The organism is Mesorhizobium sp. GbtcB19, assembly GCF_019091085.1.
Lineage (GTDB): Bacteria > Pseudomonadota > Alphaproteobacteria > Rhizobiales > Rhizobiaceae > Mesorhizobium.
In genome coordinates, this window is sequence record NZ_JAGXJY010000018.1 from 57,672 (window position 1) to 111,202 (window position 53,531).

At 65.0% G+C, this 53,531-nt stretch carries 56 protein-coding genes (1 of these 56 only partly in view); 24 read left to right on the top strand and 32 right to left on the bottom strand.

Annotation, left to right across the window (positions count from 1 at the left end):
• Positions 1-489, bottom strand: partial view of a hypothetical protein gene (locus KVT37_RS25180; RefSeq protein ID WP_217577716.1) — the 5' portion only. It extends 405 nt beyond the left edge of the window; the window shows 489 of its 894 coding nt (coding positions 1-489); its start codon is at positions 487-489; the stop codon falls past the left edge of the window.
• A 204-nt stretch (positions 490-693) separates the two neighbouring features.
• Between KVT37_RS25180 and KVT37_RS25185 the strand changes: the two genes are divergently transcribed.
• Entirely contained in the window at positions 694-2,196 is a 1,503-nt protein-coding gene (locus KVT37_RS25185; RefSeq protein ID WP_217577717.1) for an aldehyde dehydrogenase family protein, read from the top strand.
• A 4-nt stretch (positions 2,197-2,200) separates the two neighbouring features.
• A complete protein-coding gene (locus KVT37_RS25190) occupies positions 2,201-3,793 on the top strand; it encodes a GMC family oxidoreductase N-terminal domain-containing protein (RefSeq protein ID WP_217577718.1) in 1,593 nt (530 codons plus the stop codon).
• Positions 3,794-3,889: 96 nt separating this feature from the next.
• Here KVT37_RS25190 and KVT37_RS25195 read toward each other — a convergent pair whose 3' ends face one another.
• A complete protein-coding gene (locus tag KVT37_RS25195) occupies positions 3,890-4,636 on the bottom strand; it encodes an SDR family NAD(P)-dependent oxidoreductase (RefSeq protein ID WP_217577719.1) in 747 nt (248 codons plus the stop codon).
• Positions 4,637-4,753: 117 nt separating this feature from the next.
• Between KVT37_RS25195 and KVT37_RS25200 the strand changes: the two genes are divergently transcribed.
• Positions 4,754-5,644, top strand: a complete 891-nt coding sequence (locus KVT37_RS25200; RefSeq protein ID WP_217577720.1) for a LysR family transcriptional regulator — start codon at positions 4,754-4,756, stop codon at positions 5,642-5,644.
• Positions 5,645-5,665: 21 nt separating this feature from the next.
• Here KVT37_RS25200 and KVT37_RS25205 read toward each other — a convergent pair whose 3' ends face one another.
• Genes KVT37_RS25205 through KVT37_RS25215 form a run of 3 tightly spaced genes read right to left on the bottom strand, consistent with a single transcriptional unit; the run spans position 5,666 to position 9,848 of the window.
• Positions 5,666-7,156: an aldehyde dehydrogenase gene (locus KVT37_RS25205; protein WP_217577721.1), complete on the bottom strand. Its 1,491-nt coding sequence runs from the start codon at positions 7,154-7,156 to the stop codon at positions 5,666-5,668.
• A gap of 2 nt (positions 7,157-7,158) precedes the next feature.
• On the bottom strand, positions 7,159-8,346 hold the full coding sequence (locus tag KVT37_RS25210; protein ID WP_217577722.1) for a cytochrome P450: 1,188 nt from the start codon (positions 8,344-8,346) through the stop codon (positions 7,159-7,161).
• A gap of 56 nt (positions 8,347-8,402) precedes the next feature.
• Positions 8,403-9,848: an APC family permease gene (locus tag KVT37_RS25215; protein ID WP_217577723.1), complete on the bottom strand. Its 1,446-nt coding sequence runs from the start codon at positions 9,846-9,848 to the stop codon at positions 8,403-8,405.
• Between the two features lie 177 nt (positions 9,849-10,025).
• On the opposite strand from KVT37_RS25215, the gene KVT37_RS25220 reads away from it, so the two are divergent.
• The 4 genes from KVT37_RS25220 to KVT37_RS25235 are packed head-to-tail and all read left to right on the top strand — an operon-like array spanning position 10,026 to position 14,118.
• Positions 10,026-10,799 carry an IclR family transcriptional regulator gene (locus KVT37_RS25220; protein WP_217577724.1) on the top strand — a complete coding sequence of 258 codons (774 nt, stop codon included), beginning with the start codon at positions 10,026-10,028 and terminating at the stop codon, positions 10,797-10,799.
• Between the two features lie 27 nt (positions 10,800-10,826).
• A complete protein-coding gene (locus KVT37_RS25225; RefSeq protein ID WP_217577725.1) occupies positions 10,827-12,077 on the top strand; it encodes a Tm-1-like ATP-binding domain-containing protein in 1,251 nt (416 codons plus the stop codon).
• Positions 12,074-12,739 (top strand): HAD family hydrolase, encoded by a 666-nt coding sequence (locus KVT37_RS25230; protein WP_217577726.1) that lies wholly within the window; start codon positions 12,074-12,076, stop codon positions 12,737-12,739. The genes KVT37_RS25225 and KVT37_RS25230 overlap by 4 nt, the downstream gene beginning before the upstream one ends.
• Positions 12,740-12,762: 23 nt before the next feature.
• The gene (locus KVT37_RS25235) at positions 12,763-14,118 is read left to right on the top strand and encodes an aminotransferase class III-fold pyridoxal phosphate-dependent enzyme (RefSeq protein ID WP_217577727.1); all 1,356 of its coding nucleotides are present in this window, start codon (positions 12,763-12,765) and stop codon (positions 14,116-14,118) included.
• 70 nt (positions 14,119-14,188) lie between these two features.
• Here the strand turns inward: KVT37_RS25235 and KVT37_RS25240 are convergent, their stop codons facing one another.
• Positions 14,189-15,058: a helix-turn-helix domain-containing protein gene (locus KVT37_RS25240; RefSeq protein WP_217577728.1), complete on the bottom strand. Its 870-nt coding sequence runs from the start codon at positions 15,056-15,058 to the stop codon at positions 14,189-14,191.
• A 95-nt stretch (positions 15,059-15,153) separates the two neighbouring features.
• Between KVT37_RS25240 and KVT37_RS25245 the strand changes: the two genes are divergently transcribed.
• Together KVT37_RS25245 and KVT37_RS25250 are read left to right on the top strand one after the other, a co-directional pair.
• The gene (locus KVT37_RS25245) at positions 15,154-16,698 is read left to right on the top strand and encodes a 4-hydroxyphenylacetate 3-hydroxylase family protein (protein ID WP_217577773.1); all 1,545 of its coding nucleotides are present in this window, start codon (positions 15,154-15,156) and stop codon (positions 16,696-16,698) included.
• A gap of 24 nt (positions 16,699-16,722) precedes the next feature.
• Positions 16,723-17,232 (top strand): flavin reductase, encoded by a 510-nt coding sequence (locus KVT37_RS25250; RefSeq protein ID WP_217577729.1) that lies wholly within the window; start codon positions 16,723-16,725, stop codon positions 17,230-17,232.
• Positions 17,233-17,236: 4 nt separating this feature from the next.
• On the opposite strand, the gene hpaR is transcribed toward KVT37_RS25250, so the two are convergent.
• On the bottom strand, positions 17,237-17,641 hold the full coding sequence (gene hpaR / locus KVT37_RS25255; RefSeq protein WP_217577730.1) for a homoprotocatechuate degradation operon regulator HpaR: 405 nt from the start codon (positions 17,639-17,641) through the stop codon (positions 17,237-17,239).
• Positions 17,642-17,862: 221 nt separating this feature from the next.
• On the opposite strand from hpaR, the gene KVT37_RS25260 reads away from it, so the two are divergent.
• The 5 genes from KVT37_RS25260 to hpaH all read left to right on the top strand — a co-directional run bounded on the left by KVT37_RS25260 (position 17,863) and on the right by hpaH (position 22,695).
• Positions 17,863-18,249 (top strand): 5-carboxymethyl-2-hydroxymuconate Delta-isomerase, encoded by a 387-nt coding sequence (locus tag KVT37_RS25260; protein ID WP_217577731.1) that lies wholly within the window; start codon positions 17,863-17,865, stop codon positions 18,247-18,249.
• Between the two features lie 20 nt (positions 18,250-18,269).
• Positions 18,270-19,787: a 5-carboxymethyl-2-hydroxymuconate semialdehyde dehydrogenase gene (gene hpaE / locus KVT37_RS25265; RefSeq protein ID WP_217577732.1), complete on the top strand. Its 1,518-nt coding sequence runs from the start codon at positions 18,270-18,272 to the stop codon at positions 19,785-19,787.
• A gap of 14 nt (positions 19,788-19,801) precedes the next feature.
• Positions 19,802-20,782: a 3,4-dihydroxyphenylacetate 2,3-dioxygenase gene (gene hpaD, locus KVT37_RS25270; RefSeq protein WP_217577733.1), complete on the top strand. Its 981-nt coding sequence runs from the start codon at positions 19,802-19,804 to the stop codon at positions 20,780-20,782.
• A 237-nt stretch (positions 20,783-21,019) separates the two neighbouring features.
• Positions 21,020-21,895 (top strand): fumarylacetoacetate hydrolase family protein, encoded by an 876-nt coding sequence (locus KVT37_RS25275; protein ID WP_217577734.1) that lies wholly within the window; start codon positions 21,020-21,022, stop codon positions 21,893-21,895.
• Positions 21,892-22,695, top strand: coding sequence for a 2-oxo-hept-4-ene-1,7-dioate hydratase (gene hpaH / locus KVT37_RS25280; protein ID WP_217577735.1), 804 nt, complete (start codon positions 21,892-21,894; stop codon positions 22,693-22,695). The genes KVT37_RS25275 and hpaH overlap by 4 nt, the downstream gene beginning before the upstream one ends.
• Before the next feature lie 221 nt (positions 22,696-22,916).
• Here hpaH and KVT37_RS25285 read toward each other — a convergent pair whose 3' ends face one another.
• The 8 genes from KVT37_RS25285 to KVT37_RS25320 form a co-directional block, all read right to left on the bottom strand.
• Positions 22,917-23,936 carry an isopenicillin N synthase family oxygenase gene (locus KVT37_RS25285; protein WP_217577736.1) on the bottom strand — a complete coding sequence of 340 codons (1,020 nt, stop codon included), beginning with the start codon at positions 23,934-23,936 and terminating at the stop codon, positions 22,917-22,919.
• A gap of 225 nt (positions 23,937-24,161) precedes the next feature.
• Positions 24,162-24,818, bottom strand: coding sequence for a methionine ABC transporter permease (locus KVT37_RS25290; RefSeq protein WP_217577737.1), 657 nt, complete (start codon positions 24,816-24,818; stop codon positions 24,162-24,164).
• Positions 24,799-25,890, bottom strand: a complete 1,092-nt coding sequence (locus tag KVT37_RS25295) for a methionine ABC transporter ATP-binding protein (RefSeq protein ID WP_217577738.1) — start codon at positions 25,888-25,890, stop codon at positions 24,799-24,801. The genes KVT37_RS25290 and KVT37_RS25295 overlap by 20 nt, the downstream gene beginning before the upstream one ends.
• Positions 25,891-25,967: 77 nt before the next feature.
• Entirely contained in the window at positions 25,968-26,819 is an 852-nt protein-coding gene (locus tag KVT37_RS25300; RefSeq protein ID WP_217577739.1) for a MetQ/NlpA family ABC transporter substrate-binding protein, read from the bottom strand.
• 206 nt (positions 26,820-27,025) lie between these two features.
• Positions 27,026-27,823 (bottom strand): aspartate/glutamate racemase family protein, encoded by a 798-nt coding sequence (locus KVT37_RS25305; protein WP_217577740.1) that lies wholly within the window; start codon positions 27,821-27,823, stop codon positions 27,026-27,028.
• Complete coding sequence (locus tag KVT37_RS25310; RefSeq protein ID WP_217577741.1) at positions 27,820-29,184, bottom strand: dicarboxylate/amino acid:cation symporter; 1,365 nt, start codon at positions 29,182-29,184, stop codon at positions 27,820-27,822. The genes KVT37_RS25305 and KVT37_RS25310 overlap by 4 nt, the downstream gene beginning before the upstream one ends.
• Positions 29,185-29,186: 2 nt before the next feature.
• The gene (locus KVT37_RS25315) at positions 29,187-30,020 is read right to left on the bottom strand and encodes an ABC transporter substrate-binding protein (RefSeq protein WP_217577742.1); all 834 of its coding nucleotides are present in this window, start codon (positions 30,018-30,020) and stop codon (positions 29,187-29,189) included.
• Between the two features lie 203 nt (positions 30,021-30,223).
• A complete protein-coding gene (locus tag KVT37_RS25320; protein WP_217577743.1) occupies positions 30,224-30,913 on the bottom strand; it encodes an SDR family NAD(P)-dependent oxidoreductase in 690 nt (229 codons plus the stop codon).
• A gap of 187 nt (positions 30,914-31,100) precedes the next feature.
• Between KVT37_RS25320 and KVT37_RS25325 the strand changes: the two genes are divergently transcribed.
• Entirely contained in the window at positions 31,101-32,216 is a 1,116-nt protein-coding gene (locus KVT37_RS25325) for an anhydro-N-acetylmuramic acid kinase (protein WP_217577744.1), read from the top strand.
• 56 nt (positions 32,217-32,272) lie between these two features.
• Here KVT37_RS25325 and KVT37_RS25330 read toward each other — a convergent pair whose 3' ends face one another.
• Entirely contained in the window at positions 32,273-32,695 is a 423-nt protein-coding gene (locus KVT37_RS25330; protein WP_217577745.1) for an N-acetyltransferase, read from the bottom strand.
• Positions 32,696-32,853: 158 nt separating this feature from the next.
• On the opposite strand from KVT37_RS25330, the gene KVT37_RS25335 reads away from it, so the two are divergent.
• The 3 genes from KVT37_RS25335 (at position 32,854) to KVT37_RS25345 (ending at position 34,915) form a co-directional block, all read left to right on the top strand.
• Positions 32,854-33,393 carry a dihydrofolate reductase family protein gene (locus KVT37_RS25335; protein ID WP_217577746.1) on the top strand — a complete coding sequence of 180 codons (540 nt, stop codon included), beginning with the start codon at positions 32,854-32,856 and terminating at the stop codon, positions 33,391-33,393.
• A gap of 139 nt (positions 33,394-33,532) precedes the next feature.
• Complete coding sequence (locus tag KVT37_RS25340; RefSeq protein ID WP_217577747.1) at positions 33,533-33,952, top strand: GFA family protein; 420 nt, start codon at positions 33,533-33,535, stop codon at positions 33,950-33,952.
• A 21-nt stretch (positions 33,953-33,973) separates the two neighbouring features.
• Complete coding sequence (locus KVT37_RS25345; protein ID WP_254634244.1) at positions 33,974-34,915, top strand: RNA polymerase sigma factor; 942 nt, start codon at positions 33,974-33,976, stop codon at positions 34,913-34,915.
• Between the two features lie 13 nt (positions 34,916-34,928).
• Here KVT37_RS25345 and KVT37_RS25350 read toward each other — a convergent pair whose 3' ends face one another.
• The gene (locus KVT37_RS25350) at positions 34,929-36,107 is read right to left on the bottom strand and encodes an MFS transporter (protein ID WP_217577748.1); all 1,179 of its coding nucleotides are present in this window, start codon (positions 36,105-36,107) and stop codon (positions 34,929-34,931) included.
• Between the two features lie 48 nt (positions 36,108-36,155).
• Between KVT37_RS25350 and KVT37_RS25355 the strand changes: the two genes are divergently transcribed.
• Positions 36,156-36,695 carry an Lrp/AsnC family transcriptional regulator gene (locus tag KVT37_RS25355; RefSeq protein WP_217577749.1) on the top strand — a complete coding sequence of 180 codons (540 nt, stop codon included), beginning with the start codon at positions 36,156-36,158 and terminating at the stop codon, positions 36,693-36,695.
• Here KVT37_RS25355 and KVT37_RS25360 read toward each other — a convergent pair.
• Both KVT37_RS25360 and KVT37_RS25365 read right to left on the bottom strand, forming a co-directional pair.
• Entirely contained in the window at positions 36,692-37,195 is a 504-nt protein-coding gene (locus KVT37_RS25360) for a hypothetical protein (protein ID WP_217577750.1), read from the bottom strand. The genes KVT37_RS25355 and KVT37_RS25360 overlap by 4 nt on opposite strands.
• 9 nt (positions 37,196-37,204) lie before the next feature.
• Entirely contained in the window at positions 37,205-38,035 is an 831-nt protein-coding gene (locus KVT37_RS25365) for a class I SAM-dependent methyltransferase (RefSeq protein WP_217577751.1), read from the bottom strand.
• Between the two features lie 85 nt (positions 38,036-38,120).
• Between KVT37_RS25365 and KVT37_RS25370 the strand changes: the two genes are divergently transcribed.
• Positions 38,121-39,074, top strand: a complete 954-nt coding sequence (locus KVT37_RS25370; RefSeq protein ID WP_217577752.1) for a LysR family transcriptional regulator — start codon at positions 38,121-38,123, stop codon at positions 39,072-39,074.
• Between the two features lie 18 nt (positions 39,075-39,092).
• On the opposite strand, the gene KVT37_RS25375 is transcribed toward KVT37_RS25370, so the two are convergent.
• Entirely contained in the window at positions 39,093-40,241 is a 1,149-nt protein-coding gene (locus KVT37_RS25375) for a DJ-1/PfpI family protein (protein ID WP_217577753.1), read from the bottom strand.
• An 88-nt stretch (positions 40,242-40,329) separates the two neighbouring features.
• On the opposite strand from KVT37_RS25375, the gene KVT37_RS25380 reads away from it, so the two are divergent.
• Positions 40,330-41,268 carry a GlxA family transcriptional regulator gene (locus tag KVT37_RS25380; RefSeq protein WP_217577754.1) on the top strand — a complete coding sequence of 313 codons (939 nt, stop codon included), beginning with the start codon at positions 40,330-40,332 and terminating at the stop codon, positions 41,266-41,268.
• 10 nt (positions 41,269-41,278) lie between these two features.
• Here KVT37_RS25380 and KVT37_RS25385 read toward each other — a convergent pair whose 3' ends face one another.
• Both KVT37_RS25385 and KVT37_RS25390 read right to left on the bottom strand, forming a co-directional pair.
• Positions 41,279-41,617, bottom strand: coding sequence for a hypothetical protein (locus KVT37_RS25385; protein ID WP_217577755.1), 339 nt, complete (start codon positions 41,615-41,617; stop codon positions 41,279-41,281).
• Positions 41,618-41,665: 48 nt separating this feature from the next.
• Positions 41,666-42,583, bottom strand: coding sequence for a LysR family transcriptional regulator (locus KVT37_RS25390; RefSeq protein WP_217577756.1), 918 nt, complete (start codon positions 42,581-42,583; stop codon positions 41,666-41,668).
• A 108-nt stretch (positions 42,584-42,691) separates the two neighbouring features.
• Here KVT37_RS25390 and KVT37_RS25395 point away from each other — a divergent pair, with 108 nt between their 5' ends.
• Positions 42,692-43,330 (top strand): DsbA family protein, encoded by a 639-nt coding sequence (locus KVT37_RS25395; protein WP_217577757.1) that lies wholly within the window; start codon positions 42,692-42,694, stop codon positions 43,328-43,330.
• A 35-nt stretch (positions 43,331-43,365) separates the two neighbouring features.
• Positions 43,366-43,974 (top strand): NAD(P)-dependent oxidoreductase, encoded by a 609-nt coding sequence (locus tag KVT37_RS25400; protein WP_217577758.1) that lies wholly within the window; start codon positions 43,366-43,368, stop codon positions 43,972-43,974.
• 46 nt (positions 43,975-44,020) lie between these two features.
• On the opposite strand, the gene KVT37_RS25405 is transcribed toward KVT37_RS25400, so the two are convergent.
• Positions 44,021-44,872 (bottom strand): helix-turn-helix transcriptional regulator, encoded by an 852-nt coding sequence (locus KVT37_RS25405; protein WP_217577759.1) that lies wholly within the window; start codon positions 44,870-44,872, stop codon positions 44,021-44,023.
• A 98-nt stretch (positions 44,873-44,970) separates the two neighbouring features.
• Between KVT37_RS25405 and KVT37_RS25410 the strand changes: the two genes are divergently transcribed.
• Complete coding sequence (locus KVT37_RS25410; RefSeq protein WP_217577760.1) at positions 44,971-45,873, top strand: SDR family oxidoreductase; 903 nt, start codon at positions 44,971-44,973, stop codon at positions 45,871-45,873.
• Positions 45,874-45,890: 17 nt separating this feature from the next.
• On the opposite strand, the gene KVT37_RS25415 is transcribed toward KVT37_RS25410, so the two are convergent.
• From KVT37_RS25415 to KVT37_RS25455, 9 genes are all read right to left on the bottom strand, one after another.
• A complete protein-coding gene (locus KVT37_RS25415; RefSeq protein WP_217577761.1) occupies positions 45,891-46,616 on the bottom strand; it encodes a GntR family transcriptional regulator in 726 nt (241 codons plus the stop codon).
• 135 nt (positions 46,617-46,751) lie between these two features.
• Positions 46,752-47,495 (bottom strand): aspartate/glutamate racemase family protein, encoded by a 744-nt coding sequence (locus KVT37_RS25420; protein ID WP_217577762.1) that lies wholly within the window; start codon positions 47,493-47,495, stop codon positions 46,752-46,754.
• A gap of 11 nt (positions 47,496-47,506) precedes the next feature.
• Positions 47,507-48,229: an ABC transporter ATP-binding protein gene (locus KVT37_RS25425; RefSeq protein WP_217577763.1), complete on the bottom strand. Its 723-nt coding sequence runs from the start codon at positions 48,227-48,229 to the stop codon at positions 47,507-47,509.
• Positions 48,226-49,005 (bottom strand): ABC transporter ATP-binding protein, encoded by a 780-nt coding sequence (locus tag KVT37_RS25430; protein WP_217577764.1) that lies wholly within the window; start codon positions 49,003-49,005, stop codon positions 48,226-48,228. Before KVT37_RS25430 ends, KVT37_RS25425 begins: the two co-directional genes overlap by 4 nt.
• Positions 49,006-49,008: 3 nt before the next feature.
• Entirely contained in the window at positions 49,009-49,989 is a 981-nt protein-coding gene (locus KVT37_RS25435; protein ID WP_217577765.1) for a branched-chain amino acid ABC transporter permease, read from the bottom strand.
• A gap of 7 nt (positions 49,990-49,996) precedes the next feature.
• On the bottom strand, positions 49,997-50,863 hold the full coding sequence (locus KVT37_RS25440; protein ID WP_217577766.1) for a branched-chain amino acid ABC transporter permease: 867 nt from the start codon (positions 50,861-50,863) through the stop codon (positions 49,997-49,999).
• 81 nt (positions 50,864-50,944) lie between these two features.
• A complete protein-coding gene (locus tag KVT37_RS25445) occupies positions 50,945-52,147 on the bottom strand; it encodes an ABC transporter substrate-binding protein (RefSeq protein ID WP_217577767.1) in 1,203 nt (400 codons plus the stop codon).
• Between the two features lie 259 nt (positions 52,148-52,406).
• Positions 52,407-52,697 carry a hypothetical protein gene (locus KVT37_RS25450; RefSeq protein ID WP_217577768.1) on the bottom strand — a complete coding sequence of 97 codons (291 nt, stop codon included), beginning with the start codon at positions 52,695-52,697 and terminating at the stop codon, positions 52,407-52,409.
• 269 nt (positions 52,698-52,966) lie between these two features.
• Positions 52,967-53,531, bottom strand: a 565-nt coding sequence (locus tag KVT37_RS25455) for a sigma factor-like helix-turn-helix DNA-binding protein (protein ID WP_217577769.1), incomplete at its 5' end; no start/stop codon positions are given.

The window sequence follows — 53,531 nt, forward strand, 5'->3', positions numbered from 1 at the left end:
GGCAAGCGACAAAGCGAGCACCGCCGCCGGCGCGAGGAACGGCTCTTCCGCCGACGGTGATGCCGAGGCTTGCTGCGCGGTGAGCACTGTGCCACCGATCAGCGTCAGCAGCCCGACGGCAAGTGCCGCGATCATCTGCAGGTCGAGCGAGCCGCCGGCCAGCCGCCGCCAACCGAGCCATAGGAAGGCGGCCGCAAAGGCGACGACGGCAAGAGAACTCGCTCTGCTGCGCAACAGCCGCTCCGGCAGCAGGCCGATGACGATGCCGGCGAAGGCGAGATAGATCAGCTTCTGGCTGGCAGCGACCGGCGGCATGACCGGCGGACCAAGCGTATCCCAGTAGAAGAACAGGAGTAGGGCTGCCCAGAACAGCGTCAACACCGGCGAGGGCGCCGGCAGCGCAAAACGCGCAAGGAGAGCCACCGCGATGCCCAGCAGCAATGGAAGCGCGGCCGTGGTGACCATCGGATTGCCGAGAACCGCGCTCAAATCGCCACCATCCTACAAGACCCAAGAGACGTGCCGGCGTGGCCGATCTCATCCGCGATCTTGATTGGCCAGAGGCGAGCCGTCTTGTCCGAGCGGGAACTTTGTTTTGACTGAAAGCGCACTCGCGGCCGCGCCGGCTTGAAGGGCGTCGGCGCGCTCCATAACCCTGTCGAAAATATTCATCGCGTTTTCGAGGAGGATGGCGTGAACGAGAGAACCGTGCCGCCGATCAGCGCCGCCGCCGCCGCATTCCTGTCGCGCTCGCACCGGCCCTTCATCAACGGTCGCTTTGTCGACGGGCTTGCCGGCGACGGACTTGCGGTCGACGATTCCGCTTCCGGCGAGATCGTCGCCTATGTGCCGGAGAGCGGTCCCGAACTCGTCGACCAGGCGGTGCGCGCGGCACGCGCGGCGCTCGAAGGGCCATGGGCGACGATGCGGCCGGTCGACCGGCAGAACCTGATGCTTAAGCTGGCCGACGCGATCGAGGCCGACGCCGACCTTCTGGCCGAGATCGAAAGCATCGAGAACGGCAAGTCGCTCGGCGTCGCGCGGATGCTGAGCGCCGGCGGCACCGTCGACTGGCTGCGCTACTATGCCGGCTGGGCGACCAAGATCGAAGGCTCGACCTTCCAGGTTTCCATTCCGGTGCCGCCCGGCGCCAGGCACCACGCGATGACGGTGATGGAACCGGTCGGCGTCGTCGGGGCCATCGTGCCGTGGAATTTTCCGCTGCTGATCGGCATGTGGAAGATCGCGCCGGCGCTGGCCTGCGGCTGCACGGTGGTGCTCAAACCGCCGCAGGAAACGCCGCTTGCGCTGCTCAGGCTCGCCGAGTTGATCGAGGCTGTCGGCTTCCCGCCCGGCGTCGTCAACATCGTCACCGGCAGCGGGTCCGTCACCGGCGAGGCGCTGATCCGCCATCCCGGCGTCGACAAGCTGACCTTCACCGGCTCGACCGAAGTGGGGAAACGCGTCGGTCACGCCGCGGTCGATCGGGTGGCGCGCTTCACGCTGGAGCTCGGCTCCAAGTCGCCGATGATCCTGCTCGCCGACATGGAAGACGGCATCGAACCGCTGCTTGCGGGACTCGGCATGTTCTTCAACCAGGGCCAGGTCTGCACTTCGGCGGCGCGGCTTTTGATCGAGAAGTCGATCTACGACCGGACGCTGGCGCGTCTCGCCGAAATCGCCGACGGCATGACCATGGGCGCCGGCCGCGACGCTGAGGCCCAGATCAATCCGCTGGTCTCGGCCAAGCATCGCTTGAGCGTGCAGGGCTTTGTCGATCGCAGCCTGGCTGCCGGCGTCGAACGCGTCAGCGGCGCGCGGCCGGTGCCGACGAGAGGTCACTATGTGGCACCAACGATCCTGCATCATGTGAAACCGGAGATGGAGATCGTGCGCGAGGAGGTGTTCGGCCCGGTGGTGGCGGCGATGCCCGTCGCCGATCTCGACGAGGCGATCCGCATCGCCAACGACACGCGTTACGGCCTTTCGGCCTCGATCTGGACCCGCGACATGGGCAAGGCGATGACGGCGATCCACGGCCTCAAGGCCGGCACGGTGTGGGTCAACTCGCACAACACACTCGACCCGGCAGCACCCTTCGGCGGCTTCAAGCAGTCCGGCATCGGCCGCGAACACGGCCGCGCGGCGATCGAGGGCTACCTCGAAACCAAGACCGCCATCATGCGCTACGCCTGATCCGATGATGGAGGCCTACGATTACATCGTCGCCGGCGCCGGCTCGGCGGGCTGCACGGTGGCTAGCCGGCTGGTCGCGGCCGGCAAACGCGTGCTGGTCGTCGAGGCCGGCCCGGCCGACAACACGCGCTTCATCGACATGCCGGCCACCTTCGCCAAGGTGATCGGCACGGCGCGCAGTTGGATCTACCAGTCGGAGCCGGAGCCGAGCGTCGGCGGCCGCTCGCTGCCGATCCCGCAGGGCCGCACGCTCGGCGGCGGCTCTTCGATCAACGCCATGCTCTATATCCGCGGCCAACCGGAAGACTATGATGGCTGGCGCGATCTCGGCTGTCCCGGCTGGAGCTGGGACGACGTGCTGTCGGTCTACAGGCGGCTGGAGCGCAACGAGCGGCTGGCCGGCGAACGGCACGGCAGCGAGGGTCCGCTGCCGGTCTCCGATCCGCGCTACCGGCATCCGCTGTCGCTCGCCTATGTGCGCGCCGCGCAGCAGGCCGGCTACCGGTTCAATGACGACTTCAACGGCGAGCGGCAGGAGGGCGTCGGCTTCTATCAGACCACGACCGCGAACGGTGAACGGCAGTCAGCCGCGAAAGTTTTTCTGCGGCCGCTCGCCGGCAACGCCAATCTCAAGGTGGTCACCGATGCGCTGGTGACGGCGCTGACGCTGGAGAACGGCGCCGCGACCGGGCTCTCCTATCAGACGCCGGACGGCCAGAACCATACCGCCTCGGCGAAAGCGGAAGTGATCCTCGCCGCCGGCGCGCTTGCGACGCCAAAGCTGATGATGCTGTCCGGCCTCGGGCCGGCCGCGCATCTGGCGGAGATGGGCATTCCCGTCATCCGCGACATGCCGGCGGTCGGCCAGGATCTGCAGGACCATGTCGCGGCCCCGCTCTACGCGCTGACCCGCAAGCCTGTCTCGCTGCTCGGCGAGGATCGCGGCTTCAAGGCGCTGCGGCACGGCATCGAATATCTCATGTTCCGGCGCGGCCTGCTCGCCTCCAACGTGGTCGAGAGCGGCGGCTTCTTCGACACCGATGGCGACGGACGGCCAGATGTGCAGTTCCATGTGCTGCCGGTGATGATCGAAAACGCCGAGCACGGCTCGGTCGAACGCCACGGCATGGAGTTGAACCCGTGCGTGCTGCGGCCGAAATCGCGCGGTTCGGTGCGGCTGCGCTCGCGAAAGCCAAGCGACCCGATCCGCTTCACCACCGGCTTCCTGTCACATGCCGACGACCTGACCCTGCTGCTTGCCGGCATGAAGGTGGCGCGGGCCATCGTGCGCCAGCCGGCGCTGCGCGAGGTCGTGGCTGAGGAGCTTGCGCCCGGCAAGGCGGACGACCTGGGCGACGAGGCGATGACGGACCACATCATCCGCCACGCCAAGACCGTCTATCATCCCTGCGGCACCTGTCGGATGGGAATGGATGAACAGGCGGTGGTCGATCCGCAGCTTCGCGTGCGCGGCGTGCCGCGCCTGCGCATCGCTGACGCCTCGATCATGCCGAGGCTGACCAGCGGCAACACCAACGCGCCTGCGATCATGATCGGCGACCGCTGCGCCGATTTTGTGCTGAAGGATGCGAGGTAAGCTACGAAGCCGGCGCCTCGCTTGTCAGCGGGTGGAGACAAAATGCAGCGGCGGGTGACCTCATCCTGCCGCCGCATCCTTGGAATATGACGCGGGCTAGCGCTGCCCACCCGAGGCGGTGATGCGTTCGCCGGTCAGCCAGGCGGACTGGTCGGAAGCCAGGAACACCGCGACACGCGCGATGTCATCGGGCTGCCCCACCCGACCCATCGGCATCGTCGCACCGATGTTTTTGGCGATTTCGCCGCCGATTCCCGCCACGGCGAGGCCTTCGGTCTCGGTCATGCCGGGGGCGATCGCGTTGACCCTTATCTTGCGCCCGGCAAGCTCATTGCCCAGGGCCCTGGTGATGGTGTCGACCGCGCTCTTGGACGCCGAATACACAACCGAGTTCGACACCGGATTGGCGCTCGATATCGTGCTCAGGTTGATCACGCTGCCGCCGTGACCATCGAATGCCCTGACGGCTTCCTGCGTGGTCAAGAGGATGCTGAGCACATTGATGTCGAACTGGCGATGGAACTCGGCCTCGGTCACTTCCTCCAGCGGTGCAAACCGGAACACACCTGCATTGTTGACGAGGATGCCGGGCGTACCAAACGCAGCCTTCGCCTCTGCGAAGAGCCGCTTCACATCGGCGCTTTTGCTGACGTCGGCCTGGACCGCGACGGCCTTGCCGCCATGGCGCAAGATGTCGCCCACCACCTTGTCGGCATCGTCCTTGCTGGAAGCATAGTTGACCACGACCGCCGCGCCTGCCCTGGCGAACTGCCGCGCGATCGCTGCGCCTATGCCCTTCGAGGCGCCCGTCACGATCGCCACTTTGTCCTTCAACTCGTCCACGCGTCTTTCTCCCTTAGTTGCTCGAACCGCCGACAATCGGCGTGTTGACGGACAGGTAGATTATGCGTTGCGAAGCGAGTAGCGGGGCAAGCGTCATATGATATATACGTCGACCGTATGAATGATCGGCTCCAGCAGCTCGCAATCTTCCTCCGCACTGTCGAGACCGGCAGCTTCTCCAAGGTGGCGCGAGAATTCGGGCTGTCGCAGCCTTCCGTGTCGCGCACGGTCGCGGCTCTGGAGGATCGGCTCGGCGTCAAGCTGCTCGCCAGGACCACGCGCCAGCTCTCGTTGACGGATGCCGGCGAGGCGTTGCTGTCGCGTGCGCGCGACGCGCTTGCCGGAGTCGAGGAGGCTGAGAATGCCGCGCGCGGAGCGGACCGGCTGTCCGGCATGTTGCGCGTAGCCATGCCGCCGACATTCGGTGTCAGGCAGATCGTTCCGCTGTTGCCGGCGTTTCTCGAGATGCATCCGGATATCAGGATCGACCTGATGATGTCCGACCGCTACGAGGACCTGATCGCCGAAGGCGCCGACATGGCACTTCGCCTCGGCAGCCAGCCGGATTCCAGTTTCGTGACGCGCAAGCTCGCCGCGACCCGCCGCCTGTTCGTGGCTTCGCCCGCCTATCTCGCCCGCCGCGGCAGGCCCGAAAACCTTGCAGATCTTGGCCTGCACCACATCGTCGGCGGCCCGGGCGATGAGGGCGAGCAGAACTGGACCGCGCACCGCAATGGCGTTGAGGAGATGCAGCGGGTCGAACCGCGGGTCCGCACCCGCGCGGCCATCGGCGCAGTCACCTGCGCCAGCTTCGGTCTCGGCATCGCCATCGCTTCGACCTGGATGTGCGCCGATGAACTGGCCTCCGGCAGACTGGTGGAGGTGCTTGCCGACTATCGGCTTGAACCGGCAACGGCGTACGCTGTCTTTCCCCACGGACGCCGCCTGCCGCAGAGGGTCCGTGCCTTCAGCGACTATTTGCAGCGGAGCCTGGTGAGCGACGCCTAGAGCGTCTCTCGATGGTCGAGGCTATCCGAGATTGATCCAGGCCGTCTTGAGGTCGGTGTATTTCTCGATGGCGTGGAGCGACTTGTCGCGGCCGAAGCCGGATTGCTTGAAGCCGCCGAGCGGCACCGTGATGTCGGCGCCGCCATAGGTGTTGACGTGGACGACACCGGCATTGATGGCGCGGACCATGCGGTGCGCGGTCGACAGGTTCGACGTCCACACCGCCGAGGCGAGGCCATAGACCGTCGCGTTGGCGAGCCGCACCGCTTCCGCCTCGGTCTCGAAGCGCATGACGCCAAGAACCGGGCCGAACACTTCCTCGCGGGCAAGCTGCATTTTTTCGGTCACGTTGTCGAAGATGGTCGGCGCCATGTAGCTGCCGCCGGTCTCGGTGAGAATGCGCTCGCCGCCGGTGACGAGACGGGCGCCCTCCTCCGAAGCTTTTGCAACGAAGCCGAGATTCTTGGTCAGCTGTTCGGCGCTCGACACCGCGCCGACGTCGGAGCCGAGATCGAGCGGATCGCCGACCTTCAGCTTGGTGGTTGCTTTCAGAAGCTCGTCCATGAAACGGTCGTAGACCGAGGCCTGGACCAGCAGCCGCGAGCCGGCAACGCAGACTTGTCCGGAATTGCGGAAGATGCCGTTGGCCGAGACGACCGCCGCCTGCTTCAAATCCGGCGCATCGGCAAAGACGATGTTGGGCGACTTGCCGCCGAGCTCGAGGAAGACGCGCTTGAGGTTGGAGCGGGCGGAATATTCGAGCAGGCGACGACCGACGGGGCCGGAGCCGGTGAAGGCGACGGCGTCGACATCCATATGCAGGCCGAGCGCCTCGCCGGCGACCGAGCCACGCCCGGTGACGACGTTGAAGACGCCCTCCGGTAGGCCAGCCTCGGCGGCAAGCTCCGCCAGCCGCAGCAATGTCAGCGAGGCGATCTCCGGCGGCTTGACGACGATGGCGTTGCCGGCAGCGAGTGCCGGCGCGATCTTCCAGGCGCCGATCATCAACGGGAAATTCCACGGCACGATGATGCCGACGACGCCGAGCGGTTCCTTGTGGATCAAGGCCAGCACATTGTCGGCGGTCGGCGCGATCTCGCCATAGACCTTGTCGATCGCCTCGGCATAGTAGCGGATGGTGCCGGCGGCCGACAGCGGCTCCGCCTTGTAGGCCATGCCGATTTCGGTGCCGTTGTCGCGCACCCCAAGCACGGCCAGCTCCAGCGCGTGCTTTTCGACCAGTTCGGCGAATTTCGCCAGCACCTTCTTGCGGAAGGCGGGTGCGGCGCGCGACCAGGAGCCCTTGGCGAATGCCTTGCGCGCCGAAGCGACGGCGCGGTCGACATCCGCGGCACCGCCGTCGGCGATGCTGGCAAAGGGACGGCCGTCGATCGGCGAGATCACCTGCAGGCGGGCGCCGCTCTCGGCGTCGGCATGGGCGCCATCGATGAACAGGTGCCGCGCGCCGACCTCCGTCTTGCGCAGCGTGTCGATGGTGTGCTGGTCGATCATTATCAGTTTGCTCCAAATTCTACATGAAGTGTCGCCGGCGCGCGGAATTCCCAGCCGCGGAACACCGGCTCCTTGCCCAGCATCAGCCTCAGATCCGGAAAACGCTCCAGCAGCAATCTTAGCGCAAGGCACATCTGCTCGCGCGCGAAGAAGCGGCCCGAGCAGAAATGGTGGCCGAAGCCGAAGGCGGCGTGGTTGCCCTCGTCGCGGTGGATGTCGAAGCGGTCCGGATCGGTGAAGCGGCTCTCGTCGCGGCTGGCCGAGGAGACGAGCGCGGCAACGGGAGCTCCGGCGGGAATCGTCGCCCCGCCGATCTCCACGGCGCGGGTCGTTTCGCGCGTTTGCGTGCCGATCGGCGCGACCCAGCGCAGGCCCTCATCGACCGCCTTGGGCACGAAGGTTTCCGGATCGTCGAGCACCTGTCGCAACTGTTCAGGGTTCGTCAGCAGGCCGACGAGGATGGAGCCGGCGCCGTGTCCAGGTTCCTGCATCCCGCCGAGCAGGATGACCTTGATCGTCGGCATCAGCAAGTCGATGGAGCGGGTTTTGCCGACCGGCATGCCGTCATGCAGCATGTGCGACAGCGCCGAGCCGTCGGGCTCGCGAGCGAGCTTCCGCAAGGTCGGCATCACGGCATCGCTGACCTCGGCGCCGATCGCGTCCGCGATCTCCTGCCGCTTCGGGTCCTTTTCAAAATTGATGGCGCCCTGGGCGAGCCCATAGAACCAGCGGCGCAAGGTCGGCATATCGATGTCCATCAGGCCAAGCGAGCGCGCCAGGCTCAGCGTCGACACCGGCTCGAAATAATCGGCCATCAGTTCGGCGGAACCGCGTTTGGCGATCTCGTCGAGATAGGGTTCGGCGAGCGAGCGCACGAGATCGCCGGCATAGGCGGCGACGGTGCGCGGCCGGTATTTCGGGTCGACGCCCTGGCGAAGGTCCTTATGGATCTCGCCGTCGGTGGTCAGGATGGTCGGCTTGCCGAATGAGCGCTCGACAGGCGAGGCACCGACCACAGCGGAGAAGATATCGGGCGACTTGGCGACGGCCTCGACATCCTTCCAGCGGGTGACGAACCAGAGGTTCACTGAAGGCACAAAGGCGACCGGAGCGCTGCGCCTGAGCTCGGCGTAGATCGGATATGGGTCCGCTTCGAGCGCCTCGACGGTGATGTTCTCGGCAAAACTCATGCCGCCGCTCCGTTGCAATGAAAGGGCGGCGCGCTAGGCGCCGCCCTCTTACTTTCTCAGTCTTTCAGCGGCACGCCGAGATTTTCGAAGGCGACCGGATCCCGGCCCTTCAACGCGCCTGCCAGTAGCAAGCCGACGACGGCCGCGATCAGCACCAGCGCCGGCAGGAACACGCCGAGGAAGCCGCCGGCTCCCGACAGGCTGCCGAAATTGATGACGATCAGGTAGATGATGACGACGAAGGCGATGAAGGTCAGCGCCGGCAGGATCGTGGTCTTCAGCCCGTTCTCCTGGTTGGACGGGTTGGCGCGGAAGTACATCACGACGGCGAGCGAGGCCACCGCCATCATGACGATGACGCCGAGCGTGGCGACGTTGGTGAGCCACGAGAACAGCGCCAGCACCGGGTCGAGGCCAAGCACCGCGAACAGCCCGACGACGACAGCCGCGAGCACGGTCTGGATCACCGAGGCGACATGCGGGCTCTGATGCGCCGAATGTGTCACGCCGATCGACTGCGGCAAGAGCTTCTCGCGGCCGGCGACGTAGATGTAGCGGGCGACCGCGTTGTGGAAGGCCAGCACGCCGGCGAACAGGCTCGATACGAACAGGATGCTCATGGCGTGGGTGAGCAGCGTCCCGGCGTAGCGGTCGGAGAGGCCGAACAGGAAGGTGGTCGGGTCCTGCAAGGCCTGCAGCGACGGCAGGAGCTTGTCGACGCCGGCGCCGACCGCCATCAGCCAGGCGGTGATCATGTAGAACAGGCCGATCAGGATGACGGAGAAATAGGTGGCGCGCGGAATGGTCACCTTCGGGTCACGCGCCTCCTCGGCATAGATCGTGGTCGCCTCGAAGCCGATGAAGGCGGCAAAGCAGAACAGGATGGCGATCGCCGGCGCGCCGCTGGTGATCTGGCTCCAGCTGAAGGGCGCGGCCGACAGGCCGCTGTCGCCGCCGGTCTTGAGGATGGTGAGATCGAGGATCAGCACGACGATGTATTCGGCAAGTACCAGCACCGTCAGGATCTTGGCCGACAGGTCGACCTGGCGATAGCCGAGCACGGCGACGATGGCGATGGCGATGAAGCTCCACACCCACCAGGGCAGGTTGATGCCCCAGCCAGCGAACAGGCCGGAAGTGGCCGCGCCCAGCAGGCCCATGACGCCGATCTGCATGGCGTTGTAAGAGAGGATCGCGATCAGCGCGACGGCGCCGCCGGCAAGGCCGCCGAGACCGCGCGCGGCATAGGCGTAGAAGGCGCCGGCATTGCCGATGTGGCGCGACATGGCGACATAGCCAACCGCGAACAGGAGCAGCAGCAGCGTCACGATCAGATAGGTGCCGGCAAAGCCGGCGCCGTTGCCCATCAGCATGCCGAGCGGCGTGCCGCCGGCAACGGCCGTGAGCGGTGCGGCTGCGGAGATCACCATGAAGGTGATGGCGCCGACGCCAAGGCTGTTCTTCCTTAGCCGGTTCGTTGAGCCGGCTTCAACTGTCGTCATTTTTCCCTCCATTCCGCGCTGCGGAAGCCAAGTGTCCCTGAGATGCCGAAGGCCTTCTGGCGGGCCGATGTGCATTTCATTATTTGTAACGGCATTTCGATATTAGACTTGCAAAGGAATCGACTTGCTGTCAAGTTAATTCGCACGTTAAGTATCTCGCGGAGGATCAGAGACGCGATGAGCACGGTGGCCAAAGCCGTTTCGCTGCTGGAAATGCTGGGTGGCGGCGCGCCGGAGACGGCGCTTGCCGACATTGCCAAGGCCGCCGGCTTCGATAAGGCAACGACGCGCCGGCTGCTTGTCTCCCTGATGGCGCATGAGCTGGTGGAGCAGGACGAGACCACGCGCCTCTACCGGCTGGGCGCCGGCATCGCGCGGCTGGCGCTGATGCGCGAGGCGCAGTTTCCGTTCCTGCGCATGGCGGCACCAGTGGTCGAGGCGCTGGCGGCGGAGACCGGCGAGACCGTGCATCTCTCGGAATATTCGAAGCGGGGCCTGATCACCGTTCACGTCATCGAATCTGCCAAGGCCAACCGTGTCAGCGTGCAGCTCGGCGATGTGCTGCCGATGCATGCGACGGCCTCCGGCATCGCCTTCCTGGCCTTTACCGAAGAGCGCATCCGCGAGGGCATTCTCGCCGGGCCGCTGCCGGCATTCACGCCCTATACGATCGACAATGTGGAGACACTCGTCGAGCATGTCGCCGCAGCCCGCGCCCGCGGCCATTCGACCGGCTCGCAAGGCTATGAGGAAGGCGTGCTCAGCGTGGCCTCCGCAATCCTCGGCGCCGATGGTTTTGCCATCGGCACCATCGCCATCGCCGCGCCCCGGGTGCGCATCCACAAGGGCGACATCGAGCGCCATGGCGCGAGCGTCGCCGCGGCGGCGCGCGAGATCGGCGGCCGCCTGTTCGGGCGGCATAATCAGCCCGGCCGGAAGCGGGCATCATAACCAACAAGAGACTGCAGGGAGATTGACGTGGAGGAGAACCGCCGAATCCTGGTTATCGGCACAGGCGACACCAAGGCCGACGAGCTGCTGTTCATGCGCGAGCGCATCGAAGCCGTTGGCGGCGTCGCCGTGATGATGGACGTCAGCGTGCTTGGCGATCCGCCCTACAGGCCGGAACATGACCGGCATGCCGTGGCCAAAGCCGCCGACACGACGATCGAGGCGATCATTGCCAGCGGCGACGAGAACACGGCAATGACCTTGATGGCGCTCGGCGCCTCGCGGCTCGCGCGCTCTCTCTACGACAAAGGCGAGATCGAGGGTTTCATCGCGCTGGGCGGCTCGATGGGCACCGACCTTGCGCTCGACGTGGCGCTGGCGCTGCCGCTCGGCGTGCCGAAATTCGTCGTCTCGACGATCGCCTATTCGCATCTCGTGCCGCCGGAGCGCATCGCCACCGACCTGATGATGATCCTTTGGGCCGGTGGCCTCTATGGGCTCAACAGCGCTTGCAAGGCCGTGCTGTCGCAAGCCAGCGGCGCCGTGGTCGGCGCCGCGCGGGCTGTCGTCAAACCCGACGTTTCGCGGCCGAAGGTCGGCATGAGCTCGCTGGGCAAAAGCTGCCTGCAATATATGGTGACGCTGAAGCCGGAATTGGAAAAGCGCGGCTATGAGGTTATCGTCTTCCACACCACCGGCATGGGCGGGCGGGCGCTGGAGGCGATCGCGGCGCAGAAGGGTTTCGTCGCCGTGCTCGACTTCAGCCTGCAGGAACTCGCCAACCAGCTCACCGGCTCGGTGGTGAATTCAGGCACCGACCGGCTGGAGAATGCCGGTCGGCAAGGCATCCCGCAGATCGTCGCGCCCGGCGCCATCGACATGGTCGATTTCCCGACCTGGCAGGCCGTGCCGTCGCGCTTCAGCGAGCGGCCCTATCACGCGCACAACCGGCTGCTTGCCTCGGTGACCTCCGACGGCGCGACACGCCAGGAGATCGCGCGCGCCATCGGCGAGAAGCTCAGCACGGCGACCGGCCCGACAGCCTTCATCCTGCCGGCCGGCGGCATCCAGCAATGGGACCAGGAAGGCGAACCGCTCCACGAACCCGAGGCGCTTGCGGCGTTTGTCGAAGAGATGCGTGCGAACGTGCCGGAAAACGCCGAGTTGCATGAGATCGCCGGTCACATCAACGACGCCGCCTTCAGCGCCAAGGCGCTGGAGATCTTCGATCGCTGGGTTGCCGAGGGCATCGTTCCAGCCGGAAAGCGGCCCGCATGAGCGAAGTGAAATCGCACGCGCTGGTGCTCGACTTCGGCGGCGTCGTCACGCGCACGCTGTTCGAGACGCATGCGCTGACCGAGCAGGCGCTCGGGCTCGAACCTGGCACGCTCGGCTGGCGCGGACCGTTCGATCCCGCCTCCGATCCGCTGTGGCGCTCGATGCAGGCCGACGAGATCAGCGAGCGCGACTATTGGAAAACGCGCACCCGCGAGGTCGGCCGGATGGTCGGCGAAGACTGGCAGGCCATGTCGACCTTCGTGCAGCGGGCGCGCGGCGCCGACCCGCAGGCGGTGGTGCGGCCCGAGGCCGAGCGGGCGATCGACACCGCGCATCAAGCGGGCGTGCGGCTCGCCATCCTGTCCAACGAGCTCGACCTTTTCTACGGCGAGTCGTTCCGTGAACGCCTGCCGCTGCTCAAACTGTTCGAGACCATTGTCGACGCGACCTACACCAAAATCCTCAAGCCCGACGCCCGCGCCTATGCGATGGTCGGCGAGGCGCTGCACCTGCCGCTTTCGGCCTGCGTCTTCGTCGACGACCAGAAGCGCAATGTCGACGGGGCGATTGCCGCCGGCATGCCCACCGTTCATTTCGACGTCGCCCGACCGGCGCAAAGCTATGCCGAGGCGCTGGGTCATTTCGGCCTGACGCTCTCCTAATCGGAAAACCGGAGTCCTTCCCGATGCGTGACATCAACTTCCTCAACGAAAACAACGCCAAGCCGATCTGGCATCCGATGGCGCATCCGGCCGAGATGCGGGCGACGCCGCCGAAGATCATCATGAAGGGCGAAGGCGTTTCGGTCACCGATGCCGACGGCCGCACCGTCCTCGACGCCGTCGGCGGCTTGTGGAACGTCAATCTCGGCTACAGCTGCGATCCGATCAAGAAAGCGATGACCGCCCAGCTCGACGCCCTGCCCTATTATTCCGGCTTTCGCGGCACCTCGACCGGACCGTCGATCGAACTCGCCTATGAGCTCACCGAATGGTTCGCGCCCGAAGGCATGGTGCGGACCTTCTTCACCTCGGGCGGCTCAGATTCGGTCGAGACGGCGCTCAGGCTCGCGCGGCAATATTGGAAGATCCGCGGCCAGGGCGACCGCACGAAATTCCTGGCGCTGAAGAAGGGCTACCACGGCACGCATTTCGGCGGCGCCTCGGTCAACGGCAATGCCAATTTCCGCCGCAACTACGAGCCGCTGCTGCCCGGCGTCTTCCACACGCCGGCGCCGATGACCTACCGCAACCCGTTCGACGAGACCGATCCGGCGAAGCTGGCGAAACTCTGCGCCCGGGCGATCGAAGAAGAGATCGCCTTCCAGGGCGCCGACACCATCGCCGCCTTCATCATGGAGCCGGTGCTCGGCGCCGGCGGCGTCATCGTCCCGCATGAAAGCTTCATGCCGATCGTGCGGGCGATCTGCGACCGCCACGACATCCTGTTGATCGCCGACGAGGTGGTGACCGGCTTCGGCCGCACCGGCTCCTGGTCGGGCTCGCGGCTCTCCGGCACGAAGCCGGATTTCATGACCATCGCCAAGGCGATCACGTCAGGCTATTTCCCGCTCGGCGCGACGATGATCGGCGCCAAGGTCGCCGACGTCTTCGAGGCGGACAAGACGAGCTTCGGCTCGATCGGCCATGGCTATACCTATTCCGGTCACCCGGTCGGCTGCGCGGCCGGGCTTGCAGCGCTTGCCGAGACGAAGCGGCTGGCCGTCAACGAGAATGCCGCGGCGCGCGGCGTCGAGCTTGGCAAGGCGCTGGAGGCACTCAAGGCGAAGCACCAGCTGGTCGGCGATGTCCGCTACCAGGGGCTGATGGCGGCGCTCGAGCTGGTCTCGGACCGCACTGCCAAGAAGCCGGTCGACAAGAAGACGATGGCGACGGTCGCGGATGGCGCCTATGGCGCGGGCGTCATGCTGCGCGTCTCCGGCAACAACATCATCCTGTCGCCGCCGCTGATCATCACCGCCGCCGATGTGGCGAAGATTGCCGAGGGGCTGGATGTGGGGTTGAGCGCGGCTGCGGTGTGAGTAGTGAGTAGTGTGTAGTGTGATGATTTCGAGGTCGGTGATCATCAATCCCGCTTTTATTCACTACTCACTACTTACTACTCACTCTTTCACGCCGCCATGCCGCCGGCGCCACGCCAACCGCCTGCCGAAAGAAGCGCGAGAAGTATGCCGCATCGTTGAAGCCGGTTTCGTAGGCGATGTCCTCGACCGTGCGGATGGTGAAGAGCAGCAGGCGCCTGGCCTCGACCAGCCGCCTCTCTCCGATCGCCTGGCGCACGCCAACGCCCAGCACCTGGCGCGCCGCCTTGTCGAGCAGGTGGCGCGTGGTGCCGAGTTCCTCGACATAGCGCTCGACCGGCCAGTCGTCGCGAAAATGGCGATCGATCAGCCGCCTGAGCCGGCCACCCAGAGCGACGGCCGCGGGCAACGTGACCGCATGCGATTGCGTGTCGAGGCGGGCGATGTGCGACAGCGCCACCGCGATCAGCGGCGGCAGGATCTTTTCCGCGCCGGCCTGAGCCTCGGCATATTCGGCCTGGATCATTTTGATGGTGTCGGTAAGCCGCTCCCACAGCGCCGCATCACCTCGTCCGGTAACGAAGACGGGCTGGTCGAGCGGTAGGGCCGAGTGCTCCGCCACTGCCGCGAGCGCGGCGTCCGCGACCGAGACGACGATGGCATCCGTGCCCGGCTCGATGTCGAACCCATGCACCACGCCGCTCGGCATGAAGCTCACGGTCGGTGCCGAAAAACTCCAGGTTCTGTCCTCGATCCGATAGAGGCCCTGCCCGCTCGTCCAGAAGGTGATCTGCGCCATTTGCGGGTGCTTGTGCGCCAGCACCTGGCCACGATGCACGGAAGCGCGGGCCCGCACGGTCTCGACATGCAGGAAACCGACGTCAAGCGCCCGCGCCGGCTCGCCGTAGACGAAGAATTCCGGGATGGCTGTCTGGCTCATGGAAATGCCGGAAAAAGTCCAAGCGGTTTTACCCTTTCGTCCATAAACCATTAGGGCGCCTCCCGCTACTCTCGGCACATCAAGGGAGGATCATGATGCGATCGGAAGAATTCCGGGCCGACAAGTCGCGGCCGTTCACGGGCGCCGAATATCTGGCGAGCCTGCGCGACGGGCGCGAGGTCTATATCAACGGCGAGCGGGTGGCCGACGTCACCAGCCATCCGGCGATGCGCAATTCGGTGCGCTCGCTGGCGCGCCTCTACGACGCGCTGCACGATCCCAATCAGCAGACGGTGCTGACCTCGCCCACCGACACCGGTTCGGGCGGCTTCACGCACAAATATTTCCGTGTCGCCCATTCCCCCGCCGAGCTTGCCGCGCAGCAAGGCGCGATCGCGCATTGGGCGCGCATGACCTATGGCTGGATGGGCCGCACCGCCGACTACAAGGCGGCGCTGATGAACACGCTCGGCGCCAATGCCGAGTGGTACGGGCCGTTCAAGGACAATGCGCGCGCCTGGCATAAACGCGCCCAGGAAGCGGTTCTGTTCATGAACCACGCCATCGTCAATCCGCCGATCGACCGCCACAAGCCGGCCGAGCAGATGAAGGACGTGTTCGTGCACATCACCAAGGAGAACGATGCCGGCATCTGGGTATCGGGCGCCAAGGTGGTGGCGACGTCGTCGGCGCTGACCCACTATAATTTCCTGGCGCAGAGTTCGGCGACCGTGACCGAGGATCCGTCGCTGTCGGTGATGTTCATCGTGCCGATGAACGCGCCGGGGATAAAAATGTTCTGCCGCGTTTCCTACGAGCAGACCGCCAACACAGTCGGCCATCCCTTCGACTATCCGCTGTCGTCGCGCTTCGACGAGAACGACGCGATCCTGGTGCTCGACAACGTCTTCATCCCTTGGGAGGACGTGCTGGTGCTGCGCGACGCGCAAAAGATCCTCTCCTTCCATCCGGCGTCGGGCTTCATGCATGGCTACTGCTTCCAGGGCTGCACGCGCTTTGCCGTCAAGCTCGACTTCCTCGCCGGCCTGCTCGCCAAGGCGTTGCGCGCCACCGGCGGCGATGCCTTCCGCGGTAACCAGGCGGCGCTCGGCGAAGTGATCGCGCTGCGCCACATGTTCTGGAGCTTTTCCAACGCAATGGCGCACAATCCGATCCCGTGGGCCAACGGGGCGGTGCTGCCCAATCTCGAGGCCGCGCTCGCCTACCGCACCTTCATGTCGGAGGCCTATCCGCGCGTCATCGACACTGTGCGCCGGGTTGTCGCCTCGGGGCTGATCTACCTGCCCTCCTCGGCGCGCGACTTCGACAATCCGGAGATCGACCGCTATCTCGCGCAATATGTGCGCGGCTCGAACGACATGGGCCATGTCGAGCGCATCAAGATCATGAAGCTGTTGTGGGACGCGACCGGCACCGAGTTCGGCGGCCGGCACGCGCTATACGAGCTCAACTATGCCGGCGCGCCGGAAGAGGTGCGGCTGCAGGTGCTGAAGGGCGCCGAGCGCGGCGGCCGGCTGAAACAGATGGAGGAACTCGTCGACCAATGCATGGCCGACTATGACGAGAAGGGCTGGACCGGCGACACCTGGCTGCCGCCGCTCGGCGCCCAGGCCAACTGAGCGAGGCCGGCGATGGAAGCGGCCATGGAAACGCAAGTCGCGAGGCTGGAATTCCGCGAGGCGATGGCGCGGGTCTGCGCGCCGGTCAACATCGTCACCACCGATGGTCCGGCGGGACGCGGCGGTTTCACCGCGACCGCCATGTGCAGCGTTTCCGACGACCCGCCGACGCTGCTGGTCTGCATGAACGAGCGCTCGGCGCAGACCGGCATGTTCCTGGCCAATCAGCGTTTCTGCGTCAACGTGCTCACCCAGTCGCACATGCACCTGGCGGCCAAATTCGCCGGCGCGATCCGCGACATGGCCGAGCGCTATCAAGCCGCGCGCTGGCAGACGATGCCGTCCGGCATGCCGGCGCTGCTCGATGCCATCGTCAGCTTCGATTGCGAGATCGGGGCGGTGAACAAGGTCGGCACGCACAATGTGATGTTCGGCCGTGTCGTCGACATCCGCCACGGCAGCGACGAGGCGGCGCTGCTCTATGTCGGACGAAATTACATGCAGCCGAGCGCGCTGGGCAGTTTTGGGGGGTGAGCGCTCAGCCCTCCGTCGACTCCGACTGGATCAGGCTGTCCAGCATGTCCAGCAGGCGCTCGTGCTCCGCGGCGCCGTAGCGCTTCTCGATCGCCTCGTAGATGGCGGTGCGCTCGGGCGCCAGTTCCTCGATCAACGCCACGCCGGTAGGGCTGATGGCGAGCAGCGCGCGGCGACCGTCATCCTTGACCTTGTTGCGGGATATGAACTCCCTCTCCTCCAGCGCCTTGATGATGCGGGTGAGACTCGGCGGCAGGATCGAAGCGCGGTTGGCAAGCTCAGTCGCCTCCAGCGGCCCGGTTTCGGCAAGCACGCGCAGCACGCGCCATTGCTGCTCGGTGATGTCGTGGCGGGCAAGCATCGGCCGGAAATGCGCCATGATCACTTCGCGGGCGCGAAGCAAAGCCATCGGCAGGGAGCGACGAGTGCTCGGTGGTAGCAAATCAGGTCTCCGAAAAATCCAATCCAGTACGACTCGCGGTAAATATTAACAGCGGGATCGCAGCTATATCCGCGATTTTGCCTGGACCGGCAATCCCACCGCGAGAAGCCGCGTCGACATAGACAACGACGCTTGACATTCGGACGTCAAGATGTAATTCACATGTTAACTACAAGGCGGAGGAACCCTTGCCCCATATGTCGATCGAATATTCGGCGAATCTCGACCCCAAGGTCGATATGGGCGAACTCTGCGCGCTGGTCTCGCGCACCATCCTCGAAACCGGCCTGTTCGAGCAAGGCGCGGTCAGGGTGCGCGCCTTCCGCGCCGAGGCCTACGCGATCGCCGACCTTCTGCCGGAGAACGGCTTCATCGACATGAATTTCCGCATCGGCAGGGGCCGCAGCGCCGAAGAGAAGAAAAGCGCCGGCGAGGCGATCTTCGCCGCGGTCACCGATCATCTTTCATCGCTGTTCGCCACGCCGCACTTCGCGCTGTCGCTGGAGATCCGCGAAATCGACGCCGAGCTCAGCTGGAAAAAGAACGCCATCCACCCGCGCCTGCGCGGCAAGTGATCTAGAACGGGAAAGAAATCATGGCGGCACTGGACGACAATCTGAGGAAAGCCGAAGCCTATCTCGAACGCTTCCGCAAAGGCGGCGTGCTCAACCAGATCGCCGGCGAGGCGGTACACTCGGCCGACGGTTCGACCTATGAGACGCTCTCGCCGATCGACCTGAAGCCGCTCGCCACGGTGGCGCGCGGCAAGGCCGTCGACATCGACCGTGCGGCCAAGGCAGCCAAGGCCGCTTTCAAGGACTGGGCGGCGATCTCCGGCGATGCGCGCAAGAAGCTCATGCACAAAATCGCCGACGCCATCGTCGCGCGCGCCGAGGAGATCGCCTTCGTCGAATGCATGGACACCGGCCAGTCGCTGAAATTCATGGCCAAAGCGGCACTGCGCGGCGCCGAGAATTTCCGCTTCTATGGCGACCGCGCGCCGGAAGCGCGTGACGGCCGCTCGCTCAGGGCGCCTGGCCAGCTCAACATGACGACGCGGGTGCCGATCGGCCCGGTCGGCGTGATCACGCCGTGGAACACGCCCTTCATGCTGTCGACGTGGAAGATCGCGCCGGCTCTGGCCGCGGGCTGCACGGTGGTGCACAAGCCGGCAGAGCTGTCGCCGCTCACCGCCCGGCTGCTGGTCGAGATCGCCGAGGAAGCCGGCCTGCCCAAGGGCGTGTGGAACCTCGTCAATGGTTTTGGCGAGGATGCCGGCCGGGCGCTGACCGAGCACCCCGACATCAAGGCGATCGGCTTTGTCGGTGAAAGCCGTACCGGATCGATGATTATGAAACAGGGCGCCGAGACGCTGAAGCGTGTGCATTTCGAGCTCGGCGGCAAGAACCCGGTGATCGTCTTCGCCGACGCCGACCTGGAGCGCGCCGCGGACGCCGCCGTCTTCATGATCTATTCGCTGAACGGCGAACGCTGCACCTCGTCATCGCGCCTGTTGGTCGAGGCTTCCGTGCACGACAAGTTCACCGACCTGGTGGCCGAGAAGGCCAGGCGCATCAAGATCGGTCACCCGCTCGATCCGGAGACCGTGGTCGGGCCGCTGATCCATCCGGTGCACGAAGAAAAAGTTCTCTCCTATATCGAGATCGGCAAATCGGAAGGCGCGGTGGTTGCCGCCGGCGGCGGCAAGTTCGCCGGTCCGGGCGGCGGCTGCTATGTCAGCCCGACGCTGTTCGTCGGCGCCACCAACAAGATGCGCATCGCCCAGGAGGAAATCTTCGGGCCGGTGCTGACCGCCATTCCGTTCAAGGACGAGGCCGAGGCGCTGGCTTTGGCCAACGACACGCAATACGGGCTCACCGGCTATCTGTGGACCTCCGACGTCACCCGCGCGCTGCGCTTCACCGACGCGCTCGACGCCGGCATGATCTGGGTGAATTCGGAAAATGTCCGGCACCTGCCGACGCCATTCGGCGGCGTCAAGAGCTCGGGCATCGGCCGCGACGGTGGCGACTGGTCGTTCGACTTCTACATGGAAACCAAGAACATCGCGTTCGCCACGGCGCCGCATTCGATCCAGAAGCTCGGCGGCTGACCGGAGACAACCCAATGGCCCTGCCCCAACCCAACCTCTACCCCGCCTTCAACATCGTGCGGCTCAGCCATGTCGAGCTCGCCGTCACCGACCTTACAAAATCCCGCGCCTTCTATGTCGATACGCTCGGCCTGCAAGTGACCGACGAGACCAGCGGCGCGATCTATCTGCGCGCCATGGAGGAACGCGGCCACCACTGCATCGTGCTGCGCAAGGCGGCGACGCCGGAAGCGCGCGAGCTCGGCTTCAAGGTTTTCTCGGACGAGGACCTCGACAAGGCCGAACATTTCTTCAGGGCCAAGGGCCTGCCGGTGGAAGGGGTCGAGCGGCCCTACCAGTCGCGCACCTTCCGTACCCGCGACCCGCACGGCATCCCGCTCGAATTCTATTCCAGGATGGAGCGGCTGCCGCCGATCCACCAGAAATACGCTCTTTACAAGGGCGTGAAGCCGCTGCGCATCGACCACTTCAACTGCTTCTCGCCGAATGTCGACGAATCGGTGGCCTTCTACAACGAGCTCGGCTTCCGCGTGACCGAATACACCGAGGACGCCGAGACCGGGAAGCTGTGGGCCGCCTGGACGCACCGCAAGGGCGGCGTGCACGACATCGCCTTCACCAACGGCTTCGGCCCGCGCCTGCACCACGTCGCCTTCTGGGTGCCGACGCCGCTCAACATCATCGACCTGCTCGACCTGATGGCGACCACCGGCTACGTCTCCAACATCGAGCGCGGCCCCGGCCGGCACGGCATCTCCAACGCTTTCTTCCTCTACATCCGCGACCCCGACAACCATCGCATCGAGATCTATTGCTCGGACTACCAGACGGTCGATCCGGATCTCGAGCCGATCAAATGGGATCTGAAGGACCCGCAGCGCCAGACGCTGTGGGGCGCGCCGGCACCGAGGAGCTGGTTCGAGGAAGGCAGCGTGTTTGCCGGTGTCGAGCCGCGCAAGTCCGATCTGGCGGCCTCGCCGATCGTGGCGCCTTGAGTTCATACTTGCGATGACAGCGTTCCTTCGCGCCCCCCTCTGTCCTGCCGGACATCTCCCCCACAAGGGGGGAGATTGGATGTCATCTTCGCCTTCGCCAATTTTCAACGTTGCAAGAAAGGCGCCGACGGCGCGGCCGGCTAATCTCCCCCCTCGTGGGGGAGATGTCCGGCAGGACAGAGGGGGGCGCCGTAGAACTCGACGCTTCCGGCTGGCCAATAGAACCGGAGTTTCAATATGAGCGCAGCGCGCCTCGCCACCTTCACCGTCGGCGGCAAGACGCGCTACGGCGCGATCACCGACAAGAGCGTCGTCGACCTTTCAACGCGCCATCCCGAATGGCCGACGTTGCGCGAGGTGATCGAGGCCGGCGCGCTGGCGAGACTCGCCGAGGAAGCTGAAGGATTGGCAGCCGATTTCAGCGTCGACGACATCGCCTACGAAATCCCGGTCCCCGCCCCGGAAAAGATCATCTGCGTCGGCGTCAACTATCCGGATCGCAACGAGGAGTACAAGGACGGGCAGGCAGCGCCTTCCAACCCGTCGCTGTTCATCCGCTTTCCGCGCTCCTTCGTCGGCCACGGCGCGCCGCTGGTGCGGCCGCCGGAATCGCCGCAGCTCGACTATGAGGGCGAGATCGTCATCGTCATCGGCAAGGGCGGCCGCCGCATCGCCGACGCCGACGCGCTCGACCACATCGCAGCACTTTCGCTGTGCAACGAAGGCACCATCCGGGACTGGGTGCGCCACGCCAAGTTCAACGTCACGCAAGGCAAGAATTTCGACCGCACCGGTTCCATCGGACCGTGGCTGGTGCCGTTCACCGGCGAGGCGCAGATCGCAGACATTTCGCTGGTCACGCGCGTCAATGGCGAGGTGCGCCAGCAGGATCGCACCAGCCGCATGATCTTTTCCTTCCGCAAGATCATCAACTACGTCTCGACCTTCACCACGCTGGTGCCTGGCGACGTCATCGTCACCGGCACGCCGACCGGCGCCGGCGCCCGCTTCGACCCGCCGATCTGGCTGAAGCCGGGCGATGTGATCGAGGTCGAGGCCGACGGCATCGGGCTTCTGCGCAACGGTGTCGTCGACGAAGGAACTCGCCGATGATGACGGAAAACCAAGTCGAGGACGCCGCACGCCGGCTGTTCGACGCCGAACGCGAGCGCCGCCAGATCAGCCTGCTCAGCCTCGATTTTCCTGAAGCGACGATGGACGACGCCTACCGCGTGCAGGCCGCACTTGTGAAGCGGAAGGTCGCGTCCGGACTCGTGATAAAAGGCTGGAAGATCGGTCTGACCTCCAAGGCGATGCAGTCGGCGCTCAGCATCGATATCCCGGACTCCGGGATCCTGTTCGACGACATGTTCTTCGAGGATGGCGGCACGGTGCCGGCCGATCGCTTCATCCAGCCGCGCATCGAGGCCGAGATCGCCTTCGTCATGAAGGCCCCGCTTGCCGGCCCGGACGTCTCGATCGACGACGTACTCAACGCCACCGATCACATCACGCCTGCGCTTGAAATCCTCGACACCCGCATCGAACGGATGAACAAGGAGACCGGCAGGATCAGGACCTTCTTCGACACGATCTCCGACAATGCGGCCAATGCCGGCATCGTCGTCGGCGGCCGCGCGGCCGGACCGCGCGAGGCGGACCTGCGCTGGATGGGCGCCATCGTGTCGCGCAACGGCGAGGTCGAGGAAACCGGGCTCGGCGCCGGCGTGCTCGATCATCCGGCCAAAGGCATCGTCTGGCTCGCCAACCGGCTCCACCAATACGGCATGCAAATCGAGGCCGGCCAGGTGGTGCTGTCGGGCTCCTTCATCCGGCCGGTCGAATGCCGGCACGGTGACGAGATCGTTTCGGATTTCGGGCCATACGGAACCATCCGCATAACCTTCGCCTGATCGGCAGCATTTCCAGCGCGGAAAAGAAAAAGGCCGGGCGCGAAAGCGGCCCGGCCAAGAATGAAGGTCATAACCTTCAGAGGGGAACATCGCCCGGCGCAATGGGAGGAAAACACCGAGCGATGGCTCCTATGTGGGGCCTGAGCGGCGTATTTTCCACGAACGGAATTCCAAAAAAGAGCGAAATCGCGAAAAAATCTCGCTTAAGCCAAGCGAAAGCATCAGCCGGCGGCGGATGCCTTTTCCAGAAGATCGGCATAGTGCCGCCGCGCCACGTCGGGATGCGACCTCAGCCGGCTCTTCAGCACATTGGCTCCGACATTGCGGAACAGCGGATTGTCGGGATCGCTGGCCGGTCCGCGCGCCTCGGCCGCCAATTCCTCCGGCAGGTCGAGCAGCGGGATCGTGGCGTCGAGGCGGGCGCTGAAGAAGAACGGCACGGAAATCCGTTCGACACCGGCCGGCGGCGTCACCACGCGGTGCACGGTTGCCCTGAGATAACCGTTCGAGGCGAGCTCCAGCAGCTCGCCAATGTTGACGACGAGCGTTTGCGGGATCGGGTCGACATCGACCCAGCTGCCGTCGTACTCGACCTGCAGGCCCTTGTTCTCGTCCTGCAGCAGAAGCGTGAGGAAGCCGCCATCCTTGTGCGCGCCGACGCCCTGGTCGTCGCCGGTGGCGTCGCGGCCGGGATAGCGCACGATCTTCATGCGGTGGTTCGGCTCACCGCGATAGATCGGATCGAAAGCGTCCTCCGGCTGATCCAGCGACAGCGCGAAAGCCTTGAGCAGCCGGATCGCCACGTCGGTCGCCTTGGCCTGCCAGGCAAGCAGCGCGGGCTTGAGATCGGGAAGTGCGGCCGGCCACTGGTTCGGGCCCTGCAGCCGCGTCCAGGCCGGCACGCCCGGCCCTTGCGAAATCGTCGTGCGCTCGACGCCGATGTCGAGCTGCTCGCGCCAATCGGCCTTGCCTCTGGTCAATTCCCCACCGGCGCGCGTATAGCCGCGGAACTGCGGCGACTTCACCATTTCGATGGCGAGCTTGTCGGCTTCCGGCAAGGCGAAGAAGCCACGCGCGGCGCCCAGCACCGCGTCGATCTCCGATTGCGTTATGCCGTGTCCCGAGAGGTAGAAGAAGCCGACGTCGCGGGCGGCGGTGCGCAGGTCAAACAAGAAAGTCCGCAGTTCCGACGCGCCCTGCTCAAGGCGGTCGAGATCGAGCACTGGAATTATTCTGGGCATGGACGGGCTCCTCTTGCGGCAACTCTTTGTTTTTCGCAATTCCGGACGGAAAACCGCTGCGCACTTTCCGGAAATTGCTCGAGTAACCTCGCCGCACGATGACATGCGTGTCATTGCGGGTGAAGAAACGCACCGACCAATCTCATTGCAAACGGCGCAAGCCGGCGCTCAATTCCCGGCTTTTGCGGCAAATTGCGTTCGCGCGCGCCCGGCTTGCAACAGTCCTCATGTGCGATGGTCCAGCCGCGCGACCAGCCGGTCGCCGATCCACTGGATGCCGCAGACCAGCACGATGAGCACAATGACCACGGCGACCATGACGCTGGTTTCGAAGCGCTGATAGCCATAGCGGATGGCGAGGTCGCCGAGGCCGCCGGCGCCGATGGCGCCGGCCATGGCCGAGGCGCCGACAAGCGTCACCAGCGTCACGGTGAAGCCGGCGACGATGCCGGGCAGCGCCTCCGGCACCAGCACCTCGCGGATGATGGTCCAGCGGTTGCCGCCCATGGCGCGCGCCGCCTCGATCAGCCCATGATCGACCTCGCGCAACGAGACCTCGGCGATGCGGGCGTAGTAGGGCGTCGCCGCGATCGACAGCGGCACGATCGCCGCCCAAGTGCCGATCGAGGTGCCGACGATCAGCCGCGTCACCGGGATCAGCGCTACCAGCAGGATGATGAAGGGCACTGAACGGAAGCCGTTGACGATGGCGCCGAGGATGCGATTGAGCCAAAGGCTCTCGGCGATGCCGCCACGATCGGTGGCGACCAAGGCGAGGCCGAGCGGCAGGCCGAAGACCAGCGAAATGATGCCGGACGCTCCGGTCATCAGCACCGTCTCCCAGATCGAGCGGAGCAGGAGTTCAAACAGGACTGGCGACATGACCAAGCACCTCCACCCGCGCCTCGCGGTTTTTCAGGAATGTCGTTACTTTCGCCAGATGCCCGGCGTCCGCTCCGGGGATCGCCACGAACAGCGTGCCGACCGGTTGCTGCTGCACATGGTCGATACCGCCATGCACAAGCCGGAACGGGCCGGGCACGCCGGCGCTCAGCTCGGAGAGCAGCGGGCGACGTGCCGCCTCGCCGGCGACATCGATCCGAAGGATCGTTTCCGCGCCCTCGCCTTCGGCCAATCGGCTGGCGATCTCGGGCGGCAATTGCGGCCGGATGCCGCCGAGCAGGCTGCGGGTGATCTCCGATTCCGGATTGGCGAAGACCTGCCAGACGGCGCCCTCCTCGACGATCCGGCCGGCATCGATCACCGCCACGCGGTCGGCGATGGAACGGATCACTTCCATCTCGTGCGTGATCAGCAGGATGGTCAGGCCGAGCCTTGAATTGATGTCCTTGAGCAGCGCCAGGATCGAGCGCGTCGTCTCCGGATCGAGCGCCGAGGTCGCTTCGTCGGACAAGAGCAGCGCCGGCCGCGCGGCAAGCGCCCTGGCGATGCCGACGCGCTGTTTCTGCCCGCCCGACAGCGAGGCTGGATAGGCCCTGGCCTTTTCCGACAGGCCCACGAGCTGCAGCAACTCGGCCGCGCGCGCCATACGCTCGCCGCGCGGCCGGCCCTCGATCTTGAGTGGCAGCGCGACGTTCTCCTCGACGGTCTTGGCCGACAGAAGGTTGAAGTGCTGGAACACCATGCCGATGCGGCGGCGCAGCGGCTGCAGCTCGCGCTCGCCGAGACGGCTGATCTCGCGACCCTCGATGAAGACCTCGCCGGAATCGGGCCGCTCCAGGCCGTTCAGACAGCGGATCAGCGTCGACTTGCCGGCGCCGCTGCGGCCGATGATGCCAAGGATCTCGCCCTTCTTCACGGTAAGCGAGACGCCGTCGAGCGCCGCGGTCGCGCCGAAGCGGCGCTTCAGGTCGACGAGGCGGACGACGTCTTGCGACCCCGTTGGCTCGGCAGTGATCGGATCGCCTGTTTCGGCCGTGACATGCTGGTTCATCTCTGTTTCCGTACCGCTCAAATGCGACGGCGGCCCGCTCAACAGCGGACCGCCAACTTCCGACAGCCAGGTGTCAATCAATAGGCGCTGATCCCGGTGCCCTTGTAGACCTTGTCGAACTCGGCCTTGACCGTCTCGTTCTGGTAGGACGCGACCAGCGTCTTCACCCAGGGCTCGTTCTGGCTTCCGGCCTTTACCGCGATGAAGTTGCGATAGGGATTATCCGCCACCGGCTCCTGCGCGATGCGGTTTTCAGGGCCGAGGCCGCTCTTCAGCGCCCAGTCGGTGTTGACCACGGCGGCATCGAGATCATCGACCGAGCGGCCGACGATGCCGGCGTCGAGTTCCTTGATCTCGAGCTTCTTCGGATTGTCGGCAATGTCGGCGGTCGTCGCCAGGATGCCGGTGCCGTCCTTGAGCTTGATCAGACCCTCATGCTCCAGCACATGCAGCGCGCGGCCTTCGTTGGACGGATCGTTGGGCAGGCCGATGACGGCGCCCTCGGGCAGCTCGGCGACCTTGGCATGCTTCTTCGAATAGAGCCCGATCGGCCAGACGCCGGTATAGCCGACCGGCACGATGTGGTAGCCTTGCGTCTTGATCTGGTTGTCGAGATAGGGCTTGTGCTGGAAGGCGTTGGCGTCGATCTCGCCGCGCTCCAGCGCCTCGTTGGGCTGGGTATAGTCGTTGAAGACGACGGTCTCGATCGTCAGCCCCTGCTTGGCCGCCTCGGCGGTGACGACGCGCCAGACGTCCTCATCCTCGCCGCTGATGATGCCGACCTTGATCGCCTTCTTGTCTTCGGCGAAGGACGGCGACGGCGCGGTAAGGCCGACAACGGCAAATGTCGTGGCCAAAAGCGCGGCAAGTCCGGCGCGCCTGGTGATTGACGTAACGAGAGAATTTGAGGCGTTGCCGCGTTTTGACATGATGCGTTCCTTGCAATCTTGAAATCATTTCGGCCTGGCGGAATGCGAAGCCTTGATATCGATCATCATCAATGCTGCCCGCTCGGGCAAAGAAGCGCATTTCCTCTGAGACGGAACGCGGAAAATATTCTCTCAAAGATTTTATGACTTGGAGCACATCGGCCGCCCGCGAGCGGATATCGACGGCGAGGCGATGGAGCTTGCGGCTATGAAGCCCGCCGGGCGACGCGCAAGGATGGCCGGCCGTCTCCCGGCAGCGACGAGACGGTCGGCAGGCCTCGCGCTTCCTGCACAGAATAGCCCAACCGCTGCAGACTGGCCCGCGCCAGCGCCGCGTTGCTGTCGATGACGACCAGGCCATTCGTATCGCCGAGGCTGGCGGCCACGACGGAGAGTTCGGTGCAGCCGAGCAAGGCAGCGTTGGCACCGGCCATCTGCGCGAGATGAAGCGCACGCTCGGTCTCGGCCGCGGCTTCCGCGATCGAGCCCGCCTTGACGAGCATGATCGCGCTGTCGACGCGTTCCTGGAATTCCGCGTCCGCCGGTACGCAGGGCTCGAACCCTGCCGCCAAAATCCTGTCCTGGTAGAAGCCGGAGACCAGCGTGCCCCGTGTTGCGAGGTTCGCGACCCTACCGCGGTCCAGGCTGCGGCGGATTTCCGCCACCACCGCGTCGCCTATATGGATGATCTCGGCCCGCGAGCTGGCGGCCAGCTTTTCGTACCAATGATGGGCGGTGTTGCAGGGCATGGCGATACAGGCGACACCGAGCGCATTGAGCGTTGCCACGGCCGCTTGCAGCGGTGCCAGCGGCCCGTCATGACCGGCCAGGATCGCCTCGGTCCTGTCGGGCAGTTGCGGCACGCTGAGGATGACGGAAGGCACATGCTCGTTGTCGCGAAGCGCTTCGGTCATCCGGGTCAGCTTGAAGTAGAAGTCCGCCGATGCCAGCGGGCCGAGACCACCGATGATGCCAAGCTGAGGGCGGATGCTATCGTCGATCATCGGACGGGCTCGGCTTCGAGCTCGTCCGCAACGGTTTCATCGGACTGCACCATCTCCCTGTGGCTGGGCGCGATCACTGCCGTGCTCGCCGCCACGGTGCAGACGCTGGACAGCGTCATGAACGTATCGACGGCCGCATCGACGGCGACGAACAGGGCGAACGCCGCCTCGAAGGGAAGTTTCAGGTAACCGCAGACGATGGACATCTGCGACAGGATGAGCAGGCTGCCCATGCCGCCGGTCGTGAGCGCCAGAAGCGCCGAGACGATGCCGACGAGCAGCAGGTCGGGGATCGCCAGTTGGTGGCCGTAGAGCTGGGCGATGAACAGGGCGCCGGAGGTGTAGACCAACGCCGGGCCCGTGCGCAGCAAGGCCGCCTGCAGCGGCACGAGCAGCTCGACGACGACCAGGTTGAAGCGCAGGCGCTCGCTCAACAGGTTGATGACCCAAGGCAGCGAGGCGACCGAGGAGCGCGTGGTGATGGCCACCATCAGCAGCGGCTGGCAGGTCTTGATCGTGGCCCAGTAACTCCGCCGCGAGCGCATGGCTATAATGGCGAACGCGCCGGCGAGGAAGGTCAGGCACGACAGCCCCATCACCAAGAGGTAGCCGCCCATCAGCATCAGCGGCTTGGTGCCGGTCGACGCGGTCTGGTCCGCGATCAGGATGAAGGTTGCGAAGGGCAATCCCCAGACGAACCAGTTGGTCAACACCGTGCAGGCCCGGTAGACCGCGTTGAGCGCCTGCGACAGGCTGAGCGACGAGGGTTGCGGAATCTTGCCCATCGCCAGCCCGAACAGCAGGCAGAACAACAGCACCTGGATGGTCTGGCCCGAGGCCAGCGCGTTGAAGACGTTGTTCGGCACCAGATCCATGAAGATCGAATGTCCGGCGTTGGCGTCTCCGGTGGATGGCGGCGGCTGGAACGGGAAAGCAAGATCGGTGGAGACGCTGCCCTGGGAGTTGATGAACTCGCCGAGCTCGATGCGCGATTGCGGGTTCTCGATCTGGCCGGGCTTGAGGATCAGCGAATAGGTGCCGCTCACAAGCACGGCGAGGAACGACACGACCAGCACGGCTATGCCGACCTTTCCCAAATAGCGGACCGATTTCGGGTCCTGGACCATCGCGGTGATGGAGAAGATGACGGATGAGACGAGATAGGGCAGGACGACCATCTTGAGGAAATTCAGGTAGACCTGCGCGACAGGGCTGATCGCATGGGCGAAGGCCGGGTAGTAGAGACCGCACAGGATGCCAGCCAGGATCATGATCATCGTCGTCGCCGGCGAGCGCAAGATGCGCTTTGCCGCCAGGCGCCAGTCGAAAGGCATGGGTGCGGCTACGTCCGAGACAGCCATTGTCAGGCTTTGCTCCCCTGGCGATAGCGGGCGATGATCTCGTCGGTGCTGAGGACCTTCTGGCCCCTTGCCAGATCGAGATAGAGATCGACGAAGGCTGCCAGATGCGGATTGTCGGGACGCACGCCGACCGCAATCGTGTCGACCTTGTCGGTCAGCGTGATCGAGCGCGCGACGACCGTCATCGACGGATCGTCGACCATCAGCTTCTTGATCTCGAAATCATCGCGATAGGCCAGGTCGATCGTGCCGTTGCGGATCGCATCGATGACGGTGTTCCAGCCCGCGAAGCGCTGGATCGTGGCATGCGGGAAGGTGGCGGCCGCATAGGTGGCGAAGGACGAGCCTTCGATCACGCCGAGATCGCCGGAGAAATCGCGGATGATCTGCTCTGGCGGCTTGCCCTGCGTGATGCGCGCCAGGTTGAGGCGGTTGGCAAGCAGGCCCTGGTGCAGCATGGCGTAGGGCCGCGAATAGAGGATCGAGCGGCCGCGCTGAAGGGTGCGGCTGAGCTTGCCGATCGCAAGGTCAGCCTGGCCGGATGTCAGCTGTTGCACCATGGCGTCGAAGGTCACGGCGGACCGGTCGAACACCGGTTCGACGCCGAGCTCGGCTGCTATGCCGCGCGCCAGCTCCATGTCGATGCCGCTGTCCCCCGAGCCGTCGGCCGGAAAGAACGGATCGGAAGCGAAGGCCGGCATGGCGATGCGCAGCCTGTTATCGCTGACGATGGGTTTTGGAACGTCTTGCGCCTGAGCTGGCGTGGTCGCCTGCGCCTGCGCGAACAGCAGCCCGCCGCCCCCGGCTGCAAACAGCGTACGACGTGTAAGCGGCATGCCCATTCTCAATTCGCGCAGGAGAGCCGGACAACAAATCTGATCAGTGCGCAGTATGCACGCGGAAGTTAAGCAAAGGTGTCTTTGATGCTGTGTTTTTTTATATAGTAGATCACTAAAATGGCATCAGGAATATGCAGGGCCTCTAAAATAACAGAGGTCCTCGAAGAGGCGCGTTACTGTCCGCGTCGGACACTTGATCGTCAGAACGTCTCGACCCAGGGCCTGAGATCGACCTCGAAGCTCCAGGCACTGCGGTGCTGGCGATGGATGGACAGATAGGTCTCGGCGATCGCGTCGGGCGACAGGCGGCGGTCCGGCCGGTCGGGCTCAGGCGCCTGTCCGGACGGCTCGATCTGGCCGTCGATGATGAAATGCGCGACATGGATGTTCTTCGGGCCGAGCTCGCGCGCCATCGACTGCGCCAGCCCGCGCAGGCCGAATTTCGGCATGGCGAAACCGGCAGAGCCGGAAAAGCCCTTGAGGCTTGCGCTGGCGCCGGTGAACAGGATCGAGCCGGAGCCACGCGAAAGAAGCCGGCGTGCCGCCTGCTGGCCGACCAGGAAGCCGCCATAGGCGCCGACAAGCAGGGCCTGCTTGACAGCTTCGGGATCGAGCTCGGCGATAGGACCGCGCGTGCGGCCGCTGGCGTTGAAGACGGCAATTTCGAGCGGGCCGGCGTTGTCCGCCGCCTCGAACAGCCGCTCGACGGAAGCGGCGTCCGAGACGTCGGTTTCGACCGCATGCGCGCCGGTTTCCTTGACCAGCGCGGCCAGTTTGTCGACGTTGCGGGCGGCGAGGACGACGCGCAAGCCTTGCTTGGCGAGAAGCCGCGCCAGCGAGGCACTCAGCCCGGAGCCGGCGCCCGCGATCACTGCAACATTGGCTGCCATGAGTTCCTCCTTGCGATAGTTCGATGTCGGTCGCGCAGGCTCGCGCCTTCCGCGACAAGAGGCAAGAACGTGGATGCTCGATTTTCGCCATTTGGCGCAAAAGTCAGTCTGGCCGGGCGTGGCGAAAGACTTGCCTGCAGAACCGATCCGTCCGACACGTGGTTGAACGACGATTCGAGGGACGACCATGGAACCAATCTGGGCCGTCGGCCTGATGACCGGCACGGTGCTCGACGGCAACATCGACGTGGCGCTGATCAAGACGGACGGCGAGCGCGTCGCCGATACCGGCACATACACGCTGGCCCCCTACCCGCAATCGATCCGCACGCTGCTTGAAGAGACGCTGCGCCAGGCGCGCGCCTGGAATTTCGAGGGGCCGGAACCGGCGATTTTTCGCGAAGCCGAGGAGGCGCTGACGCGGGCGCAGTCGGCCGCGGTGAAGGAGTTGGTCGAGAGCCAGGGGATGAGCATGGCCGATATCGGCGTGGTCGGCTTCCACGGCCAGACCGTGCTGCATCGCGCGCCGCAGCCGGGACGGATCGGCCGCACGCGCCAGCTCGGCGACGGCGAGCTGATGGCCTCGCTGCTCGGCACCAAGGTCGCCTATGATTTCCGCTCGGCCGATGTCGCGGCCGGCGGGCAAGGCGCGCCTTTGGCCGCCGTTTATCATGCGGCGCTGCTCAGGCAAGCCGACGCCAGCGGCGACACCGCGGTGCTCAATCTGGGCGGCGTCGGCAACATCACCTGGTGGGACGGCAAGGACAATATCGTCGCCTTCGACACCGGGCCGGCCAATGCGCCGGTCAATGATTTCATCAAGGCCAAAGGCCTCGGCGAGATGGACCGCGACGGCAGACTGGCTGCCGCCGGCAAGGTCGATGAAGAGAGGCTCGCCAGGCTGCTCAAGCATCCGTATCTGACGAAACCCTATCCGAAATCGCTCGACCGTTTCGACTTCACCGCGGCGATGGCCGAAGGGCTCGGCACGGAGGACGGCGCGGCGACGCTGACGGCCTTCACCGTGTCGGCCGTCGGCAAAGCGCTCGACCTGTTGCCCCGCCGGCCGAAGCGCCTGGCGGTGAGCGGCGGCGGGCGCCACAATCCGACGATGATGGCGATGCTCGAAAGCCGCGCCGGTGTCAAAGTGGTGCAAGCCGAGACGCTTGGATGGAAGGGCGACGCGGTGGAAGCGGAGTGTTTTGCCTTCCTCGCCGTGCGCGTGCTGCGCGACCTGCCGATCAGCTTCCCGAGCACCACCGGCGCGCCCGAGCCGCTGCGCGGCGGAAGACTCGCGGGGTAGTTTGTTTTGACGCAATTCCGGACGGAAAACCGCTCCACACTTTTCCTGGAATTGCTCTAAGGCAGCTTCTTCTGCAGGAAGACGCGGCGGCGGCCGATCGGGAAATCCGGCAATTCGCCGAACGGCTTATAGCCTTGGCGCTCGTAGACCTTCTCAGCGGTTGGACTGAAAGTGTCGATCCAGGCGCCGTGGCAGCCGCGCGCGACAGCCTCCTGTTCGGCGGCGTCGAGCATGCCGGCGGCTATGCGGCGGCCGCGCAGCTTTTCGTCGACCCACAGCCACTGCACGTAGAGCCAGCCCCAGGCGGTGTAGCCGGAAATTCCGGCGACGACGGCGCCATGCTCGTCGCGCGCGAAAACCGCCACCGGCTTTCGGCCCGAGGCGCCGACATCGGCATCGTTGAAGGCGCTTAGGCTGCCGCTCAGGAAAGCGAGGTCCTGCGGCGTGGGCTCGGCGGTAACTTCAAGGCTCGTCTTCATCGCGCTTTTCGCTCCGGCCGATACTGCGCCAAGCCATACCGAAGGAGCCAAGGTGTCGGCAAGCCAGCCACGGTCCGCAAAATAATTTCCCCGCCACGTATCCTGAAGCGCGCCTCGTACGTCCTACGAAGGTCGTCCACGCAGCAGGAGAAATTTTGATGAGGAAATTGATCGTCGGCAGCTTCGTTTCGCTCGACGGCGTCATCGAAGCGCCCATGAACTGGGCGCCGCCCTTCTTTGTCGGAGATGCGCTGGAACATTCGTATGAGAAGGCCGGCGAGGCGGAGTACTTCCTGCTCGGGCGCGTGACATACGAGCTGTTTTCCAGCCGATGGCCGCAGATCCAGGGCAAGTATATGGATCGCATGAACGGGATGAAGAAGCTGGTCGCGTCGCGGACCCTGACGGAGGTCGGCTGGAACGCTTCCCTGATCGAAGGCGACGTCGCGGCAGGGCTCGCCGCGATCAAGGCGCAAGGCGGCGGCGACATATTGAAATACGGCATCAGCCAGCTCGACCAGACCCTGCTCGCCGGCGGGCTCGTCGACGAATATCAGCTGTCGATCCTGCCGACACGGGTCGGCTATGGAAAACGCGCGTTCCAGGACGTCGATCCGTCGCTGATCCGGTTGGAGCTCACGAACACGCGCCGGTTCGAGAGCGGCATCGTGACGCTCACCTATCGCGTGCTGAAATGACCCTGGCGCGCAATGAAGTTGATCATGCCAGATGCCTGCCGCGAGAATCCGCCTCACGCCACGTATCCTTTTGTCGCCGGCATACGTCTAGGAAGCAGGCCGGCGCGTGCCGGTTCGCTAGCGCGGAGATTATCGGGATATGCTGAAGACCTACGCAGGAACCTGCCATTGCGGCAAAGTTCGATTCGAGGCCGATATCGACCTCAGCCGGGGAACCGTCAAATGCAATTGCTCGACATGCACCAAGACCCGCTCCTGGGTGGGGTTCGTCGGTCCGCAGCACTTTCGCCTCACGTCCGGGGCCGAAGCGCAGACCGAATATCAGTGGATCCCGCCCGGCAGGGAGGCGCCCAGCATCCAGTATCATTTCTGCTCGACGTGCGGCGTGCGCATGCCCGCGCGCGGCGACATCCCGGTACTTGGCGGCATCGTCTTCGCCATTCCGATTGCGGCGCTCGACGGCGTCGATCCGGATGAACTGGCGGCGGCGCCGGTGATGTATCTCGACGGCAGGCACGATCGCTTCGATCGGACTCCCGACGACATCAGGACGATGTAACATGGGCGGGTCGGGTAAGAGATGCGTAACGGTGTTCGTGTTGCCATGACGATGCAGCCAAGACTCGAGCCCAGCGGGCTCTTCGACCTTCGCTATGCCGCGTTCCTGGAAACGGTCGCGCATTTGCGGGAGCGGCTGCACCGCTATTGCACGCGCATGACGGGTTCGGCGCTCGACGGCGAGGATGTCATGCAGGAAACGCTGTTCGAGATCTATCGCAAGATCGAAATGATCGACGATCCGGGCGCGCTTCGTTCATGGCTGTTTCGCACCGCGCATAACCGCTGCATCGATTTCCTGCGCAACCGGCAGACGCGGCGGCGCGCCGAAGCCAGTTTTGCGGTCGACGAGATCGTTCTGCCGGTCGAGCCGGCGGGCCAGGGCGCCGACCGCGCCATCGAACGGCTGGTGATCAACCTGCCGCCCAAGGAGCGAGCCTGCGTCCTGTTGAAAGACGTCTTCGACCATTCGCTGGAAGAAATCGGCGATCTCGTCGGATCGACGGTCGGTGGCGTCAAGGCCGCATTGAGCCGTGGCCGCGCCAAGCTCGCCGCGTTGCCGTGCCAGCCGGTCGTGCGCCTGGAACCTTCGCCGGATCCCGAGCTTTCAAGACTGCTCAACCGCTATGTCGAACTCTTCAATCGCCGTGACTGGGACGGCGTGCGGGCATTGACCAGCGCCGACGCGCAATTGCGGGTGTCGGACTGCTTCAAGGGGCTTTTGTCGGAATCGATCTATTTCGTCGAATATGAAAAGGGCAAGGCAAGCTGGAAGATGGCGATCGGCGCGGTCGATGGCGACACCATGCTGCTCGTGCTCCACCGCGGCGAAGCCGGCTGGAGCCCGGCCTATCCGGTCCGGATCGAAGCGACCGGCGGCACCATCGATCGGATCAGCGACTATTATGCATGCCCATGGCTGCTGAAGGCGGCGCGCACGGTTGTGGTGGCCAGCCCGAATTGATCGCGCGGACCAGTCAGCTCGCGGACCGCCACGCCGCGGCGCTCGCCGCTACCAGCATCAATCCGGCAGCTATCAGGGCGCAGTTGGCAAAGCCAAGGCTCGTGTAGAGCGGGCCGAAGCCTGCCGTGCCGACGGTGACGGCGAGATAGGTGACCGCGCTGTTCAGGCCCATGATGGTGCCGCGCCGCGCCGGGTCGAGCGCGGTGAGGCGCATGACCAGCACATTCAGGCCGAAATGATTGGCGAGGCCCCAGACGGCAATCGATCCCAGCAGCAGGCCGAAGCTGCCGCTCGCGAGCGCGATCGCGACATAGACGGCGGCGACCAGCAGATAGGCGAAGGGCATGACGCGGCGGGCACCAAGACGATCGATGACGCCGTCCAGCAAGGCCGCTGCGCCGAAACCGAGACCGTAGGCGACAGCCGCCAGGCCGTTGGCGCTGACCGGCTCGCCGAGAGCTTCATGCAGATGATCGCCGAGATAACCGTAGACGCCATAGAAGGCGGTCATGAAGGCGCCGCAGGCAATGAGCAGCGGCAGGATGCCGGGAACGGCGAGCGCGCCGAGCGGCGACGGCGCGGGACCGCTTTTCCTGGTGTCATGCAGCGAGCTCATCGCCAGGCCGGCGACGGCCGTTCCCGCCAGCAACGCCACGGCGGCGAAGACGGCGCGCCAGTGGATGAGGTCGGCAAGCACCGCCGATAGCGAGACGCCGGCGACCATGGAAAGCGTCCAGCCGGTCAGCACGACGCCGATGGTGCCGCTCTCGCGGCCGGGCGGCGCGATCGCGGCCGAGCTGGCGTAGATCGCCGGCATCGCGATGCCGGCGGCAATGCCGGCTACCAGCTGGGCCGTCACGAGCAACGCAACCGTCGGCGCCAGGGCGCTGGCGACAAGGGCCAGCGCCAGCAGCAGCAAGGCGCCCTGCAGCATGCGGCGCGCGCCGATCCGGTCGATGTAGCGGGCAAGGAAGAGCGCGCTGGCGGAGGTGCCGAGGCCGAAGGCTGCGGCGGCCGTCATCACCGCCGGCACGCTGGCGCCGAACGATGCGGCGACGGCCGGCGCGATCGGTCCCAGAACCAGCGAGTTGGAGCCGATGACGGCGATGCAGCCCGTCAGCAGATAGGCGGCGGCCGGGATCGGCGCACGGGGCGCCGCGGTCAGAATTGCTGATTGATCACTGTTCGACATATCATCATAATGGCCGAATTAAATTCCGCATCAATGGAGAATTTCCATATGGACCTAGAAACAGATGACATTCAGCGGAACAAGCAGCCGACCCGAGAGATCGACCCGGTCGACCGAAAGATATTAGGCGTTCTCGTCGAGGACGCGACCATCAGCTATGCCGAACTCGGCGAACGCGTCGGCCTGTCGCCGCCGGCGGCGCATGAGCGGGTCAAGCGGCTCAAGCGCAGCGGCGCCATCCGCGCCACCTCGGCGATCATCGATCCGAGGGCGGTGAAGAAGCCGCTGCTTGCCTTCGTGCATATCGACACAAGAGGCTGGGGCAAGACGCCGGAACTGATGGCGGTGTCCAAATATCCGGAGGTCGAGGAGATCCACACGGTTGCCGGCGACACCTGCATGCTGCTCAAGGTGCGCACCGAGGACACCCGGGCGCTCGAAGGACTGCTCGCCCGTCTCTACGACACGCCCGGCGTCACCTCGACGCGCAGTTATGTCGTGCTGTCGACCTATCTCGAGCGTCCGGTGCAGCCTGAGATCACCAGCGAATGGCCAGCGCCGAAGCATATGGCGAACCCTATGTATTAGGTCGCCGCGAGCTGATGGCGCCTGGAAAGCGCCAGCAGATAGAAGGCCGCGACATGCGTGATCATCAAGAGCGGCACGTAGATGACCGGGATCGCGTAGGTCGCGCCCAACTGCCCGGCATGCCCCGGAAGGTCGAGCATGACGCCGTGATAGTAGTCGCCGAAAAGGTCGACCACGCCCACGATATTGAAGGCGACGACCAGCGGCCAGAAGATCGCAGGCCTCGCCGCGCCAAGCAGCGCCAGCATGGCGAGCAGGCCGGTTGCGAAGTCGCCATAGGCGGCAAAAGGGGCAAAGCCGGCGGGCAGGTCCGGCCCCACGACGCCCGGGATGAGGAAGACGAGCCCGAAGAAGCGGAAGCTGTGCAGCGTTGCGATGGCGCGCTGCGCCTCTATCGGCTCCATCGATCTCAGCTTCGGCCAGATATAGGCCGCAAAGCAAAGCAACCAGGGCACGTAGCCAAGCCCGAGTTGGATGTTCAGGATCATCGCCGGTGACATCCGCGCCTCCTATAAAGCCTTGATAGGAACGGCTTCGAACACTGCGGTCAGGATACCCAGTCGGCCTTGCATGAGATTGCGTCCGAGATTGGTGGTGAGTTCCGGGAAATTCTGCCCCATGACGACGCCGAGATTGAGCGGCGGCGGACCGGAGGCGCGGAGCTCGGCGAACCAGGCCTTGGCGGCGGCGGTATCGTCGCGGCGGACGAGGGTGCCGAAGCCGGCGGCCTCGATGGCCGCGCAGGTCGCTTCGGCGTTCAGCAGGAAGCTTTCGCCCGGCGTCTTCGCCCAGGGAACCGGATATTGCGGGTCGCCGCCATTCAGCACGACGTCGTAGGTGGCGAATTTTCCGCCCGGCTTCAGCACGCGCCTGATCTCGCGGTAGAGCAGCGACCGGTCGGCGATGTTCATCGCCACATGCTGCAACAGCGCGGCATCGAAGCGGCCAGCTTCGAAAGGCAGCGCCAGCGCGCTGCCGGTTTCGAACGACACTTTGCCGTCCTGCCCGGTCCGCCGGGTCAGATAGCGCGCGGCCTCGACGAAGGGTTCGCTGAGATCGATGCCGGTCACCTCGCAGCCATAGGTCGCCTGCAGGAAGCGGGCGGGACCGCCGACGCCCGATCCGACATCGAGAACCAACATGTCGGCGGAAATGACCGCCAGATTGGCGAGCTCGGCGGTCGCGGCCAGCCCGCGGGTGTGGAACTGGTCGAGCGTGGCCAATTGCTCGGGCATCAGCCGCTGTTCGTCCGGCCCAAAAACGGCAAGTGCTGCCTTCAGGCGTTCGGTCAGGCCGGTCGCGCGGTAGTGATCGCGCACGCGATCGAGTTCATCGGTCATTGCCACTTCCCTGTTGGTGTTCCTGGTCACGCAAGAGATAAGGCGGCTTTCTGCCAGCGACTATCCGCGATAATGTCGATGGGTCATGAAGCAGAACTTCACAGTCAGGTATGGCGCGCTTGATGGCGTCGAAGCCTTCTTGAGCGTCGCCAGGCATCGCAATTTCCGCAAGGCGGCGGCCGAGCTTGCCGTGACACCGTCAGCGATCAGCCAGGCGATACGCACGCTCGAGGCGCGCATCGGTGCTGCGCTGTTCATCCGCACGACGCGCAGCGTCGGCCTGACCGAAGCTGGCGAGCGCTTTTTCGCGCGCGCGCGGCCGGCCTTCGAGGAGTTGATCGCCGCGAGCGAGATCGCGCGCGGAATGGGCCAGCGCCCGGCGGGGCTGTTGCGCCTTTCGGTGCCGCCGGCTGTTGTGCCGGTGCTGCTGGAGCCGATGATCGCCTCCTTCTGCCAGGCCTATCCCGAGATCGAGCTGGAGATCGTTGCCAGCGGCGAGCTGGCCGATCTCGCGGCCGCAGGCTTCGATGCCGGCATCCGCATGGGCGATCTGATCGCGCCCGACATGGTCGCGGTCCGCCTGACGCCGTCCTTCCCGATGGTGGTCGTCGGCAGTCCGGATTATCTGCGCCGGCGCGCGGCGCCCGAGCGCATCGAGGATCTGCGCGACCATGCCTGCCTGCGCCTGCGCCGCTCGAACGGTTCGGTCGCGCCCTGGTCTTTCGTCGACGGCAACAAGACGATAGAGGCGATCGTCTCGGGACCGCTGATCGCGCACGACTATCCGTCGCTGCTCGGCGCGGCGATCCAGGGTGTCGGGCTGGCGCAGGTGCCGAGCCCGATCGCCGAGGCGCCGATCGCCGACGGGCGTCTGCAGGCGCTGCTCGGCCGCTTCGCGGTGACTACGCCGGGGGTTTTTCTCTATTATCCGGAGAGGCATCAGGTGCTGCCCAAGCTGCGGGCCTTCATCGACCATATCCGGCATCCGGGCGACACCGGTTCTTCCCCGAAGCGATCGGGCAAACGGCGGCAAAGCTGACGTCTCAAGTCTGACGGTTCACTGGGCCGGCTGTGTCCGCGCATATTCGAGCTGCATGGCGACGAAATCGGTGGTGCGTGCGCCGTAGCGCGCCGTGATGTCCTCGAGCGTCCGGTCCAGCGCCTTTGCCGGCGGCATGTCCGCCATGGCCGACACCGTCCGGTCCGCCGGCCAGTCAGCGTCGACTTGGTCGGGCAGGATGCGGATGCCGCCGCGGCTGACGACGGCGCCGTCATTTGCGGCAAAGGTGACGGCGCCGGAGCGAAAGGTTCGCGACCAGGCGTCGGCGGCCAGCGCCAGCGACACCTCGTCCATGCCCGGCGTCAGCGGAATGCCGAGCTGCTCGTGATTGAAGAAGGCAAGCGTGTTGCCGATCGCCGTCAGCGCGAAGGGCCGCGTGAATTTGAAGGCACCGCTGTCGTGGCGCGCGCCCCAACGGTCGAGGCCGAGATCGCGAGCGACGGCCTCGGCTTTCTCACGGCCCGCAATCGCCTCGATCAGGGTCAGCATCATCGGCATGGAGGCGGTGATGCCGGTCGTGGTCGCGACATTCCGGTCGACGACGTAGCGGCGGTCGGTGACATAGCGGATCGTGGGATGCTTCCGGCGCAGTTCGTTCAGCGAATACCAGTGCGTCGTCGCGCGCTTGCCGTCCAGCAATCCGCTGGCGCCGACCACCGTTGCGCCGACGCAGACGCCGATCACGATGGCACCCTTGGCCGACTGCTCCCTGATCCATTTCAACACGTCCGGATCGTCGTCGCGCATCATGGCGGGAACGATGACATAGTCGGCGCCTTGCGGATGCTGGGCGTCGAACGAGGCGATCGTCGCATCGGGCTCGACGCGCAAGGCCGGGTGCAGTTGCACGGGCCCCGGCTGCGTCGCCAGCGCGACGACATCGGCGACGTCGGCGCGGCGCAGGATGCCATAGGGCATCAGATAATCGGTGGTCTCGGTGCCGTCGTTGACGCCGATGATCGCGATCAGCGGGCGCGGACGTTTCGGCTTCAGCGCCGCGAGCGTGGCCTCGGTCTCCTTGGCGTCGATCGCCGGCTGCACCGCGGCGACGGGTGCCGAGGGCAGAGACAGGAGCCAAGCGGCCACTACGACGGCCGATAGCGCGACAAGCCCAAGGGTGCTCCACAATAACATTCGCAAACTCATGGTCCGGTCCTTCCGATCCAAACGCTTGACCGGCAACCTAGCTCCGCGCCATTTTGGCCGAAATGACATATATCGGGCGAAAACTGCCATGCGAGCGATAGGCATCATCATCCATCCGGGTTTTCAGTTGCTGGACGTCGCCGGCCCCGCGGCAGCCTTCGAGCTGGCCGAGCACTATCAGCCGGGCAGCTACCGGCTCGAGATGCTGGCGCCGGGCGGCGGCGAGGTCGAGAGCTCGTCGGGCCTACGGCTTTCGGCACGGCCATTGTCCGACGCCGGGCCGCTCGACACCGCCGTCATCTCCGGCGGCGAGATCATCCGCTCGATGGCAGCGGCGCAGGAAATCGTCGCCTGGTTGCGGCGCGCAACGCTGCGCCGGACGGCCAGTGTCTGCACCGGCGCCTATCTGCTCGCGGAGGCCGGGTTGCTCGACGGCCGGAGCGCCACCACGCATTGGTGGAGCACCGACGATTTCGCCCGCCGCTATCCAAAGGTGAAGCTCGACGCCGAGCGTATCTTCATCCAGGACGGCCGCGTGTGGACGTCGGCCGGAATCTCCGCCGGCATCGACCTGGCGCTGGCGCTGATCGAAGACGATCTCGGCCCGGCGATCGCGCGCCGCACCGCGCAGCAGCTCGTCGTGCACCAGCGGCGGCCGGGCGGCCAGTCGCAATTCTCGGCGCTGGTCGAACTCGGCGGGCGTTCGGGACGCTTCGTCGAGCTGATCGAATGGATGCGGAGCAAGCTCGCCGAGACGCTGACCGTGGAACGCCTCGCCGAACGCGCTGCGATGAGCCCGCGCAACTTCGCTCGCGCCTTCGCGGCGGAGACAGGCGCCACGCCCGCCAAGGCTGTCGAGCGCCTGCGGTTGGAAACCGCGCGCATGGCGGTGGAGACCAGCAATGCGCCGCTCGACCGCATCGCCGAGGACAGCGGCTTCGGCGATGCCGGGCGCATGCGCCGCGCTTTCCTCAGGAGCTTCGGCCAGCCACCGCAGGCGCTGAGGCGCGCGGCGACACGGAGTTAGTCCTGGCGCGCTATGTCCTCGCGTGCCAGGCAAGGAACCTGCTTATCTCTTCCCGTTTGTCTTGCGACAAACCGGCAAGAAGCTTCTCGTCGAGATACCCTTTCCGGATAAGACTGGCAAAGACGAGGATCAGCTGCGAGTAGCGATAGTCGAACAGCTGCTCGAGGTTTCGCCGTTGCTGTCTCAGATAATCTTCGATCTCCCACATGTCGGAAAAGCTCGCCGCATCACTGGCCTTCTTTTTGAATTCGGCCAGTGTCTTGCCCAGCGCCACCTCGAGAGCCTTGTCGAAGGCGGCGCGAGCCACCTTCTTTTCCGAGGGCGACCAACTGAGGTCATTGAAGGCCATGAACAGCTCCCGTGAAAAGCACCGCCCGAAGCGGTCTGATCGTGAATACTATCCTAAGCGTCCTGACTTTGCCCGCTTCCTCTCCGCCGCCGCCAGCAGGTCGACGAAGGCGCGCACCTTGGCCGGCCTGAAGCGGGCCGGTGGATAGACCGCATGGATGCCGCCCGACGGCAGCGTCCAGTCGGCGAACACCCGCACGAGCCGGCCGGCAACGATGTCGTCCTCGACGGCGAAGTCGGGGAAGATGCCGAGCCCGATGCCGGCCAGCACACAGGCCAGCACGGCCGGGGTCTTGTCGCCGATCATGACCGGATTGAACTCGGGCAACACCGTCTCGCCGTCCTTCGAGAACAGCCGTTGCCCGGTGCCGCGCAATTGCGCATTGCCGACCCACGGCAGGGATTTTGCGAGCTTCGGGCTCACATCTTTCGGAAGGCCGGCCGCGAGCTTCGGGGTTGCGACGACGAATTGGTGCAAGGTCCCCAGGCGCCGCGCCTGGTTGGAGGAGTCGGCCAGCCAGCCGATGCGGATGCCAAGATCGATCTGCTCGTCGACCAGATTGCTGATCGCATCGTCGAAGATAGCCTCGACCTTCATCTTCGGATATTTCCGCAGATAGTCGGCAATGGTCGGGGCGACGATCTTCGCACCATAGTCGAGCGAGGCGGTAAGGCGCAGCGTCCCGGTCGGCTTGCCCGCGCTTTGCGAGATGTCGCCATAGGCCGCCTCCGCTTCGCGCAGGATGATGGCGGCGCGGTCGTAGAACTGCCGTCCCTCCTCGGTCGCGGTGACGCGCCTGGTCGTGCGCCGCAACAGCGTCGCGCCAAGCTCCTGCTCGAGCTTGCCCACCTGATGGCTGACCACGGCCTTGGCGACGTCAAGACGGTCGGCGGCGGCGGTGAAAGATCCGGTCTCCACGACGGTGGTGAAGTAGACAAGGCGGTTGAGGTTTAGGAGGTCGGCCATCGCTATTGTCTGATCTGGTCAGACAGTTTGTATGATTGATCGCCGTTTTTCGCAACCGGCCGAACTGCCATCTAGGCGGGAGACAATGTTCCCCGGACCGAGATGGCAATGACCGACACCACCGTGACCTATCTTTTCGACCCGCTTTGCGGCTGGTGCTACGGCTCCACGCCGATGCTGGACAGGCTTGCCGCAAGCGGTGTCACGCTCGAGCTTTTGCCGACCGGGCTGTTCTCCGGATCCGGGGCGCGGCCGATGGATGAAGGCTTTGCCGCCCATGCCTGGGCCAACGACCAGCGCATCGAGCGGCTGAGCGGGCAGGTTTTCAGCCAGGCGTATCTCGACAATGTGCTCAACGTGCGCGGGACGCTGCTCGATTCCAGCGCCGCAACGCTCGGCGTGAGCGCGGCGGGTCTCGACGACCCGCGCCTGCGACTTGCGGCGCTGAAGGCGATCCAACGCGCCCGCTATGTCGACGGGCGCGATATCGTGACGGTCGACGGCGTGGCGCAGGTGCTGGCCGATGCCGGCATGGCGGACACGGCCGCGGCAGTGAAGGCGCCGACAGACGAAGTGCTGGCTGCGCATCGCGAGCTGGTCGGCCGCGGACGCGGCCTGTTCCAGCGGCTTCATGCCAATGGCGTTCCGTCGCTCGCCGTCATCCGCAACGACGCGCCCCGGCTGATCAGCTCCAACGCGCTGTTCGGCAGCTACGAGAATCTCGTCGCCCATCTCCAGGCGGCGTGACCCCGATCCCCTCCCCCAAGCAAAAGGAAACTTCCATGAAGATCGCACTCATCGGCGCGTCCGGCCAAGTCGGCTCGCGCCTGCTCAAGGAACTCTCCGATGGCGGCCATGCCATCACCGCGATTGCCCGCAATCCGGAGAAGATCGCCAAACTCCCGGGCGTCACCGCTGTCAAAGGCGACGCTTTCGACAAGGACGCGCTGGCCGCATTGATCAAGGGCCACGACGCGGTGATCAGCTCGGTGCATTTCACCGCCAGCGATCCCGACACGCTGATCGCGGCGGTGCGCGCCTCCGGCGTCAGGCGCTATCTCATCGTCGGCGGCGCCGGCAGCCTCGAAGTCGCGCCCGGCAAGCGCCTGGTCGACACGCCGGAATTCCCGGCCATCTACAAGTCGGAGGCGCTGAAGGGCGGCGACTTCCTGGACAAGCTCAGGACGGTCAACGATCTCGACTGGACCTTCCTGTCGCCGTCGGCCCTGTTCGTGGCCGGCGAGCGCACCGGCAAGTTCCGGCTCGGCAAGGACACGCTGCTGACCAACGACAATGGCAGCAGCATCTCCTTCGAGGATTACGCCATCGTCATGGCGAACGAGATCGAGAACCCGAAGCATATCCGGCAGCGCTTCACCGTCGGGTATTGAGCCTTCGGATTTTAGATTTTGTGATGGGCCGCCGGATGGCGGTCCATCATTTTGCAGAGCGTGCCTCGATCAACGACTGGATGCGCTCCGCGTCACCAGGCGTCGCGGGATTATAGACGATCATGCCGAGTTCCGGACGGCCGTCGACGGCGAAGACCGAGAACTCCAGCTCGATCAGCCCGATCTCGGGGTGCCGCAGGCGCTTCACGCCTTCGCCATGCGCGGGTACGACGTCATTGTCGCGCCAGAGCGCCGCGAATTCCGGGCTGATCCGAGAAAGCTCCTCGACCAGTTCGGTGACCTCCGCGCCCGCGCCGGCGCGGACAGCGTCGGCCCTGAACGAGCCAACCACGAAACGCGCGACACTCTGCCAATCTTCCTGGGCGTCGCGCACACGCGGATTGCCGAACATCAGGCGCAGGATGTTGCGCTGCTCGCGCGGCAGCTTGGAATAGTCGGTGAGCATCGCCGCCGCGGCGCGGTTCCAGGCGACCACATCCCATGTCGCGGTCTTGATGATGGCCGGACTGGGGTCCAAGGCGTCGAGGACACGCTGAAGACGCGGCGTGACGCTGTCCACGCCTTTGTAGCGGACTTCCGGCGGCCGCCCGAGACCCAGCATGAACAGATGCTCGCGTTCAGGCTCGGTCAGCATCAGCCCGGTCGCGATGCGGTTCAGCACATCCGCCGAGGGCGCCCCGCCCCTTCCCTGCTCCAGCCATGTGTACCAGGTCGGGCTGATATTGGCGCGCTGCGCCACCTCTTCGCGACGCAGCCCCTGGGTGCGCCGGCGACCCATGGCAAAACCGAAGGCGGTCGGATCGAGGCGCATGCGGCGGTCGCGAAGAAAGGTGCCGAGCTTGTTGGTCGTCTCTTTGTGGGCGGTCCCTTGGGGCATTGCCATCCTGTTGGCTATTATACCATGATAAAGTCACTACTTTAACAGAATGAGATATAGCGCAAATAAGGCCTCCGAACAACCACAGGAGACCTCCCATGCGTGTATTCCTCACCGGCGCGACCGGTTTCATCGGTTCCAGAATCGTGCCTGAGCTTCTCGCCGCGGGACACCAGGTGCTTGGCCTGACCCGCTCCGATGCCGGCGCGCGGTCGCTTGCGGCCCAAGGCGCCGAGGCGCATCGCGGCGACCTCGAAGACCTCGACAGCCTGCGCGACGGCGCGGCAAAGTCGGATGCGGTGATCCACACGGCCTTCGATCACAATTTCTCGAATTTCGTCGCGAATTGCGAGAAGGACAAGCGCGTCATCGAAACGCTGGGCGGCACGCTCGCCGGCTCGGACCGGCTGCTCCTCATCACGTCTGGCGTCGGCATGGGTTCCGCCGAACACGGTCAGCCGGCGCGGGAAGACATCTTCAACACCGACCATCCCAATCCGCGAATCCTGTCGGAGCTTACCGGCCAAGCGATGGCCGAGAAGGGCGTCAAGGTGTCGGTGGTGCGGCTGCCGCAGGTGCATGACGCGATGAAGCAGGGTCTGATCACCCCGCTCATCGAGCAGACACGTGCCAAGGGTGTCTCAGCCTATCTCGGCGAAGGCCGCAACCGGTGGTCGGCGGCGCATGTGCTCGATGTCGCCAAGCTCTACCGTCTGGCGCTGGACAAGCAGGAAGCCGGCGTGCGCTACAACGCCGTCGCCGAGGAAGGCATTGCCATGCGCGAGATCGCGGAAGTGATCGGCGCCGGGCTCGGCGTGCCGGTGGTCTCGCTCTCCCAGGACGAAGCGGCGGACCATTTCGGATGGCTTTCGATATTCGCGGGCCTCGATATGCCGGCCTCGAGCGAATGGACGCGTAAGCATCTCGGCTGGCAGCCGACGGGACCCGGCCTCATTGCCGACCTGGAACGGATGGATTATTCGCAAGCGGCCGCGGCCTAGCCAGGTCCTCCGGCGGTTCAGCGAACCGGCTGGACCGCCGTCTGCAGCAGGTCCGCCAGGCTGTCAGACTTTTCGACCTTGTCGGTGAGGTCGAGCCCGGACAAAAGGTCGACCAGATGGCTGTTCATCAGGGCGGCGGCGTTGGCGCTGTCGCCGGCCTCGATGGCGTCGACCAAGGCGTGATGGGCGTGCTTCTCGCAGGTCGCGTCGCGGCGCTTCCAGTAAAGCGCGATGATCAGCGAGGAGTGCGAGACGAGGTCGCGGACAAAGTTGGTGAACACCGAATGCGCCGCGATCTCGGCGATGCCGACATGGAAGCGCGCCGACAGCATGATGGCGTCGCTGTCGCGGCCGTCATGCAGCGCCTCATGTTCCTTTTCGAGATGTACCCGCAATTGCGCGATGTCGGACGGCACCGCCGTCCTGGCGGCAAGCGCGGCCACCTTCGGCTCGATCAGCGCGCGCGCCTCGAACACTTCCCGCGCCTCGATCTTCGACGGCTGCGCGACAAACGCGCCGCGATTGGGCTCGAGCCGCGCCAGCCGGTCATGCGCCAAGGCCTGCAAGGCGGCACGGACGACGGTCCGGCTCACCGAATAGATCGAGGCCAGTTCGTCTTCCGGCAGCTTGGTGCCGGGGGCGAGACGGTGGCTGACGATGGCGTCCCGCAGCCCATAATAGATCGGCGACCAGCGCGCCGCCGGCTTGTCGTCCCGATCTTCTTCCCTGAGTACCGTCAACATACTTTCAATGCGCGGGCCCGAAATGGCCCGATCTGCCCCCAAATCGCCGGCAGCCCGTTCAATCTAGTATCGCTCGCGCGGCGGTCAATCCCACCTGTCCGGCTGCCGGCCGATCGCCCGGCGGCACAAAGCCGCCTAAACGATCTCGGCTTGCGTGGGCGACAGCGGTGCGAACATGCCGGCGAAGCGCTTGCCGCGCGGCGCGGCATAGCCGCCGATCTTCGATGTCTTCAAGCCGACCTTGAACAGGCTCTCGGCCAGCGTGACGGCGCAGACGACGCCGTCGAGCACCGGAACGCCGTGCTCTTCGGACAGGCTGTGCGCAAGGTCGGCCATTCCGGCGCAGCCGAGCACGATCGCCTCGGCCCTGTCCTCGCTGATGGCGCGCGCGATCTCTTCCGATATCCGGTGTCTTGCATTCGAGCCTGGACGTTCGAGCTCGAGCACGGCGACTTCCGACGAGCGTACCTTGGCGCAGCGCGAGGCGAGGCCGTATTTCGCCAGATTGTGCTCGATCGCCGGAACCGAGCGGGCAAGCGTGGTGACGACGCTGAATTTACCGGCGATGAGGCTCGCCATATGGAACGCCGCCTCACCGATGCCGATGACCGGAGCCTCGGTGGCGCAGCGGGCCGCGTCCAGCCCGGTGTCGTCGAAGCAGGCGATCACATAGGCATCCGCCGCCGGCGCCTTGCCCATCTCGGCGATGATGCCTGGAATGGCGAAGACCTCGTCGAAATAACCCTCGATGCTCGGCGGGCCGTCGGCCGGATTGACGGCGATAATCTGGGTCCCACCCGACGCGACGCTCGCGGCCGCCTCGCCGATCTTGGCGGTCATCGATTGGGTGGTGTTGGGATTGATGACGAGTATGCGCATTCCAATCAGCCTCAGATCTCGCCGCCGAGATAAAGCCGCTTGACCCGGTCGTCGGTCAGCAGTTCGGCGGAGTTGCCGCTCAGCGCGACGCTGCCGGTGGTCAGCGCATAGGCGCGCTGCGAGATGCGCAACGCCATGCGCGAATTCTGCTCGACCAGGAGCACGCTGACCTTCTCGTCGCGATTGATGGCGACGATCGAGCGGGCGATGTCCTGGACGAGTTTCGGCGCGACGCCGAGCGACGGTTCGTCGAGCAGAAGCAGTTTCGGTTTCGCCATCAGCGCGCGGCCGATGACCAGCATCTGCTGCTCGCCGCCGCTCATCGTGCCGGCGGCCTGCGAGAAGCGCTCTTTCAGCCGCGGAAAGCGCCCCAGCACCATCTCCATCGACGCGGCGATCTCGGATTTGCTGGTGCGGGTGAAGGCGCCCATCAGGAGATTGTCCCTGACCGTCATGTAAGGGAAAACGCGGCGACCTTCCGGCACCATGGCTATGCCCATCTTGACGATCTCGTCGGGCGCGGCACCGTCGATGCGCTTGCCGCCATAGTGGATCTCGCCGGACCTGATCTTGCGCAGACCGGTGATGGCGCGAAGGATCGACGACTTGCCGGCACCGTTGGCGCCGATCAGCGCGACGGTCTCGCCCTCGTTGATCTCGAGCGAGACGCCTTTCAGCGCGTAGACATGGTCGTAATAGAGCTCGACATTGGCGAAGTTCAGGATCTGGTTCATAGGCCGATCGCCTCGTCTTCGCTGCCGAGATAGGCTTCGATCACCTTCTCATTGGCCTGGATTTCCGACGGCGTTCCCTCGGCGATCTTCTGCCCGAAATTGAGCACGACGAGCCGGTCGGAGATCTTCATCACGGCCGGCATGTCGTGCTCGACCAGAAGGATGGTCAGGCCGCGCTCGCGCAGGCGCCGCACCATCTCGACCATGCGCATCGTCTCGTCGTGGTTCATGCCGGCGAAGGGCTCGTCGAGCAGCAGGATGGAAGGATTGGTGGCCAGACCGATGGCGATACCGAGCGCCCGCAAATGGCCATGCGGCAGGTTGCGGGCGGTCTCATTGGCGAGCGAGGAGAGGCCGAGCAGCGCCAGGATCTCGTCGGCCGATTGGCCGAAGGCCGCTTCGTCCACCTTCGCCGCGCCGGTGCCGAGGAAGAAGCCGAACAGGCTCGCCTTCGAGCGCAGATGATGCGCGATGATGACGTTGTCGCGCACGCTCATGTTCTTGAAGATCGTCGTCTCCTGAAAGGTGCGCACGACGCCCTTGCGGGCGGCGATGTGCGGGGCGAGACCGGAGATGCGCTCGCCCTTCAGGCGCACCTCGCCCGTTGTGGGCTTGAGGAACGACGAGATCAGCTTGAACAGCGTCGACTTGCCGGCGCCGTTCGGGCCGATCACCGACAAGATCTCTCTCTCGCGCACCGAAAACGAGACGTTGTTGACCGCGACGAGACCGCCGAAGCGTTTGGTCAGGTCGGAGACTTCGAGCATTTCGGCCATGGCTCAACCCTTCTTCCGGGTCATTTCGGCAAGGCTGAGCAGGCCGTTGGGCAGCACCAGCATCAGGACGATCATCAGGCCGGAATAGATCAGCAACTGGAATTGGCCGGTCTGGAACAGAAGGTCCCAGCCGAAATAGAGCACCAGCGTGCCGAGCATCGGACCGAATACATAGCCGAGGCCACCGAGGAAGCAGTTCAGCATGAAGTTGACGGAATCGGTGACGGTGAAGCTCGACGGGTAGATCGACTGCGAGATGGCGGCAAAGATGGCGCCGGAAACACCGCCGAAGAAGGACGAGACGGCATAGGCGATGACGCGCAGATAGGCGATGTTGACGCCGATCGAGGAAGCGAGCTCCTCGTTCTGCTGCAGCGACTGGCAAAGCTTGCCGATGCGCGAATTCACCAGCCGGTACATCACCGCGAAGCAGACCACCATCAGCGTGACCGCCAGCAGATAGAAGGCGAGCCGCGAATTCTGCAGCGAGGCGAAATCCGGGATCAGCGTGACGCCGAAGACCGACAGCGCGCCGGGCAACGGGATGCTGACGATGCCCTTGGCGCCGTTGGTGATCGGCAGCGCCAGCGCCAGCAAGCGCGCCACCTCGGTCAGCACCAGCGTCACCATGGCGAAGTAGACGCCGCGCAGGCGCAGGATCGGCAGCCCGATCAGCACGCTGGCAGCGGCGCAGAACAGGCCCGCGACGGGGAGCGCCAGCCAGAACGACCAGCCGTGGTTCATCACCAGTATGGCCGAGATATAGCCGCCCATCAGCGCGTAGGCGCCCTGGCCGATGTTGATGCGGCCGATATAGAAGGTGAGCCAGACACCGGCGCTGGCTATGCTGAGCAAAGCCACCGAGGTCAGCGTGTAATAGAGGTCGAAGCGGCCGCTGGCCGAGATGACTGCCGGCACGGCGATGAAGACGATCGCCAGGAAGGCGACGACCGCGGCGATCTTGACGTTGCGATTGAGGGTCATGGCGCGGTCAACCCCAAGGCTTGCCCATCAGCCCGTTGGGGCGGATCGACAGGAACACCATCAGGGCGGCGAAGATGACGAGATAGGTCACGTCGCCATATTCGCGCAGCACGGTGAGGCCGACCGACTCCATCATGCCGAGGATTAAGCCGCCGGCGATCGCGCCGCCGACGACGCCGGCGCCGCCGATCATCACCATCAGGAAGGCCTTGATCGAGATCGGCCCGCCGATGCCGGAATTGACGCCGGTGATGGTGACCAAAAGCCCGCCGACGACGCCGGCCAGCATCGCGCCCATGGCGAAGCCGATCATCGAATAGCGGTCGACGCGGACGCCCATCAGCTGGGCGGCGACGCGGTCCTGGGCAAGCGCCCGCATGGCGCGCCCGACGCGGCTGTACTGCATGTAGAGGACGAAAGCGGCGATGAAGACGATCGCCAGCGCGCCGACGACCAGCCGATCGTAAGGCATGATGATGCCGGCATCGTTGAAGACGCCCTTGACGATCTTGGGAACGCCGCGCTGTTTCTCGCCGAAGAGGAGCAGGATGACGGCATCGAAGAAGAAGGCCGTCGCCGCGGCCAGCAGCATGGTGCTTTCCTCGCGATGGCTGCGCCTGATGACGGTTCTAAAGAGGAATTTCTCCATCAGCGCGCCGATGACGGCGAGCGTGGCGCCGGAGGCGAGCAGCGCCACCACGAAGGGCAAGCCGAGCTGGCCGTAGACGGTGTAGGTGATGAACCCGCCCAGCACATACATCTGGCCGTGGGCGAAATTGAGCACGTTCATCAGGGCGAAGATCAGGGTGAGCCCCAGCGCGATCAGCGCATATTGGGCACCGAGATACAATCCGTTGGCGATGACCTGTTCCATGGATACCTTCGATCTTCCGCGGGGTCCGGCCCATCGGCCGGACCCCGCGGCAAGCTTGAGGAAACGACGCTCGAAGGTACGCTAGTCGACGGAGCCGACGAACAGGGTCTGGAAAGCGCCGTCCTTGTATTCGTTGACCACCATCGGCACCGAAAGCTGGCGCTTCTGGCCGAAGGAGGTGGTGCCGACATAGCCGAGCTTGGCATCGCCCTTGAGGAAGGGATTGGGCGCCGAGAAGGTGTCCATCGTCTTCTTGAATTCGGCGACGTCGTTGATCGCGGCAGGGTTGGCCTTCAGCGTATCGAGGATGTATTCCAGCGCATAGACCTTGGTGTTGGACTCGTCGTTATACTCACCGAACATCTTGGTGTAGCGGGTGACGAACTCCTTCATCGTGTCGGAGGCAATCTCCGGCGTGGAAGCGCCGCCGACGGAAATGAAGCCGTTGGCGTATTCGCCTGCGCCCTCTTCCAGAACCTTGGCGTCCTGCGCCGTTTCGGTCGAGATCAGGCCTTCATAACCGAGCTCGCGCGCGGCGCGGATGAGCAGCGGCGCGTTGGCCGGCGCGACGCCGGACAAGACCAGTAGGTCGGGCTTCAGCGCGACGATCGGCGTCAGCACCGGCGTGAAGTCGCGTGTGTCGTTCTGGTAGGTGTCGTTCTGGGCAACGATTTCCAACCCGAGCGCCTTCGCCGCCTCGACGCCACCGTCGCGCTGGCTGAGCGGGTCGGACTCATTCGCCGCGACAAAGGCGATCTTCTTCACGCCCTTGTTTTCCTTGAGATATTTGTAGATCGCCGGGCCGGACTGGTAGTTGGCGATCATGCCGAGCACGGCATTGGAGGCCGGCTTCTGGTAGAGCGCCTTGGGGAAGGCGTAGGGGAAGTAGATGATGCCGTTGGCTTCGGCCACGGGGCGCACCGCGGCGGCGCCGTCATCGACATTCGGGCCGACGACATAGTGGACGCCTTCCTGCGCCATCTTCTCCATGCCGGCGATGGCGCGCTTGGGGTCCTTCTGGTCGTCGAAGGTGACGATGTTGACGTTGTAGGTGTCGTTGCCGATCTTGACGCCGCCGGTCTCGTTGATCCAGGCGGCGCGGGTCTGCATCGAGCGCACGTTCGAGGTGCCCCAGGCGGCGGCCGGACCGCTGGTGACGCCGACAAAACCGATCTTCAGTTCCTTGTTTTCAGCCTGCGCGTACGAAATGCCGACAGCGGCAATGGCCAGGGTCGAGACGGCGCCGAGCGCCATGGATTTCAGAGTCGAGCGACGGTTGATCATATCAGCAGTTCCCCTTGGTTATCGCGCTTTGTGTTTTGCTCGTAGGCTGCGCGGATGGTGTTAAGGGAAACCGGCTGCGAAAGATTGTCAACATCTTTCTTATGTTTTGTATACAATGTTTCGGCGGAATGTGTTCGAACACCTCCCGAACAGCGACCCGACGGAAGCCGGAGTTGAACGGCAACAGTCGTCCAACGCATGCAGTGAAGTGCGCCGCGTGAAGCCTATCGATTGCCGGGCAAGCCGCCGCGGACGACGGCTACTTTCCGCAATGGTGGTCGTTGATCTTGTTTATCGCATTCGCGTCCGGTCCGACACGGTTGTAGGAACAGGCACCGGCGGCGGTGGTGAACAGCTGCTGGTCGTAATAGCGCGGACCGCCGAACAGCTGGTAGAGGATATCGTCACTGGCCGGAACGTAGCGCTCATGCTCGACCGGCGGCTGATGACGATGGTGGCGATGATGATGCCGTTCGCCCGCAACCGCCGAGGCCGACATGCTCGCGGCCGTGGCCAGCACGAGAGCAGAGACAGCGAGATATTTCATCATCGACGGGCAACCTTCTGGCAGTTGGGTCTGCAGCATACCCAAAATCGCCAGTGGCGCAAAAGTTCCGACTAGGCATTTAGCCGCTCGAGGTTGGCCGATGAGATCGTCGCAAAACTGGCTCTTGAGGCGGTGCGTCGAGATTCGGGTCAGGCCGAGTCGAAAATGGCGGCTTCCGAGAAGCGGAGCGGAGCGTACTTAAAGTACGTGAGCACCGGAAGCGCAGGAAGTCGCCATTTGCAGGCCGGCCTCACCCGAATATCGGCACACCGCTAGTGCAGGTGCCGCAGCTTGTCCGGATTTCGCATCACATAGATCGCCGTGATCTTGCCGCCTTCGATGTCGAGGGCCGTGGTCTGCAGCTCGCCGTCGACCTCCATTGTGACGAAGCCTGGCAGGCCGTTGATGAAGCCGTAGCGGATGAGCTTCGAGCGGTTGTCCTTGAGCCATGCCGCTACCGCCGCATATTGCGTCATGACCGCCTCGAAGCCGAGGGCCGGCTCGGTCGCCGCCGGGCGCTTGCCGCCGCCATCGGCGTGGGCGATGACGTCGGCGCTCAGCATCGCGCCGAGCGCTTTCATGTCGCCGCTGCGCGACGCGTCGAAGAAGGCCTCGGCAATCTCCAGCCCGCGCTGCTTCTCGACCTTGAAGCGCGGCCGCGCCTCGCGCAGATGCTCACGCGCTCTTGCCGCAAGCTGTCGGCAGGCGGCCGGATCTCGCTCGATCTCGGCGGCGACTTCCTCGAACTGCAAGCCGAACACGTCGTGCAACAGGAAGGCGGCGCGCTCGAGCGGCGACAGACGCTCCAGCGCCAGCATCAGCGGCAGAGTGACATCC

Coding starts and splice junctions, on each gene's coding strand:
- KVT37_RS25400 (WP_217577758.1), top strand. CDS start 43,366: ATGAAGATCGCACTCATCGGCGCGTCCGGCCAAGTCGGCTCGCGCCTG.
- KVT37_RS25425 (WP_217577763.1), bottom strand. CDS start 48,229: ATGAACCAGATCCTGAACTTCGCCAATGTCGAGCTCTATTACGACCAT.
- KVT37_RS25390 (WP_217577756.1), bottom strand. CDS start 42,583: ATGGCCGACCTCCTAAACCTCAACCGCCTTGTCTACTTCACCACCGTC.
- KVT37_RS25365 (WP_217577751.1), bottom strand. CDS start 38,035: ATGACCGATGAACTCGATCGCGTGCGCGATCACTACCGCGCGACCGGC.
- KVT37_RS25335 (WP_217577746.1), top strand. CDS start 32,854: ATGAGGAAATTGATCGTCGGCAGCTTCGTTTCGCTCGACGGCGTCATC.
- KVT37_RS25245 (WP_217577773.1), top strand. CDS start 15,154: ATGCGATCGGAAGAATTCCGGGCCGACAAGTCGCGGCCGTTCACGGGC.
- KVT37_RS25300 (WP_217577739.1), bottom strand. CDS start 26,819: ATGTCAAAACGCGGCAACGCCTCAAATTCTCTCGTTACGTCAATCACC.
- KVT37_RS25250 (WP_217577729.1), top strand. CDS start 16,723: ATGGAAACGCAAGTCGCGAGGCTGGAATTCCGCGAGGCGATGGCGCGG.
- KVT37_RS25320 (WP_217577743.1), bottom strand. CDS start 30,913: ATGGCAGCCAATGTTGCAGTGATCGCGGGCGCCGGCTCCGGGCTGAGT.
- hpaD (WP_217577733.1), top strand. CDS start 19,802: ATGGCCCTGCCCCAACCCAACCTCTACCCCGCCTTCAACATCGTGCGG.
- KVT37_RS25275 (WP_217577734.1), top strand. CDS start 21,020: ATGAGCGCAGCGCGCCTCGCCACCTTCACCGTCGGCGGCAAGACGCGC.
- KVT37_RS25380 (WP_217577754.1), top strand. CDS start 40,330: ATGCGAGCGATAGGCATCATCATCCATCCGGGTTTTCAGTTGCTGGAC.
- KVT37_RS25415 (WP_217577761.1), bottom strand. CDS start 46,616: ATGTTGACGGTACTCAGGGAAGAAGATCGGGACGACAAGCCGGCGGCG.
- KVT37_RS25435 (WP_217577765.1), bottom strand. CDS start 49,989: ATGACCCTCAATCGCAACGTCAAGATCGCCGCGGTCGTCGCCTTCCTG.
- KVT37_RS25395 (WP_217577757.1), top strand. CDS start 42,692: ATGACCGACACCACCGTGACCTATCTTTTCGACCCGCTTTGCGGCTGG.
- KVT37_RS25235 (WP_217577727.1), top strand. CDS start 12,763: ATGCGTGACATCAACTTCCTCAACGAAAACAACGCCAAGCCGATCTGG.
- KVT37_RS25230 (WP_217577726.1), top strand. CDS start 12,074: ATGAGCGAAGTGAAATCGCACGCGCTGGTGCTCGACTTCGGCGGCGTC.
- KVT37_RS25315 (WP_217577742.1), bottom strand. CDS start 30,020: ATGCCGCTTACACGTCGTACGCTGTTTGCAGCCGGGGGCGGCGGGCTG.
- hpaH (WP_217577735.1), top strand. CDS start 21,892: ATGATGACGGAAAACCAAGTCGAGGACGCCGCACGCCGGCTGTTCGAC.
- KVT37_RS25215 (WP_217577723.1), bottom strand. CDS start 9,848: ATGACGACAGTTGAAGCCGGCTCAACGAACCGGCTAAGGAAGAACAGC.
- KVT37_RS25350 (WP_217577748.1), bottom strand. CDS start 36,107: ATGTCGAACAGTGATCAATCAGCAATTCTGACCGCGGCGCCCCGTGCG.
- KVT37_RS25190 (WP_217577718.1), top strand. CDS start 2,201: ATGATGGAGGCCTACGATTACATCGTCGCCGGCGCCGGCTCGGCGGGC.
- KVT37_RS25290 (WP_217577737.1), bottom strand. CDS start 24,818: ATGTCGCCAGTCCTGTTTGAACTCCTGCTCCGCTCGATCTGGGAGACG.
- KVT37_RS25210 (WP_217577722.1), bottom strand. CDS start 8,346: ATGAGTTTTGCCGAGAACATCACCGTCGAGGCGCTCGAAGCGGACCCA.
- KVT37_RS25200 (WP_217577720.1), top strand. CDS start 4,754: ATGAATGATCGGCTCCAGCAGCTCGCAATCTTCCTCCGCACTGTCGAG.
- KVT37_RS25340 (WP_217577747.1), top strand. CDS start 33,533: ATGCTGAAGACCTACGCAGGAACCTGCCATTGCGGCAAAGTTCGATTC.
- KVT37_RS25205 (WP_217577721.1), bottom strand. CDS start 7,156: ATGATCGACCAGCACACCATCGACACGCTGCGCAAGACGGAGGTCGGC.
- KVT37_RS25310 (WP_217577741.1), bottom strand. CDS start 29,184: ATGGCTGTCTCGGACGTAGCCGCACCCATGCCTTTCGACTGGCGCCTG.
- KVT37_RS25285 (WP_217577736.1), bottom strand. CDS start 23,936: ATGCCCAGAATAATTCCAGTGCTCGATCTCGACCGCCTTGAGCAGGGC.
- KVT37_RS25440 (WP_217577766.1), bottom strand. CDS start 50,863: ATGGAACAGGTCATCGCCAACGGATTGTATCTCGGTGCCCAATATGCG.
- KVT37_RS25220 (WP_217577724.1), top strand. CDS start 10,026: ATGAGCACGGTGGCCAAAGCCGTTTCGCTGCTGGAAATGCTGGGTGGC.
- hpaE (WP_217577732.1), top strand. CDS start 18,270: ATGGCGGCACTGGACGACAATCTGAGGAAAGCCGAAGCCTATCTCGAA.
- KVT37_RS25385 (WP_217577755.1), bottom strand. CDS start 41,617: ATGGCCTTCAATGACCTCAGTTGGTCGCCCTCGGAAAAGAAGGTGGCT.
- KVT37_RS25430 (WP_217577764.1), bottom strand. CDS start 49,005: ATGGCCGAAATGCTCGAAGTCTCCGACCTGACCAAACGCTTCGGCGGT.
- KVT37_RS25305 (WP_217577740.1), bottom strand. CDS start 27,823: ATGATCGACGATAGCATCCGCCCTCAGCTTGGCATCATCGGTGGTCTC.
- KVT37_RS25445 (WP_217577767.1), bottom strand. CDS start 52,147: ATGATCAACCGTCGCTCGACTCTGAAATCCATGGCGCTCGGCGCCGTC.
- KVT37_RS25375 (WP_217577753.1), bottom strand. CDS start 40,241: ATGAGTTTGCGAATGTTATTGTGGAGCACCCTTGGGCTTGTCGCGCTA.
- KVT37_RS25295 (WP_217577738.1), bottom strand. CDS start 25,890: ATGAACCAGCATGTCACGGCCGAAACAGGCGATCCGATCACTGCCGAG.
- hpaR (WP_217577730.1), bottom strand. CDS start 17,641: ATGGCTTTGCTTCGCGCCCGCGAAGTGATCATGGCGCATTTCCGGCCG.
- KVT37_RS25370 (WP_217577752.1), top strand. CDS start 38,121: ATGAAGCAGAACTTCACAGTCAGGTATGGCGCGCTTGATGGCGTCGAA.
- KVT37_RS25410 (WP_217577760.1), top strand. CDS start 44,971: ATGCGTGTATTCCTCACCGGCGCGACCGGTTTCATCGGTTCCAGAATC.
- KVT37_RS25405 (WP_217577759.1), bottom strand. CDS start 44,872: ATGCCCCAAGGGACCGCCCACAAAGAGACGACCAACAAGCTCGGCACC.
- KVT37_RS25330 (WP_217577745.1), bottom strand. CDS start 32,695: ATGAAGACGAGCCTTGAAGTTACCGCCGAGCCCACGCCGCAGGACCTC.
- KVT37_RS25355 (WP_217577749.1), top strand. CDS start 36,156: ATGGACCTAGAAACAGATGACATTCAGCGGAACAAGCAGCCGACCCGA.
- KVT37_RS25420 (WP_217577762.1), bottom strand. CDS start 47,495: ATGCGCATACTCGTCATCAATCCCAACACCACCCAATCGATGACCGCC.
- KVT37_RS25240 (WP_217577728.1), bottom strand. CDS start 15,058: ATGAGCCAGACAGCCATCCCGGAATTCTTCGTCTACGGCGAGCCGGCG.
- KVT37_RS25325 (WP_217577744.1), top strand. CDS start 31,101: ATGGAACCAATCTGGGCCGTCGGCCTGATGACCGGCACGGTGCTCGAC.
- KVT37_RS25360 (WP_217577750.1), bottom strand. CDS start 37,195: ATGTCACCGGCGATGATCCTGAACATCCAACTCGGGCTTGGCTACGTG.
- KVT37_RS25345 (WP_254634244.1), top strand. CDS start 33,974: ATGCGTAACGGTGTTCGTGTTGCCATGACGATGCAGCCAAGACTCGAG.
- KVT37_RS25450 (WP_217577768.1), bottom strand. CDS start 52,697: ATGATGAAATATCTCGCTGTCTCTGCTCTCGTGCTGGCCACGGCCGCG.